General features: G+C 41.7%; 55 protein-coding genes, 1 tRNA gene and 1 other RNA gene (2 of these 57 cut by a window edge). 30 read left to right on the top strand and 27 right to left on the bottom strand.

Annotated elements, in window-relative coordinates:
- The 10 genes from BMW98_RS17625 to pdxA form a co-directional block, all read right to left on the bottom strand.
- Positions 1 to 394, bottom strand: partial view of a glycosyltransferase family 87 protein gene (locus BMW98_RS17625; RefSeq protein WP_139177654.1) — the 5' portion only. The gene continues 899 nt to the left of window position 1, outside the view; only the first 394 of its 1293 coding nucleotides appear in the window; the start codon lies at positions 392 to 394; its stop codon lies off the left edge, out of view.
- A gap of 59 nt (positions 395 to 453) precedes the next feature.
- Positions 454 to 1797, bottom strand: a complete 1344-nt coding sequence (accC, locus tag BMW98_RS17620; RefSeq protein WP_090260352.1) for an acetyl-CoA carboxylase biotin carboxylase subunit — start codon at positions 1795 to 1797, stop codon at positions 454 to 456.
- 48 nt (positions 1798 to 1845) lie between these two features.
- Positions 1846 to 2322, bottom strand: a complete 477-nt coding sequence (gene accB, locus BMW98_RS17615; RefSeq protein WP_090260350.1) for an acetyl-CoA carboxylase biotin carboxyl carrier protein — start codon at positions 2320 to 2322, stop codon at positions 1846 to 1848.
- A gap of 11 nt (positions 2323 to 2333) precedes the next feature.
- On the bottom strand, positions 2334 to 2900 hold the full coding sequence (gene efp / locus BMW98_RS17610) for an elongation factor P (protein ID WP_090260349.1): 567 nt from the start codon (positions 2898 to 2900) through the stop codon (positions 2334 to 2336).
- A gap of 22 nt (positions 2901 to 2922) precedes the next feature.
- Positions 2923 to 3921 (bottom strand): beta-ketoacyl-ACP synthase III, encoded by a 999-nt coding sequence (locus BMW98_RS17605; protein ID WP_090260347.1) that lies wholly within the window; start codon positions 3919 to 3921, stop codon positions 2923 to 2925.
- Between the two features lie 176 nt (positions 3922 to 4097).
- Positions 4098 to 4289 carry a 50S ribosomal protein L32 gene (rpmF, locus tag BMW98_RS17600; protein WP_090260345.1) on the bottom strand — a complete coding sequence of 64 codons (192 nt, stop codon included), beginning with the start codon at positions 4287 to 4289 and terminating at the stop codon, positions 4098 to 4100.
- Positions 4290 to 4319: 30 nt separating this feature from the next.
- Positions 4320 to 4862 carry a YceD family protein gene (locus BMW98_RS17595; protein ID WP_090260343.1) on the bottom strand — a complete coding sequence of 181 codons (543 nt, stop codon included), beginning with the start codon at positions 4860 to 4862 and terminating at the stop codon, positions 4320 to 4322.
- Positions 4863 to 4946: 84 nt separating this feature from the next.
- Positions 4947 to 6596 carry a SulP family inorganic anion transporter gene (locus tag BMW98_RS17590; protein WP_090260341.1) on the bottom strand — a complete coding sequence of 550 codons (1650 nt, stop codon included), beginning with the start codon at positions 6594 to 6596 and terminating at the stop codon, positions 4947 to 4949.
- Between the two features lie 91 nt (positions 6597 to 6687).
- Positions 6688 to 6978 carry a hypothetical protein gene (locus BMW98_RS17585; protein ID WP_090260339.1) on the bottom strand — a complete coding sequence of 97 codons (291 nt, stop codon included), beginning with the start codon at positions 6976 to 6978 and terminating at the stop codon, positions 6688 to 6690.
- Between the two features lie 89 nt (positions 6979 to 7067).
- On the bottom strand, positions 7068 to 8087 hold the full coding sequence (gene pdxA, locus BMW98_RS17580) for a 4-hydroxythreonine-4-phosphate dehydrogenase PdxA (protein WP_090260337.1): 1020 nt from the start codon (positions 8085 to 8087) through the stop codon (positions 7068 to 7070).
- An 80-nt stretch (positions 8088 to 8167) separates the two neighbouring features.
- Here pdxA and rsmA point away from each other — a divergent pair, with 80 nt between their 5' ends.
- The 11 genes from rsmA (at position 8168) to BMW98_RS17525 (ending at position 22734) form a co-directional block, all read left to right on the top strand.
- Positions 8168 to 8953 (top strand): 16S rRNA (adenine(1518)-N(6)/adenine(1519)-N(6))-dimethyltransferase RsmA, encoded by a 786-nt coding sequence (gene rsmA / locus BMW98_RS17575; RefSeq protein ID WP_090260335.1) that lies wholly within the window; start codon positions 8168 to 8170, stop codon positions 8951 to 8953.
- Positions 8935 to 10305, top strand: coding sequence for a magnesium transporter (gene mgtE, locus BMW98_RS17570; protein ID WP_090260333.1), 1371 nt, complete (start codon positions 8935 to 8937; stop codon positions 10303 to 10305). Before rsmA ends, mgtE begins: the two co-directional genes overlap by 19 nt.
- Before the next feature lie 3 nt (positions 10306 to 10308).
- On the top strand, positions 10309 to 11256 hold the full coding sequence (locus BMW98_RS17565) for an NAD(P)-dependent oxidoreductase (RefSeq protein ID WP_090260331.1): 948 nt from the start codon (positions 10309 to 10311) through the stop codon (positions 11254 to 11256).
- A gap of 128 nt (positions 11257 to 11384) precedes the next feature.
- Positions 11385 to 11861, top strand: coding sequence for a transcription elongation factor GreA (gene greA / locus BMW98_RS17560; RefSeq protein WP_090260330.1), 477 nt, complete (start codon positions 11385 to 11387; stop codon positions 11859 to 11861).
- A 2-nt stretch (positions 11862 to 11863) separates the two neighbouring features.
- Positions 11864 to 12259: an HIT family protein gene (locus BMW98_RS17555; protein WP_090260328.1), complete on the top strand. Its 396-nt coding sequence runs from the start codon at positions 11864 to 11866 to the stop codon at positions 12257 to 12259.
- A 90-nt stretch (positions 12260 to 12349) separates the two neighbouring features.
- The gene (locus BMW98_RS17550; RefSeq protein WP_139177652.1) at positions 12350 to 12919 is read left to right on the top strand and encodes an RNA polymerase sigma-70 factor; all 570 of its coding nucleotides are present in this window, start codon (positions 12350 to 12352) and stop codon (positions 12917 to 12919) included.
- 171 nt (positions 12920 to 13090) lie between these two features.
- On the top strand, positions 13091 to 14209 hold the full coding sequence (locus BMW98_RS17545; protein WP_090260323.1) for a FecR family protein: 1119 nt from the start codon (positions 13091 to 13093) through the stop codon (positions 14207 to 14209).
- A gap of 143 nt (positions 14210 to 14352) precedes the next feature.
- The gene (locus BMW98_RS17540) at positions 14353 to 17847 is read left to right on the top strand and encodes a TonB-dependent receptor (protein ID WP_090260321.1); all 3495 of its coding nucleotides are present in this window, start codon (positions 14353 to 14355) and stop codon (positions 17845 to 17847) included.
- Positions 17848 to 17858: 11 nt separating this feature from the next.
- Entirely contained in the window at positions 17859 to 19232 is a 1374-nt protein-coding gene (locus BMW98_RS17535) for a RagB/SusD family nutrient uptake outer membrane protein (RefSeq protein WP_090260319.1), read from the top strand.
- Between the two features lie 18 nt (positions 19233 to 19250).
- Positions 19251 to 20777 (top strand): BspA family leucine-rich repeat surface protein, encoded by a 1527-nt coding sequence (locus tag BMW98_RS17530; protein ID WP_090260317.1) that lies wholly within the window; start codon positions 19251 to 19253, stop codon positions 20775 to 20777.
- A gap of 76 nt (positions 20778 to 20853) precedes the next feature.
- Complete coding sequence (locus BMW98_RS17525) at positions 20854 to 22734, top strand: PI-PLC domain-containing protein (RefSeq protein WP_121505210.1); 1881 nt, start codon at positions 20854 to 20856, stop codon at positions 22732 to 22734.
- A gap of 197 nt (positions 22735 to 22931) precedes the next feature.
- Here BMW98_RS17525 and BMW98_RS17520 read toward each other — a convergent pair whose 3' ends face one another.
- From BMW98_RS17520 to BMW98_RS17500, 5 genes are all read right to left on the bottom strand, one after another.
- Positions 22932 to 23876 carry a fasciclin domain-containing protein gene (locus tag BMW98_RS17520; protein ID WP_090260313.1) on the bottom strand — a complete coding sequence of 315 codons (945 nt, stop codon included), beginning with the start codon at positions 23874 to 23876 and terminating at the stop codon, positions 22932 to 22934.
- 198 nt (positions 23877 to 24074) lie between these two features.
- A complete protein-coding gene (locus tag BMW98_RS17515) occupies positions 24075 to 24494 on the bottom strand; it encodes a DUF1801 domain-containing protein (RefSeq protein ID WP_090260311.1) in 420 nt (139 codons plus the stop codon).
- Positions 24495 to 24669: 175 nt separating this feature from the next.
- A complete protein-coding gene (gene ruvC, locus BMW98_RS17510) occupies positions 24670 to 25227 on the bottom strand; it encodes a crossover junction endodeoxyribonuclease RuvC (protein ID WP_090260309.1) in 558 nt (185 codons plus the stop codon).
- Between the two features lie 28 nt (positions 25228 to 25255).
- On the bottom strand, positions 25256 to 25969 hold the full coding sequence (locus BMW98_RS17505) for a CPBP family intramembrane glutamic endopeptidase (RefSeq protein WP_222843679.1): 714 nt from the start codon (positions 25967 to 25969) through the stop codon (positions 25256 to 25258).
- Between the two features lie 23 nt (positions 25970 to 25992).
- Positions 25993 to 26412 carry a helix-turn-helix transcriptional regulator gene (locus BMW98_RS17500; RefSeq protein ID WP_162844610.1) on the bottom strand — a complete coding sequence of 140 codons (420 nt, stop codon included), beginning with the start codon at positions 26410 to 26412 and terminating at the stop codon, positions 25993 to 25995.
- Between the two features lie 106 nt (positions 26413 to 26518).
- On the opposite strand from BMW98_RS17500, the gene BMW98_RS17495 reads away from it, so the two are divergent.
- From BMW98_RS17495 to BMW98_RS17430, 14 genes are all read left to right on the top strand, one after another.
- Positions 26519 to 27676 (top strand): glycosyltransferase, encoded by a 1158-nt coding sequence (locus tag BMW98_RS17495; protein WP_090260305.1) that lies wholly within the window; start codon positions 26519 to 26521, stop codon positions 27674 to 27676.
- Positions 27655 to 27945 (top strand): transporter, encoded by a 291-nt coding sequence (locus BMW98_RS17490; protein WP_245733641.1) that lies wholly within the window; start codon positions 27655 to 27657, stop codon positions 27943 to 27945. Before BMW98_RS17495 ends, BMW98_RS17490 begins: the two co-directional genes overlap by 22 nt.
- Positions 27945 to 29183, top strand: a complete 1239-nt coding sequence (locus BMW98_RS17485) for a PP2C family protein-serine/threonine phosphatase (protein ID WP_090260303.1) — start codon at positions 27945 to 27947, stop codon at positions 29181 to 29183. Before BMW98_RS17490 ends, BMW98_RS17485 begins: the two co-directional genes overlap by 1 nt.
- Positions 29161 to 29784 (top strand): polysaccharide deacetylase family protein, encoded by a 624-nt coding sequence (locus BMW98_RS17480; protein WP_090260301.1) that lies wholly within the window; start codon positions 29161 to 29163, stop codon positions 29782 to 29784. The genes BMW98_RS17485 and BMW98_RS17480 overlap by 23 nt, the downstream gene beginning before the upstream one ends.
- The gene (locus BMW98_RS17475) at positions 29781 to 30863 is read left to right on the top strand and encodes a glycosyltransferase (protein ID WP_090260299.1); all 1083 of its coding nucleotides are present in this window, start codon (positions 29781 to 29783) and stop codon (positions 30861 to 30863) included. Before BMW98_RS17480 ends, BMW98_RS17475 begins: the two co-directional genes overlap by 4 nt.
- Before the next feature lies 1 nt (position 30864).
- Positions 30865 to 31632, top strand: coding sequence for a TatD family hydrolase (locus BMW98_RS17470; protein ID WP_090260297.1), 768 nt, complete (start codon positions 30865 to 30867; stop codon positions 31630 to 31632).
- Positions 31625 to 32686, top strand: coding sequence for an asparaginase (locus BMW98_RS17465; protein ID WP_090260295.1), 1062 nt, complete (start codon positions 31625 to 31627; stop codon positions 32684 to 32686). Before BMW98_RS17470 ends, BMW98_RS17465 begins: the two co-directional genes overlap by 8 nt.
- A 92-nt stretch (positions 32687 to 32778) precedes the next feature.
- Positions 32779 to 32866 (top strand) — tRNA-Ser (locus tag BMW98_RS17460).
- Between the two features lie 94 nt (positions 32867 to 32960).
- Positions 32961 to 33764: a MotA/TolQ/ExbB proton channel family protein gene (locus BMW98_RS17455; RefSeq protein ID WP_090260293.1), complete on the top strand. Its 804-nt coding sequence runs from the start codon at positions 32961 to 32963 to the stop codon at positions 33762 to 33764.
- Between the two features lie 26 nt (positions 33765 to 33790).
- Complete coding sequence (locus BMW98_RS17450) at positions 33791 to 34150, top strand: hypothetical protein (protein WP_090260291.1); 360 nt, start codon at positions 33791 to 33793, stop codon at positions 34148 to 34150.
- 4 nt (positions 34151 to 34154) lie between these two features.
- Positions 34155 to 34817, top strand: coding sequence for an ExbD/TolR family protein (locus tag BMW98_RS17445; protein ID WP_090260289.1), 663 nt, complete (start codon positions 34155 to 34157; stop codon positions 34815 to 34817).
- Positions 34818 to 34819: 2 nt separating this feature from the next.
- Entirely contained in the window at positions 34820 to 35281 is a 462-nt protein-coding gene (locus BMW98_RS17440) for an ExbD/TolR family protein (protein WP_090260287.1), read from the top strand.
- A 67-nt stretch (positions 35282 to 35348) separates the two neighbouring features.
- Positions 35349 to 36635 carry an MFS transporter gene (locus BMW98_RS17435; RefSeq protein WP_090260286.1) on the top strand — a complete coding sequence of 429 codons (1287 nt, stop codon included), beginning with the start codon at positions 35349 to 35351 and terminating at the stop codon, positions 36633 to 36635.
- A 140-nt stretch (positions 36636 to 36775) separates the two neighbouring features.
- On the top strand, positions 36776 to 39628 hold the full coding sequence (locus tag BMW98_RS17430) for a DUF4961 domain-containing protein (protein WP_090260284.1): 2853 nt from the start codon (positions 36776 to 36778) through the stop codon (positions 39626 to 39628).
- Between the two features lie 3 nt (positions 39629 to 39631).
- Here the strand turns inward: BMW98_RS17430 and BMW98_RS17425 are convergent, their stop codons facing one another.
- Complete coding sequence (locus BMW98_RS17425) at positions 39632 to 40405, bottom strand: AMP nucleosidase (RefSeq protein ID WP_090260283.1); 774 nt, start codon at positions 40403 to 40405, stop codon at positions 39632 to 39634.
- A gap of 44 nt (positions 40406 to 40449) precedes the next feature.
- Between BMW98_RS17425 and BMW98_RS17420 the strand changes: the two genes are divergently transcribed.
- Both BMW98_RS17420 and BMW98_RS17415 read left to right on the top strand, forming a co-directional pair.
- Complete coding sequence (locus tag BMW98_RS17420; RefSeq protein WP_090260281.1) at positions 40450 to 40905, top strand: type I restriction enzyme HsdR N-terminal domain-containing protein; 456 nt, start codon at positions 40450 to 40452, stop codon at positions 40903 to 40905.
- Positions 40906 to 40921: 16 nt separating this feature from the next.
- Positions 40922 to 42007, top strand: coding sequence for an alkane 1-monooxygenase (locus BMW98_RS17415; protein ID WP_090260279.1), 1086 nt, complete (start codon positions 40922 to 40924; stop codon positions 42005 to 42007).
- Here BMW98_RS17415 and BMW98_RS17410 read toward each other — a convergent pair whose 3' ends face one another.
- Together BMW98_RS17410 and ald are read right to left on the bottom strand one after the other, a co-directional pair.
- Positions 42008 to 42835 (bottom strand): SDR family NAD(P)-dependent oxidoreductase, encoded by an 828-nt coding sequence (locus BMW98_RS17410; protein ID WP_090260277.1) that lies wholly within the window; start codon positions 42833 to 42835, stop codon positions 42008 to 42010.
- A gap of 76 nt (positions 42836 to 42911) precedes the next feature.
- Positions 42912 to 44027 carry an alanine dehydrogenase gene (gene ald / locus BMW98_RS17405; protein ID WP_090260274.1) on the bottom strand — a complete coding sequence of 372 codons (1116 nt, stop codon included), beginning with the start codon at positions 44025 to 44027 and terminating at the stop codon, positions 42912 to 42914.
- Between the two features lie 344 nt (positions 44028 to 44371).
- On the opposite strand from ald, the gene BMW98_RS17400 reads away from it, so the two are divergent.
- Positions 44372 to 46777: an alpha-ketoacid dehydrogenase subunit alpha/beta gene (locus tag BMW98_RS17400; RefSeq protein ID WP_245733640.1), complete on the top strand. Its 2406-nt coding sequence runs from the start codon at positions 44372 to 44374 to the stop codon at positions 46775 to 46777.
- A gap of 2 nt (positions 46778 to 46779) precedes the next feature.
- On the opposite strand, the gene BMW98_RS17395 is transcribed toward BMW98_RS17400, so the two are convergent.
- Positions 46780 to 47562, bottom strand: a complete 783-nt coding sequence (locus tag BMW98_RS17395) for a hypothetical protein (protein ID WP_090260272.1) — start codon at positions 47560 to 47562, stop codon at positions 46780 to 46782.
- Positions 47563 to 47634: 72 nt separating this feature from the next.
- On the opposite strand from BMW98_RS17395, the gene BMW98_RS17390 reads away from it, so the two are divergent.
- Both BMW98_RS17390 and BMW98_RS20525 read left to right on the top strand, forming a co-directional pair.
- Entirely contained in the window at positions 47635 to 48618 is a 984-nt protein-coding gene (locus BMW98_RS17390; protein WP_090260270.1) for a LuxE/PaaK family acyltransferase, read from the top strand.
- 93 nt (positions 48619 to 48711) lie between these two features.
- A complete protein-coding gene (locus tag BMW98_RS20525) occupies positions 48712 to 48849 on the top strand; it encodes a hypothetical protein (RefSeq protein ID WP_170836528.1) in 138 nt (45 codons plus the stop codon).
- Between the two features lie 2 nt (positions 48850 to 48851).
- Here BMW98_RS20525 and BMW98_RS17385 read toward each other — a convergent pair whose 3' ends face one another.
- From BMW98_RS17385 to BMW98_RS17350, 8 genes are all read right to left on the bottom strand, one after another.
- Positions 48852 to 50006 (bottom strand): sigma-54-dependent transcriptional regulator, encoded by a 1155-nt coding sequence (locus BMW98_RS17385; RefSeq protein ID WP_090260265.1) that lies wholly within the window; start codon positions 50004 to 50006, stop codon positions 48852 to 48854.
- Between the two features lie 152 nt (positions 50007 to 50158).
- Positions 50159 to 50488, bottom strand: an RNA gene (rnpB, locus tag BMW98_RS17380) — RNase P RNA component class A.
- A gap of 27 nt (positions 50489 to 50515) precedes the next feature.
- Positions 50516 to 51388 carry a hypothetical protein gene (locus BMW98_RS17375; protein ID WP_090260263.1) on the bottom strand — a complete coding sequence of 291 codons (873 nt, stop codon included), beginning with the start codon at positions 51386 to 51388 and terminating at the stop codon, positions 50516 to 50518.
- 64 nt (positions 51389 to 51452) lie between these two features.
- Positions 51453 to 52283: an alpha/beta hydrolase gene (locus BMW98_RS17370; protein WP_090260261.1), complete on the bottom strand. Its 831-nt coding sequence runs from the start codon at positions 52281 to 52283 to the stop codon at positions 51453 to 51455.
- 103 nt (positions 52284 to 52386) lie between these two features.
- A complete protein-coding gene (locus BMW98_RS17365) occupies positions 52387 to 53256 on the bottom strand; it encodes a hypothetical protein (protein WP_090260259.1) in 870 nt (289 codons plus the stop codon).
- Positions 53257 to 53313: 57 nt separating this feature from the next.
- The gene (locus BMW98_RS17360; RefSeq protein ID WP_090260257.1) at positions 53314 to 54189 is read right to left on the bottom strand and encodes a DUF2279 domain-containing protein; all 876 of its coding nucleotides are present in this window, start codon (positions 54187 to 54189) and stop codon (positions 53314 to 53316) included.
- Positions 54190 to 54206: 17 nt separating this feature from the next.
- Positions 54207 to 55508, bottom strand: a complete 1302-nt coding sequence (locus BMW98_RS17355; RefSeq protein ID WP_090260256.1) for a cryptochrome/photolyase family protein — start codon at positions 55506 to 55508, stop codon at positions 54207 to 54209.
- 27 nt (positions 55509 to 55535) lie between these two features.
- Positions 55536 to 57671, bottom strand: partial view of a translocation/assembly module TamB domain-containing protein gene (locus tag BMW98_RS17350; RefSeq protein ID WP_090260255.1) — the 3' end only. The gene runs 2352 nt beyond the window's last position; the window shows 2136 of its 4488 coding nt (coding positions 2353–4488); the start codon falls outside the window, past its right edge — the gene reads right to left on this strand; the stop codon is at positions 55536 to 55538.

The raw sequence follows: 57671 nt of genomic DNA, 5'->3' as shown, positions 1-57671 counted from the left end.
GAGAAATACCACATACTCCCAAAAATGCCTTTTTCGACTCGAGTAGCTTTGGGAAAAAGTTCCTGAATAGCAGAAGTGTTTTAAGCAAAAGAAAAGCATTCAGGAACAGCCAAAGGAAAATATAAAGCTGTTTTGGGAGTAGTGAGATGGGGTAAAGAGCGATTCCAAATATAGGAGCATATCGATATTGCGCATGGGGAGTAACTATGCCATCAGGTTCGGTTTCAACCATATCCTCATCAGCATAGGGATTGGTTTTGTCATCTATCATAACTCTACCAGCCGCCACATATATTCGATAATCTGCAGCTTGCTGTGTGGTAAAACCAGTGGATAGTAGGATTAAAAACAGAAAAATTAATAGGTTCTGTTTCAAGGTGAAAAGTTCCTTCATAAAAAAAGCCAGCTCATAAAAAGCTGGCAATCTATTAATTCTGTATGAAATAATACTGACTAAAGGTCAGAGAAATCAAATGTTTCTAAGTACTTGGTGGTGAAGTTTCCGGATTTGAATCCTTCATCACTCATCAATTTAATGTGGAAAGGAATCGTTGTTTTAATTCCTTCAATCACGAACTCCTCAAGGGCACGTTTCATTCTCACAATTACTTCTTCTCGAGACTGTCCGCTTACAATAAGCTTGGCAATCATTGAGTCGTAGTTTGGAGGAATGCTATAGCCAGCGTAAACATGGCTATCTACACGCACACCGTGTCCACCTGGTAGGTGAAGGTTGGTGATTTTACCTGGAGAAGGTCTGAAGCCATGGCGAGGGTCTTCTGCATTAATTCTACACTCCATAGCGTAAAGCTTAGGGTAGTAGTTCTTGCCAGAAATTGGCTCGCCAGCGGCTACTTTAATCTGCTCCTTAATCAGATCAAAGTCAGTTACTTCTTCAGTAATTGGGTGCTCAACCTGAATTCTGGTGTTCATCTCCATAAAGTAGAAGTCACCATTTTTGTCGAGTAGGAATTCTACAGTTCCTGCACCTTCGTAACCAATGGCTTCTGCAGCTTTTACCGCGGCAGCACCCATTTTGTCACGAATCTCTTGGTTGATAGCAGGAGATGGAGTCTCTTCTACCAATTTTTGGTGTCTACGCTGAATAGAGCAATCTCTTTCAGAAAGGTGACAAGCTTTTCCGTTGCTATCGCCTACAACCTGAATTTCAACGTGACGTGGCTCCTCGATGAATTTCTCTAAGTAAAGGCCATCGTTACCAAAAGCGGCAGCCGATTCCATTTTGGCATCGTCCCAAGCTTTTTTGAAACCAGAATCATCATTAACGATTCTCATACCACGGCCACCACCACCAGCAGTTGCTTTTAGTATTACCGGGTATTTCATTTCGTTGGCTAGCACTATACCTTCTTCTACGCTATCCAAAAGTCCTTCCGAACCAGGAATGGTAGGTACGCCAGCTTCTTTCATGGTGGCTTTGGCTGTTGCCTTGTCACCCATTTTGTCGATCATTCCTGGGCTGGCACCAATAAATTTAATGCCATACTCTTCACACACTCTAGAGAACTCCGCATTCTCAGAAAGGAAGCCGTAGCCTGGGTGAATGGCATCTGCATTAGTGATTTCTGCAGCAGAAATGATATGAGGTATTTTTAAATAAGACTGATTAGAAGGTGCTGGGCCAATGTTTACTGCTTCGTCAGCAAAGCGTACGTGCAAGCTGTCTTTGTCGGCAGTAGAATAAACCGCTACGGTTTTTATGCCCATTTCTTTACACGTTCTGATAACGCGCAAGGCAATCTCACCTCTGTTGGCTATTAATATCTTTTTGAACACAATGATTCAATTAAAATGAAACATTCAAGAGCAATGCAGCTCTCTTTCTTAAGATGGATCAACTAAGAACAGCGGCTGATCGTATTCAACTGGAGAGGCGTTTTCTACCAGTACTTTTACAATTTTACCAGAAACCTCAGATTCAATTTCGTTGAAAAGCTTCATTGCCTCAACAATACAAACCTTGTCGCCAGCAGAAACGCTATCGCCTACATTCACGAAAGAAGGATCTTCTGGCTTTGGAGAGCGGTAGAAAGTACCAATCATAGGTGACTTGATTTCTACATATTTCGAGCTATCGTCAGCAGGTTTTGCAGGAGCGGCCTCTGGTGCAGGGGCAGCTGGTGATGGCGTAGGAGCCGGAGCAGCAGCTGGTGCTGGAGCAGCAGCAGGCGCAGACTGAACTACTTTTGCTTCTGTTTCTCTCTTAACCTCGATTTTAAATTCTTCAGTTTCAATGTTTACTTCAGCCAAACCAGATTTGGCAATGAAGTCGATCATGTTTTTAATTTCTTTGGGATTCATTCCAGGTAAGTTTATGATTTCACACGCTCACCATATGAGTGAGTTCTCGTATCTACTTTGATTTTATCTCCTAAGTTAATGAATAATGGGACTTGAATTTCAGCTCCAGTCTCAAGTGTTGCCGGCTTAGTAGCATTTGTAGCGGTGTCGCCTTTAATGCCCGGCTCAGTATAAGTAACCTCAAGCTCTACGTATGCAGGTAGCTCGCAAGTAAGTGGTGTTTCTGTTTCGGCATGAAAGAGAATGTCAGCCTGTTGACCATCCTTAATTAGGTCGGCAGCATCAATCATTTGCTCCTCAATCATCACTTGCTCAAATGTATCGGAATTCATAAAGTGAAAACCGAAATCATCTTTGAACAAGAATTGGTGGGTTCGCTTTTCTACACGAGCCGTTTCCACCTTATGCCCAGCAGAGAAAGTATTGTCTACTACCTTGCCGGTTTTTACGTTTTTCAGTTTTGTTCTCACAAAAGCAGGGCCTTTACCCGGCTTTACGTGTTGAAATTCCGTGATCATATACAAGTCGTTGTTATAAACGATGCATAGACCATTTTTGAAATCTGCAGTACTTGCCATTTTATTTGGTTTCTATTTCAAACTATTTTGGGTCGTAAGCCCATTTGACGTATACAGAACCCCAAGTGAAACCACCACCAAAGGCGGCTAAAATTAGGTTGTCACCTTTGCGGAGTTGCGATTCGTAATCCCACAGACACAATGGAATTGTGCCGCTTGTGGTATTTCCGTATTTCTGAATGTTGAGCATTACTTTGTCGTCTCCAACATTCATTCTGCGTGCTGTTGCATCAATAATTCGCTTATTGGCTTGGTGAGGCACTAAGTATGAAATGTCTTCACCAGTCAAATTGTTTCGATCCATTATTTCTGCAGCAACATCGGCCATATTGGTTACAGCAAATTTAAATACTGCCGAACCTTCTTGGTAAACGTAATGCTCTCTATTTTTAATTGTTTCTTCAGTTGCTGGCTTGCGGCTACCACCTGCTTTCATGTGCAGGTATTGTGCACCCGAACCGTCCGATCTAAGAATGGAATCTCTAATTCCGAACTCATCTTCGGTAGGCTCTAGCAAAACAGCGCCACCACCATCGCCAAATATAATGCAGGTGGTTCTGTCTGAATAATCTATAATAGAAGACATCTTGTCTGCACCCACTACAACTACTTTTTTGTATTTACCAGTTTCAATAAACTGGCTACCTGTTGCTAATGCGTATAAAAAGCCAGAGCAAGCAGCCTGAAGGTCGTAGTTAAATGCATTTGTAGCTCCTACGGCATCGCCAATTATGTTGGCCGTTGCGGGAAACACCATGTCTGGCGTTGTAGTAGCACAAATAATAAGGTCAATGTCTTTTGGGTCGGTATTGGTCTTTTCTAGAAGGCCTTTTACTGCTTCTATACCAATTACTGAAGTTCCTTGGTTTTCACCTTTAAGGATTCTTCTTTCTTTAATACCGGTGCGAGTGGTAATCCATTCATCGGTTGTTTCAACTATGGTTTCTAACTCTTTATTGGTTAGAACGTAGTCGGGCACGTAGCCGTGCACACCGCTGATTTGCGCGCTGATTTTAGTCATTCATGTAGGGGGTTTGATCCCTCAATTTTTGAAATTGGTTGCCAATATAAGCCAACAATGCTCATTATCATAATCAACTTACAAGAAAGAGCAAGGCTGAGGACAACCCAAAGGGCTGAAAAAAGAAATGCTCCTGAACCTTGGGTCCAGGAGCAGCTAAAATATCTTAGGGAAGCTTATGCTAAAACTTCTTTCTCCATTACAACTTTACCTTTGTAGTAAAGTTTACCTTCATGCCAGAATGCTCTGTGAGGCATGTGCATTTCACCGGTAGTAGGGCAAACAACAAGTTGCTTAGCCGAAAGTTTTTTGTGAGTTCTACCTTTGTCTCTTCTAGTTCTCGAGGTTTTTCTCTTAGGATGCGCCATTTCTTCTCTATTTAAAAGCCTTAGCTCTAATTACTTTTTTAAATTCTTTAATTTTTCCCATCTAGGGTCAATTGGTTCTTCTGTTTGCGTGTCGTCTGGCTCTTCCTCTTCTTCAGATGTGTAAACTACCGTTAGCTCATATTCGTCATCTTCATCTTCTTCTTCCTGAAATTTAGGGTGAAGCTTCTTCATTGGTATCTCCAATGTGATGAATTCGAAAATAAGCGAGGCCAGATTTATAGTTTGCGTGTCTTTCACTATAACCATAACATCTTCCGATAATTCTTTATCTTCTTCTCCATACTTAAAGAGCATTTGCCTTTGGGTATGGATGGGTTGCTGGAATTCTTCAAGGCTTCTATCGCAGGTAAGGGTTACCTCACCATCTATTTCAATATCGGCCTGAATCATTCTGTCAGACTTATCTAATGAGATGTTCACCTCAAGATTTCCTTGGTTTACAATCTCATTTTCAAACAGTTCAAAGAACGAGTCCTGAATTTCGAACTGATAATCGTGCGTTCCGTTCGAAAGCTTGAAAATATGAATATCAAAGTTTCGTTCAGCCTTCACTCTATCTAGGTCAAATTTCAGGACTGCAAAGGTAGATAATTCTTGTGATTAACTAAAAAATAATTCCAAATAAAATATTGCCAATTAGTTGCTCGACAATACGTTCGGTATTTTAGTTTCCATAGCCTCGTCAGAAGGCATGTTTTTCACCACAGCATGGTCTACAACCAGCTCTCCAAGCACATCATCATAACCATTAAAATCTAGGTTTTCCATTCCGTACAGCTTCAAGTCGATGTTTTTGAATTTTGCACTTTCTTTAAAGTCTGCAATAATTTCGAGTACATCGTGCTCAATGCTCACGGTTTTAGACCCATCAATTAGGAGTTCTGTGTTTTCTGGAATACGATTTAGTTCTTTCAGAATTTGCGCTTTGTTCAAGAATGTTACTTGCTCAGAAAGCACAATTCTGAAGTGTTTGTTGCTCTGGTCGTGCGTATTCTTAAGAATGTAAGGATTCTTAAGGTTGTTGAACAGAATGAACACAATGGCTACGGCCAAACCGATACCAATACCTACTAAAAGGTCTGTAAATACAATTGCCAAAACAGTTACTACAAATGGAATGAATTGTTTCCAGCCAGTTTTGTACATCTGCTTAAATAGGGCAGGTTTAGCCAGTTTATACCCCACAACTAATAGAATAGCAGCTAAACTAGCTAGTGGAATTAGGTTCAATACATTCGGAATAAGCAGGGCCGAGAATAATATCAATAGACCATGGAACAAGGCCGACATTCTGGTTTTACCGCCAGATTGAATGTTGGCAGAGCTTCGAACAATTACTTGTGTCACTGGTAATCCACCGATTAAACCGGCTACCATGTTACCTATTCCTTGTGCTCTTAATTCTTGGCTAGGAGGTGTAACTCTTTTTTGTGGGTCAAGTTTGTCTGTTGCCTCTACACATAATAGTGTTTCAAGCGAAGCCACAATGGCCATTGTAATACCTACAACCCAAACCTGTGGGTTAGTAATTGCAGTAAAATCTGGTAAAGTAAATTGGTTGGCAAAGCCTGCTAGGCTATCTGCCACAGGGATGCTAACCATATGGTCGGCAGTAATGGCCATGTCCGAACCTTGGAAAACCATGCCTAAAACAATTCCTGTAACCACAACCACCAATGGGCCTTGAACAATTTGGAAGACTTTGATCTTCTTCATGAACTTTTGTTCCCATATAATAAGTATAGCCAATGAAAGCGTTGCAATGGTAATAGCGCCCGGGCTTATAAAATTGAGCATGTTTAATAGCTCAGAAAAAGTGTTTTCTCCATCTGCCTGAATAAACCCAAGGTCACCCTCAGGGTCAGCATCATAGCCAAAAGCGTGTGGTATTTGCTTAAGGAAAATGATGATACCAATGGCGGCTAGCATACCTTTAATAACAGAACTAGGGAAGTAGTAGCCAATAATTCCGGCCCTAAGTATACCAAGTACTACTTGAATAACACCGGCAATTACTACCGCCATTAGGAAGATGTCGAATGAGCCAAGGTCTTGAATAGCGGCAAGTACAATTACAGCTAAACCAGCGGCAGGGCCACTTACGCCAAGTTGGGAGCCACTAAATGAGGTTACAACAATGCCGCCCACCATACCGGCAATAATTCCGGAAAATAATGGTGCGCCAGAGGCAAGGGCGATACCTAAACATAGGGGTACCGCTACTAAAAATACTACTAAACCAGCAGGTAAATCGTCTTTTAATGACGAGAATAGATTGTTTTTCATTTTGATCAATAAAATCGGTTGAAATTCAGATTAATTAGTCACTGGCCGCTTAGGCCAGGTATTTTAGGTGTACAGTAAATGTGATGATGTACTACGCCCGGGGAGGTGGGCTAATTATCTGAAGGTGGATGAGGTATCCGATTTGATCTTCGTCTTTTGATTCTTTGAGTAGGCTAGTTGTGAAAATGGAAGCGTTTCCATGATTCAGGTAGGCGTCATCAAGTTCACTATCTAATTCGTTGGTGTCGCCTTCGGTATCGCCTTCCTCGTTTTCAATCTCTAGTTTGCACGACACAATTTCCTCCGCAACATTAGGAAGCAAATTGGCTACAGTGGTGCCCAAGAGCGTGAAAACAACAAAAATGGCTAATACTTTTTTCAAACTAGTTATTTCGCTTTAGTAACGGTTGCCTATACCAAAAGTTCGGTTGTTTAGACGAAAAGCTAAAAATAGCGGACTTATGGCAGATTTCAATCGTTTCTTTTACGGCAAATGTCAATTGCCATGTAAATAGCCGAACGCATGCTTTGTTCGTTAGCCAAACCTCTACCCGCAATATTATAAGCGGTACCGTGGTCTGGTGAGGTGCGCACCACCTTTAGTCCGGCAGTAAAGTTAACACCATCTTCGAAAGCAAGGGTCTTAAATGGAATTAATCCTTGATCGTGGTACATGGCCAAAATACCATCAAAGTTGGCTTGGTTATGATTACCGAAGAATCCATCAGAAGGATATGGCCCAAAAACGAATTCGCCTTTTTCTTTAAAATCGTTAATGGCTGGTGTAATAATCTCTTGCTCTTCTTTGCCCAAAAGACCTTCTTCTCCCGCATGTGGATTTAGCCCGAGTACTGCTACTTTTGGTCTTTGAATGCCAAAATCCTTTTTTAAAGAGTTGAGCATTAGCTGTACTTTCTTTTGAATAAGCGGCTTGGTTAGGTGCTCTTTAATACTCATTAGTGGAATATGGCCGGTAGCTACACCTATTTTTAATTTATCGCTGCAAAGGAACATTAAGCTAGACTCAGCATCGAATGTTTGGGTGAAGAATTCGGTGTGTCCAGGAAACTGGAATTCATCACTTTGAATGTTATTCTTATTAATAGGTGCAGTAACAACAGCATCAATCTTATTAGCCTTCATGTCGGCAACGGCTGCTTGCAATGCGGCTAATGCACACTTTCCGCCAGTTTGGTTGTCTTCTCCTGGGGTTACTTCAAAGTTTTCATCCCAGCAGTTAACCACGTTAAGCTTGCCTTTTCTAAAAGGTTCGTTCTGCTGAAGTTGGTGAAAGCTAAAACGCTGTATTTCGAGCAGTTTTTTGTAGTGTGAAAGTACCTTTCCGTGCCCGTAAACCACTAAGGTTGCAAATGAGAGCATTTTTTGTTCACTCACCGCTTTAATAATCACCTCTGGGCCAATACCATTAATATCACCAATGGTTATGCCAATAGTAGGTGTATAAAGCATTTCTTCCTGTCTTTCACTCATGTCTCGAATATTTCAGTTGGTTACTAAGCCAGCTTCTTCCATTTTTGCGCAAATTAGTATTTTTTCCATAAGTTGAAGGCATGACCTACGTTCGTCCAAAAAAGCATCTCGGCCAACATTTCCTCACTGATCAGACAATTGCTCAACGCATTGCCGATGGCTTAACTGGTTTTCGGAACTATGAAAAAGTGCTCGAAATTGGCCCAGGTACAGGTGTTTTAACAAACTACCTTGTAGGTAAGCCCTACGAAACGTGGTTGATAGATGTTGATAAAGAATCTATCGATTATTTGAATAATACCTATGCGCAGTTAAGCGAGCGTACCATTTTTGGCGATTTTCTTAAAATGGATCTGTCGGAAGAGTTGGGAAACAACTATGCCGTAATTGGTAACTTTCCATACAACATTTCATCCCAGATTTTTTTTAAAATTTTGGATAACAAAAACCAAGTGCCTGAGGTGGTTTGCATGATTCAGAAAGAAGTAGCCGAACGTATAGCTTCTCCTCCAGGTTCTAAGCAGTATGGTATTCTTAGTGTGCTGCTTCAGGCCTATTACGATATTAAATACTTATTTACCGTTAAACCTGGAGTGTTTAACCCGCCTCCCAAAGTAAACTCCGGAGTTATTCGTTTTCAGAGGAATAACGTGGTACAACTCGACTGTGACGAAGCGCTTTTTAAACGCGTAGTAAAAGCGGGTTTTCAAATGCGGAGGAAAACATTGCGCAATGCATTAAAACCAATAAATTTGCCCTCGTCTCTAACATCGGATCCAATCTTCGATCAACGGGCCGAAACGCTCACAGTACAACAATTTATTGACCTTACTAAGCGCATAGAATCGTGTCAGACGAGAGAGTAACATTTGAGCTTTCCAAGGAATACCTTGAGTTGGTAGAGCAAGCCATTGCCCGAGAGGATGCCTCGTTTATTCGCGAGACAATGGATGGGGTGAACCCGGCCGATATCTCTCAGCTGCTAGACGAGGTGGATGGGGAAAGGGCCAAATATGTGCTCGATGTACTGAACAATGAAATTGGTGCCGAAGTAATTGAAGAGCTTGAAGAAGATACCCGTAGGGATTTTCTAGAAGAGTTTGAACCGCACGAAATTGCCGAGTATTTGGTGGAAATGGAGTCGGATGATGCAGTGGATATCATCAACGACTTACCCGTTAAAACCCGTGAGCAAGTAATCGCCTCGATAAATGATCCGGAAACGGCCGCACACGTGCAAGAATTGATGCGCTACGATGAGGATTGTGCCGGTGGTCTGATGGCCAAGGAGATGATCGTGGCCAACATTAATTGGAATGTTAAAGAGACCATTGAGGAAATTCGCAGGCAGGTAGAAAATGTAGAGCGAATCTATTCCGTTTACGTGGTTGACGATAATTATAAGCTTAAGGGAAGGGTTTCTATTAAGAAGATCATTCTTTCGGGCGACCGCGTTAAAATCCAAAGCATTTATGATGAAGACATTATTCATGTAGAAACTTACATGGATGAGGAAGAAGTAGCCGATATAATGCAGAAGTACGACCTTGATGCAGTGCCGGTATTGAACCTGCAAGGTAAGCTGGTTGGTCGTATTACTATCGATGATATAATAGATGTAATTACCGACCAGGCAGAAGAAGACAGACAGTTGATGTCGGGTATTTCGTCTGATGTGGAGGAAGATGATACCATTTGGGCGATTTCCAAAGCGCGTTTGCCTTGGTTAATTATAGGTATGGTGGGCAGTACACTAGGTGCGCTTACCATGGGAGCTTTTGAGCAAGAACTTGACAAGTATGTTACGCTGGTTTTCTTTATTCCTATGCTTATGGCTACGGGCGGAAATGTGGGGATTCAGTCTTCAACGCTAATTATTCAAAGTTTGGCCAATCGGTCTAATTTCGAAGAAAGCTTGACCAAAAGGCTTATTAAAATGCTTTTTACTGCTGTTTTAACCGGTTTGGTTTTGGCAGTAATCGCCTTTATTATCGTAGTGGTTTGGAAAGGAGCCGACCAAATGCAGTTTGGCTTTGTGGTAGGTACTGCCATAATTGGTGTTACCCTGCTGGCCTCAATAATGGGAACCATTACACCGCTAATTCTAGACAAACTCGATGTTAATCCGGCTATTGCTTCGGGGCCATTTATTACAACTACAAATGATATTCTGGGTATAGTAGTATACCTTGCCATTGCGAATCTTTTATTACCCTAAACAATGAAGAAGTGTTTGATAGCAGACGAAATGCATGTAAGCATTTTGCCACTGCTAAAGCAGATTGGTTTGGAACCGGACTATAAGCCGGAACTAAAGAGAGAGGAACTCCTGAAAATTATAGGGGACTATGAAGTGTTGCTTATTCGTAGCAAAACAGAAATTGATAAGGAGTTTGTAGATCATGCCAAAAAGCTTGAGGTGATCGGTCGGGCTGGCGCAGGCCTGGACAAGATTGATGTGGCTTATGTGGAGCAACACAACATAGAAATTGTGAATGCACCAGAGGGCAACCGCGATGCCTTGGCTGAACACGGGGTAGGTATGTTGCTCAATATGCTGAACAATATTAATAAAGCAGATGCTGAAGTCCGCAATTGGATTTGGGACCGAGAGGGCAACCGTGGTGTTGAACTGAGCGACAAAACCGTTGGTATTATTGGCTACGGCTACATGGGGCAGGCTTTTGTACAACGCTTGCGCGCTTTCGATTGTCGAATTTTGGTTTTTGATAAATACAAAAAGGGGTTTGGAACCAAAAAGGTAGAAGAGGTTGGCTTGGAGAAGCTGTTCGCTAAAACCGATATTTTGAGTTTGCACGTGCCACTAACCGAAGAAACCCGCTCTTGGATCAATAAGGATTTTATAGAGAAGTTTAAGAAAGACATCTTTATTCTGAATACAGCACGAGGGGAGATTTTGCCAATTACTGACCTACTTGCATTGCTCGATAGTGGTAAAGTGCGAGGTGCAGCGCTCGATGTTTTGGAAAAAGAGAAGTTTGATGATTTGAGTGCGCAACAAAAGCAAAATTTCCAAAACCTTTTTGAGCAAAAAAACGTGGTATTATCTCCACATGTGGCCGGCTGGACCTTCGCTTCGTACAAAAGAATTAACGAGGTGCTGGTAAGCAAAATTGCCGCCCACTACCGCATCGACTGGAACGTGTAAGTTTCCGTTTTTGCTAAAAAATGCCTAATTTTGGCTTTTAATCGCCCAACAAAAGGCGATTTTCTTTGTTTAAACGGTTTCGGCAGAGACCGTTGTTTATTTTTAAGAACACAATAAATATGTGAGATATGGCAGGAGTAAGTTATTATTCTGAAGAAGGGCTACAGAAGCTTAAGGATGAGCTTCAAGAGTTGAAGACAAAAGGCCGTGCGGACATGGCCAAACAAATAGCCGAAGCCCGCGATAAAGGTGACTTGAGTGAAAATGCAGAGTATGACGCAGCAAAAGATGCTCAAGGCCTAATGGAGATGAGGATTGCCGAGTTGGAGACAATTGTAGGAAATGCCCGAGTTAGAAAAGAAGAAGATGTAGACCTTTCTAAAGTGTCTATTCTTTCAACCGTTAAAATCAAGAACATGAAAAACGGTATGGAAGTAAAATATACTTTGGTGTCTGAAAAAGAGGCTGACCTAAAAACAGGCAAGATCTCTTACGAGTCGCCAATTGGTAAAGGCTTATTGAATAAAAAGGTTGGTGAGATTGCTGAGGTAATTGCTCCGGCTGGCAAAATGGAATTCGAAGTACTAGATATTACATTAGAGTAAAAATGGCGAGTATCTTCACCAAGATCATTAACAGAGAGATTCCTGGCTACATAGTAGCCGAAAACGATGATGCCATTGCTTTTTTGGACATCAATCCATTGAATGAGGGCCACACCCTAGTGGTACCTAAAAAAGAAGTGGATAAACTCTTTGATTTGGATGAAGAAACTTACCTAAAACTTCAGGCTTTTGCCTATAAAGTATCCCAAGCAATAGCCGCTGCCATTCCTTGCCTGAGGGTAGGAGTGGCAGTGGTTGGCTTGGAAGTGCCACATGCACACATTCACCTTATACCGCTCCATGGTATGCACGACATCGACTTTGGTAGGCCAAAACTCAGGCTAACAGGCGCTGAGTTTGAAGCTATTGCTGAGAAGATTTCCTCTGAAATGGCTTAGCCATTCAAGACCTGAATAAATAATTCAATCTTAATACGCTATTGGCGTCTTTTTTAGCACCATGTTTTACTTTCGGGCAAAACATTCTTGGTGAATCAAGGGCAAACTAAATCTGTATCGGACCAGGAGTTAATCGATTTAATTCGATCTGGAAATAGAATGGCCTTTAACTTATTGTACGATAAGTTTTGGGAAGAACTCTTCTATTATGCATTCAATGTTTTGAATGACAGGTCTTTGGCGGAAGATGTACTGCATGATGTATTTACCAATCTGTGGGTTAAGCGTGAATCTCTAGAAATCTCTAGTCTTAAGAGTTATCTGCTTGTTGCGGTTAGAAATAAAAGTATTTCTCAACTTTCTAAAGTGACCTTCACAGCTATAGACGAAGTTATAATTGACGGTCTTTCCAGTGCTCCCGATGGAGAAAATCAGCTCAATGAAGAAGATTTAAGAGCAGTTATAGAAAGTGCAGCAGCTTCTTTACCTGAACGCTGCAAAGAAATTTTTCTCATGAGCAGGTTCAAAGAATTGAGCAACTCTGAAATAGCTGAGTATTACAATATTTCCGTTCGCACCGTTGAAAATCAAATATCTCTAGCCCTAAAACATATTAGAAAATCGGTTCGGGATGTGGGGTTTATCGTGCTTTTTCTATAGCCGTTAATATTGACAGTCATCTCTCGGTATTTCACTCTGAGTTAATATTTAAAGCTCTAAGTGATCGATTCATATCCTGAAAGTTACCCCAATATTAATAAGTAAAAACCTTCAAAATATCTATGTGAGTTCTTGTCGCTAGCTCTGTCCTTATTCTGAAAAGCAGAAGAAATGACCAAGCGGCAACTTTTAGAACTGGTAGAAAAGTATGATAACGGCAAGTGCTCTCCGCAAGAGGAGGCACAGCTAATTGCATACTGTGAGAGGGCACAAGTTAAGCAGACACTTAAGATCAATTCCACTTTAGGTGAATCAGAGAAAAACAAGCTAAGAGTTAGCCTCTTAAAGCGAATTGATAAATCTATAGACAAAGTTGAGTCGGAAAATAGATTTGGTTGGCCAAAGTGGAGGTACGCTGCAGCGGTATTTCTGGTATTTGCTACGGCAGTCTTTTTAGTTAGGCAGTATTCGCAATCCAAATTGGTTGATTTCTCCAATCAAATTACCCTTGAAATGGGGGAAGGGAACTTCATTGTTTTGGGCAACTCAGACGAAAAGCAACTTGTTGAAGTCAACGGAGTGCAGATTGCTTACGCTGAGGATGGGGTACTCGTTTATGAAAGCAATAGTCTGCAGGCCCAAACACATCAATTAAAGGTCCCTTACGGAAAAACATTTCAGGTAAAATTATCAGAGGGTACCCAGGTTCAACTTAATGCGGGAACATCTTTTAGCTATCAAACTAGCTATTTACCTAGCCAGAACCGATCAGTATCCGTCAACGGAGAAGCATTTTTAGAGGTAAGCAAGAATCCTGATCAACCCTTTGTAGTTCAGGCAAATGATTTCAAAATAAGAGTACTGGGTACGGCTTTCAATATCAATACTTATGAGGAAAATGAGATTGACGAGGTTGTTCTGGTTGAAGGAGAAGTTGGCCTGTATACAGAGACTAGTTTTTCCCGTGACAACAGCACCATTCTAAAGCCTGGATTCAAAGCCACTTTCAATAAAGATAGCCTACTCTTTTCTACCGAACCTACGGTAACCGCTCCTTACACCGCTTGGACGAATGGTGAATTGATCATCAGAAACATGGCATTTAGTGGCTTGCTCAAGATTCTTGAGCGAAGGTTCAATGTGAAAATTGACAACAATGCTGAGTTAAACGGAGAGCTTATTAGTGCCAATTTCGGGCAGAACCCATCTCTAGAGCAAGTGATGAACGATTTAGCCGTGCTCTATGAAATATCATTCGAAATCAACGAAAACCAAATAACGATCCAATAACCAAAATGAAATATGCCTATGTAAAATCAGGAGGACCATCAGACAGCATATCCCTAAAAAACAAATCGGAAAATGTGGGGACATCTTCCGACTCAAGGATGTGAAGAAATTTCTTTCAACCACCAATTACGAATTATAAAACTATGAAAAAAATCAAAGCACATTGTAAGGTCAGGCCAAAATTCACTTCAAGCCTACTTTTACAAATACTAGTTATGTTAATGTTTTTTGGCTTTTCTAAGGCAAATGCATTAAACATTACTTGGCAAGGCGCCAAGGTAACCTTGCACTTGGAGAGCATTCGGGTAAATAAACTCCTAGATATTCTCGAGGACTCAACAGATTATAGGTTTATCTATAAAGTGAGCGATGTAGACCTTGATAGAGAGGTGTCGGTAAATGCTCAGGATGAGCCTATAGAAAATGTATTAAAGGAGATATTCAAAGGTACCAATACAGTTTTTCGAATTGTTGAAAACAGGGTGTACCTGGCTCAATCGAAAAAACCAAATGATCAATCTTTGAACAAAGCACTAGCTATTGTTATAAGTGGCAAGGTTAGGGATACAGAAAATGTCCCTCTTCCAGGGGCGTCAGTTCTTCAGAAGGGAACAACTAATGGAGTGATTACTGATGCTGAAGGTAACTATCAGCTGACAGTACCAGTAGATTCGTTTACAGTTAGGGTTTCGTTTGTAGGCTATACCACTTTAGAGAGAACTATTACAGCATCATCTAGTAGACTAGATTTTGTTTTAAACGAAGAGAGTCTAGGCTTAGAAGATGTGGTGGTGATAGGTTACGGAACGAACTCTAAAGAAAAAATAACTGGTGCTGTTTCTAGTGTAGATGCAAGTGTTATTGAGCAATATACTAGCACAAGTGTTGATCAAGCGATTGTAGGTCGTGTTGCAGGTGTAGATATATTAACTAATGCTAGAAACCCAGGCGATGGTAACACTATAACCATTAGAGGGGCAGGTTCTATCACAAGAGAAACCAACCCACTAGTGGTTGTCGATGGTTTTCCCTTAGCGGAAGGCAGCTCATTGAATATTATTAATACTAATGATATTGAGCGAGTTGATGTGCTAAAGGATGCTGCATCTACAGCTATTTACGGTTCTCGCGCAGCCAATGGGCTTATTATGATTACCACTAAAAAAGGTAAGAAAAGAGGCCCGACCATTAACTTCAGTACAGTTTTCGGTATGCAAGAGCGTTCTGGTTCTTATGATTTGCTGAATGCTTATGATGCAGCAAAGTTTTTTGCCGATGGCCGTAACAATGCTTATCTAAAAAACCACCCGGATGCTGACGTTAACGATACAGAAGCCGAGCGTTTAGCTAAGGGAGCCAATGTAAGAGAGCTTCTCTTAGATTATACTTTGCCATACCTGAATGGCGAGCAAGGACTTACCGATTTCGATTGGGAAGATGCAGTTTACAGAACTGGTAATATTCAGAACCATTACTTAAACATTTCAGGAGCTAATGATGGCACGGATTACTCAGTTTCCTTAGGCTACAGCGATGAGGAGGGTATAGTAATTACTGCAGATCAGAAGCGATATACGCTTAACCTTAAAACCAATACAGACATTAGTGATCAAGTGAGATTTGGGGTGAACGTAAATGGCATGTATGCAGAAAGAGGGCTTACCAACGGAAGTAACAACTATCGTTTTCCGATAGACCCTGCGGGCAGAGCCATGGTTTATATGTTCCCATTCTTTTCGGCTTACGATGCTGAAAACGGAGCGGCTCATGGTTATAGTGTAGAAGAGCAAATACTGGCCAACCGTCCTTACAATGCCAATATGCAGGAGAACCCTGTGGCTATGGCAGAGCTCTCTAAATATAAGCGAGAAGAGTTCAATACTTTTGGAAATGCCTATGTAGAGTTTGAGCCTATCAACAACCTAAAGTTGAAGTCGTCTTTGGGGTATCTTTATAATAACAAGTTTACAGATCAATTTGCGCCAATGCTTACAGGTTCTTACCGTAGGCTAATCAGCGAGAGAGACACCCGCCAAGGCTCTGAATCTAGAAACGACAGGTTAGATGTACTTTGGGAGAATACCTTAGACTATAAGTTCGATGTTAAGGAGCATTCATTTAACGTCCTTCTTGGACAGAGTTACCAAAGCAGCGCATACAAATCCTTGAGCGTAACAGGTGCGGATTACCCGAACGATATCATTCAAAATATTGATGGTTCAACGGTGCAGACTGCTGATGCTTCAAGAAGCAAGTGGGTGCAAATCTCTTATTTCTCAAGGTTGCTCTATAACTTTAGAAACACTTACTTCTTAACAGGTTCTATTAGAACGGACGGTTCTTCTCGCTTTGGAGAGGATAACCGTTTTGGAACCTTTGGATCATTCTCTGCTGGTTGGGTGTTCACCAACGAGAGTTTCTTCCCTCAAAACGACATTGTCACGTTTGGTAAGTTACGCTATAGCTGGGGTACCACAGGTAATAACCAGATCGGGAATTACGCTCAGTACGCGTCAATCGGAACTGGTCGCGATTATCCTTACGATGGAACACTTCACCCAGGGGCGGGGCCGTCTAGTGCGCCATCACCTGGGCTTACATGGGAAACCAATACTTCTCACAATTTTGGAGCAGACTTAAGCATATATGATGTGCTTGATGTTGAAGTAAACTATTACATCGCCAACATTAGCAATCTTTTGCTAGATAGACCTGTGCCTACACATACAGGCTTTAGTAGCTCACTTCAAAATGTTGGTGAGATGGAAAACAAAGGTTGGGAGTTCGTTCTAAATACAGCTGGCCTTAAAGTTGGAGATCTGATGATTGGTTTGAATGCTAACCTTTCAACCAACCAGAATGAAATTATTTCGTTGGGTGGTGCCGAAGAACTGTATGAAGGTGGAAGCCAAAGATTTATTACGCAAGTAGGAGGTTCTTTAGCCAACCTTTACGGGTATAAAATTATTGGCCTTTTAAAATCACAAGAAGAGGTAGACGAATATTTATCTAGAAAGTCTACTACACTTTCTGCCGAAGTAGGAGACTACATTTTCCAAGATACCGATGGCAATGATGTGATCAACGCTGATGATAGAGTCTCCCTAGGCGATTATAATGCTGAAGTAAGCTATGGCTTCGGTTTAGACCTCGCCTACAAAGGTTTTGACTTTAACATGACCTTTAACGGAACGCTAGGTAGAGTAGCTTTCGATGAAATGACTTCTCGCTACTTAGAGTATGGAGAGGCATTCTCAAACACAAACTACCATTATTTCAACAATTACTGGGATCCGGTTACCAATCCTGATGGTTTCTTGGCAGCACCAGATGCGTACGGAAATACTGAAACAAGGCAGGCTAGCCGTAACCCAACAAACTACAATGTGCTAGATGCAGATTATTTCAGAATTAGAGGGCTGCAGGTTGGTTACACTTTCCCAGTCAACCTATTAGACAGAGTTGGACTGAAACAAGCCAGAATCTATTTCTCAGTAAATAACCTGCACACTTGGACAGACTATAGAGGAATGAACCCAGATGGCGGAGATAATGGAAACCCATTGAACAGAGGCCATATTCACGGAACTACTTCCGTACCGCGCATTTATTCTACCGGAATTAACCTCACATTCTAACAGAAGAAATCATGTTAAAAAGACTATTCGCATTTACAATGGCGGTATGCTTATGCCTATCGTGCCACGATGATTTAGATCAATTTCCTGAAACAGGGATACTAACCGAAAACTACTATAACTCTCAAGAAAGTGTAGAATCAACTGTTACGGCTAGTTATAATAACCTTCAGGGGCTGTATAGCTACTATATGATTCTTTGGGGAGAAGTGACTTCGGATAATGCTTATGTTCAGGCTCCAAACTCAAATGGTGGAGTTAGCTCTTTAGAAGATTTTACATGGAGTACCACTACTGGGTTTGTTAACAGTATCTGGAATAGTTCCTATGACGGAATTTTCCACACTAACATGGTCTTAGAGGTAATTGATGAGGTTCAGTTTAGTAGTTCGGAAGTAAAGAATGTTAGAAGAGGCGAGGTGCTGTTTATTAGAAGCTTCTTGTACGATAACCTAACTACCATTTATGGTGATGTGCCTTTATTGACAAAAGTGACCGATCCATCGTATGCTTTTGATGATACAAGAACTCCTAAGGCTGAAGTTTACGATCAGATTGAAGCGGATTTATTGGAGGCGATAGACTTATTGCCTGTAACATATGCTGCTGGTAGAGCAGATAAACAGGCCGCAAGAGCTATTCTCGCTAAAAACTATATGAAGCGAGGTATGTTTGCTCAGGCAGTACAGCAATTACAGCAGATTGTCGGTACTGGCAAATATTCGCTAGTAGACATAGGCGACCTTTACGGGGTAGAAAATGAAGGTAATGCTGAAGATGTATTTAGTATTCAGTATGCTTCGGAATTGGATGGGAACAGTGAAGGAAGTGCTTATTACTACAATTTCACGCAACCAGATAATCAGGGAGGTAGAGGGGCAATGGCTATGGAGCCTGCCTTCTATAATTTGTTCGATGCTGCTGATAAAAGAAGAGACCTAATCAATGTTTCGGACAATGCCTACTATGCTAATAAATGGACACCTTCTCCCAACAACAATACTGGCGATGGTGGTGATAACCATTATGTGGTAAGGTATGCCGATGTGCTATTAATGCTTGCTGAAGCATTGAACGAAACAGGCGGTTCTGCCGAGGCTTTAACCCACTTGAACGCGGTTAGAACTAGAGCAGGTTTGTCAGGAATTACCTCTACCAATCAAGCTGTTTTAAGAGATGCCATTGCGCTAGAAAGAAGATTCGAGCTTTTTGGTGAAGGCCACCGATGGGCAGACCTATTGCGTAGCGGTAATGCCGTTAGCATTATGAACAACTTCTTTGCTAGTGAGGGGAAAAACATTGTAGTGCAAGACTTTAGGGTTTTGGCTCCTATTCCTCAGTCTCAGGTAGATATTACTGCCATGCAGCAAAATCCAGGCTATTAATCTCTATAACCGAAACTCATGAAAAACTTAAATAGAATATATCAATTCATTTTGTTTACCGTGGCCTTGGCGTTTTTTGGCTGCGATGTAGATAGTACTGATTTCGATATTGATGATCGCGATGTATACATCGAGTCGATATTGATTGAAGCTAAGAATAATAGCTTTTTAGAAGCAGATATTGAAGCGGCAGTAGTTAACCCTTCAAGATTAATCACGGCTTCCTTACCGCCAGAGGCAGAAGGTCAACAAGTGGTATTAACCATCAATTTGCCAAGTGGTATAGAGAGTACTCCAGCTTCGGGCGAAAGTGTAGCTGCTGGTGAGTCTACTCTTTTGGCCTATGGTTTTGGCCTAGAAGAAGAGTTCAATATTCAGTTGAACGTGCTAGCTCCATTTCAATCGGATAAAGAGTTTGTTTCTGTTTGGAGGGTAGATGCTGGGGGAGAGATAACTCTGCCACTTGAAGAAGATGGCGAGTACAACTTCAAAGTGTTTTGGGGAGATGGTGAAGAAGATATCGTAGCTGGCTACGATCTGTCTTCTGCCTCTCATACTTACGCTGAGGCTGGAGATTACCAAGTAGTTATTTGGGGAGATATCAACGGTTTTAATTTTGATGCTACTAACACAAGCAGAGATAATATCATTGATATTACAGACTGGGGTCAGTTAAAGTTAGGTAACAATGGAGGTTACTTTAGAGGCTGTTCTAATTTACAGATTTCCGCCACCAACGCCCCTGACTTGAGCGAGACGACTAACTTCCGAACAATGTTTAGAGAAGCTAGCTCTTTCAATAGTAACATTAATCATTGGGATGTTAGCGGAGTAACTAGCATGTGGGACATGTTCTATAAGGCAACAAACTTTGATCAGCCTTTGGACAATTGGGATGTTAGCAATGTGGAGACTTTCGAGACTATGTTTAATGAGTCTGCCTTTAATCAGAATATATCTTCTTGGGATGTAAGCAGTGCTACAACCATGAAAAACATGTTCAGAAACTCACCTTTCAACCAACCAATTGGTAATTGGAATGTGGCTAATGTTACTTCTTTCCAATCTACTTTCAGAGATAACAAAGTATTTGACCAAGACCTTTCAGGATGGGGAGATAAACTAGGTAATGTGGTTACCATGAGAGAGATGTTCCGTGGCTCTAGCTACAATGGTGACCTTAGTGCTTGGGACATGTCTAAAGTGGAAAGTATGTGGGACATGTTCAAAGATGCGGAGTTTAACAATGCATCTATAGCTAATTGGGATCTGAGTAGCATGGATAATATGGAAACCATGTTTGGTGGTAAGAACTGTAAGTTTAACCAAGACATTAGCTCGTGGGATGTAAGCAATGTGGTTAACATGCAGAACTTGTTCAAGGAGAATCAGGTGTTTAACCAAGACCTTTCTGGTTGGGATGTAAGCAATGTGAAGTGTAACCTAGACTTCGATACGGATTCACCTAACTGGGACGATGCTCACAAACCTCAATTCTCGGTTAGTAAATTCGATAATAACGCTTTCTGTAGCAGACCAAATTAGATTAGTTGTTTTTAGAGAAGAGGGCTTTTTTACCCTCTTCTCTTTTTTGCTTCCATTTTTTATGAAAAGTCTAACCATGAAAATCCTTTTAGTATTTCACTTGCTCTCTTGTTTGTTAGGAGCGTCTTCTTGCGAGTCTGAGGAGGTAAATCCAGACGCTGAGCCAGATCCGACAACTCCTGTAGAAACAAGAGACTCAACCAACGCCATCTATCGACAATTCTTTTTTACCGGGACTCATAACTCATATTCTGGTAACCAAAATGGAATGAAAAGGGAAGGGATTAAAACTCAGTTGGCCAAAGGGCTTCGGTTTTTTGAATTCGATATGTTCTCTTTTTATACCGAAGAATTACTTTCTACGGAAACCACATCAAATCTTAAGCACCTAACACTAGAGCACAGTGAGAAAGCATACCTCTTTTCGCTAGATGAAACCAATGGCCTAGCAAGTATAGAAGACATAGCAACTGGTCAGCAGGTTTATGAGAATGCTAGTGCCCTGTGGGCTGCAGGTGAAGCGGAGGTTACGTCTTACAATTTTCAGGGCAGAACTTATTTGGTAGTTTATTATAGTCAGTCGGGAGAGTTGATAGCTTATGACTTTTCTGGCAACGGTTTAAATCTGGTAAAACAGCAGCGTTTAACACCTTCAGATGCTGAATTAAAATTGTTCTCCTTTCAAAATCAGCTCTACATATCTCTTCACAATCAAGATAATCAAACCGTTTCCGTGTATCCATTCAGTATTCAGGGAGCAGAGCCGCTAATAGGAAATCGAAAGCTCATTATCGATGGAGTAAGTGCAGATATGACAGTTACTCCTTTCGTACAAAATGAGCAGCTGCATCTATTTAAGCACAACCAGAAGTATGTTTCGAGTTTTAGTATTACCTCGATTGAAACATCTACTTCTACTTGGTCACAAAAAGGCGAAGTAAGCGGTAATTCTTCTAAGCTTGTGGGTAAAGTAAATGCTATTTATTCTGGTGAAAAGCTGTTTTTGAATACGTATTTAGCCAGCGGGCAAATGAATAGCTTTCAGCTTATTCTAGATAATGGGAAGCCCAATGTTGTGGAGGAATATAATGGGGAGATAGACTTTTTAGCTGGAGCTAATGTTGAGCTTTTTGCTGCTAACAATGGCTTCTACGCACAGTTAAAACAGTCGAACAAAATGCAACTAGCAAAATTGAACATTGGAGATTTAGTTCTTGGTCACGATGCACCAGGAGATGAGGTAGACCTTACCGTAGATAACCCAAATTCAATTTTACTGAAAGATTGGATCAGCTATATAGCCAATTGGAGCGATGAAAATCCTAATCATGAGCCGCTCTTCATTATGACAGAACTGAAAGAGTATGAACATTGGATGGCCGATGCCAAATGGCAGAATATTATAAAGTTAATGCAAGAACAGTTTGGTGAGAAGTTGAGGTATCATAGTTCAAGCGGTTTTTACAATGAAGAGCTAGTGGAGGCAAGTAAGATAGTAGATGGTAAGACTTTGTATTATATGGATGAGAACGGATCGAAAGAAGGTGGACTACTAGGGAAAGTGATCCTATACATTCAGCCGAATAACAATATCACTAAAAGTGATCATACCAATGATTTTGAGCCTTTTAATACTACGGACGGCATCTTACAGTCCAACTTTATTCAACTTAAGAATTATAGGGTGAATAATAAGCTGGTTTCACCAGATTGGAGAAAGCCAGGTAACTATGGGAATGATGTCGGAAGGTTTATTGATGCTAAAGATGACAGCTATATCAGCAGAATCTTTCACATGCAAAGTTCAGATGGCAACAGCCAGTATGCTAACATTAGATGTACAGATGTAATGTTTGCTGTAAGTGATCGGCCTTTCGACTCTGGCCCTTATGCTAATTACGTGAAGGAACAAAAAGCAAAGAACTCAATGAAGCCTTTGGTGGGCTGTAGTAAATAATTTTCACCTAGTTGGGCAGACACATGACATCGCAACATTTAAAGAGTAATTAGATTAGGTTTAGGTTAGTAATTCTTTAGCGATGTTGTGTGCGCTGTTCATTTATAACTACACTTTGTATTTAGTTAATTGACTCAACTAAAACAAAAACAGGGCTATTTCTTGTAGCCCTGTTTCCTATTTTAATAACGCTTGATTTATTGGTTTTGGAGTAACACCTTATTAACAACGTGTACTACACCGTTTATTCCTTGCACATCAGTGAGGACTATGGTAACAGTGGCACCTGAGGCATCCATGATTTGCGGCATGTCTCCATCAAGGTCAATAGAGAAAGTACCTTGATTGATGGCTGTTACACTCATTTCATCAGAGAGCATTGAAGATTGCACATTGCCACTTACGACATGGTAGGTAAGCACATTCGCTAATTCTGAAGCACTTAGCTCGGCAGTTACCTCTGCAATTGCTTCGAAAGCAGCGTTTGTAGGGGCAAATACCGTAAATGGACCATCGCCTTGTAGTGTGCTAACCAAGTCTCCTTCGGCAGCTTGCAACGCACCAACTAATTCGCTAAAGTTTGAGTTTTGTAGGGCGATATCTACCACATCTACATCAGCACTAATTACATTGTCTATAACGTGAATCACACCATTGCTTGCCTCTAGGTTTGGAGTGGTTACGGTGGCATTGTTGTTAACAACTACGTTGTCCCCAGCATTGATGTAAAGCGAGAGTTTAGTCTCGTTTGGTCCAGATGCATTTTCAGAGCTTACATAATTGTCTCCTGCCTGAAGGTCGGTCGATAGAATTTTACCAGAAACTACATGGTTCAATAGAATCGGTCTTAGGTCTGCTGCGCTTAGGTTGTCGAGGCTTGTGATTCCAGCTTTTTCAAAAGCATCGTTGGTAGGTGCAAAAACAGTAAACGATCCGTTGCTGTCCAAAAGGCCTGCTAAGTCTGCTTTTACCAAGGCCGACACCAAAATGCTGAAGTCATCGTTGGCAGAAGCAATTTCAGTAATGGTCTGAGGTTCTGGCATTGGGTCAGGTGAGTCATCATCATTGTCGCATGCCGAAATAGTAACAAATAGTGCTAGTAGTAGGCACAGTAATTTGCTGTTTGTTTTTAAAGTGTTCATAATCACGGGGTTTTAGTTTTATAATTTGCTCCCGTAACAGAATGTCTAATAGTATGTTTTAAGTTTTTCTATAAAAATTATCGTGTACATTATTGGGTTTTTCAAGTACTAAAAAATGTCGTTCATTCAGTTTGATTGAATGAATGTTTTACCCAAGGTTAAACAAAACATCATGATGCAAGGTGATTTGGCAGAATACTAATTGCCCAACAGAGGTAAATGTTTGAGTTTGTGGTACTGCAGCGCGAGGCTAATGCAATGCTTCACTTCCTTATCGGGTAAGGTGCCATTTAGCGGAAAGACAATGGCACGATTACCTTCGAATTCAAATTGTTCAGGGTAAAGAAAACGAAACGTAGGTACTAGTTGCGAGGTGCACTGAAAGTACATGGCATACTGATCAGGGTTTTTGGCCTTCCAGTCCATGCGCAGTGTGCTGCCATGTTTGGTTACGTATGCAGGCTCACCCCATTTAAGGGTTTCCTCTAGCTTTTCTAATCCCTCGATGTCTTCAGCAACTTCCAGTACCAGTGCTCTAAGGTGTAGCATTTGCGCTTGCACCTCTTTCGGGTAATTATCAAAAACTTGCTTGGCTTGTGGCGTTGTAGAGAGTTGCATTGGTTGTTAACGTTACGAGTTTAAAGACGGCTTTATTTACTTTTGGTTTTCCTTTCTTTCTCTTCGATTTGGCGTGCTTTGGTTAAAGCTGTCGCTACTAAGCCTGTCCTATTATTTAGGTTAAAGAAGGTGAATGTTTTTTGGAGACTTACCAGTCTACTAATTTACCAATTCCCTATTTAACCCTGCCTGGATTTTCGCTGATAAAATTCTTCCAACTGGCTGATTTACTTTGGGCTTGTCCGTTTTGAAAATGATGGCAAAGGGCTACGGCCAGTGCATCGGTGGCATCAAGCATTTTTGGGAGCTCTTTTATTTTTAGCAGTGTTTGTAGCATGGCCGCCACTTGTTCTTTAGAGGCATTACCATTGCCTGTTACAGATTGCTTTACCTTTTTTGGGGCGTATTCGGTAATAGGAATGTCGCGGGCTAAGGCTGCAGACATGGCTACACCCTGCGCTCGGCCAAGCTTAAGCATTGACTGTACGTTTTTGCCAAAGAACGGGGCTTCTAAAGCAACTTCATCAGGGTTGAATTCTTCCAATATGGAGGTTACTCGTTCAAAGATCTTTTTCAGTTTTAGTTCGTGACCTACGTACTTTTTCAGGTGAATTACCCCAAACTGAAGTAGCTGAATCTGCTTCCCTTTGATTAAAACCACGCCATAGCCCATTACGCTAGTGCCGGGGTCAATTCCTAAAATGATCTTTTCTGTTGGAGGAGTTTTCGCCATGCGTTGGCAATATAATGAAAAGGTGAGCTCAATGCTGTAGCAGATTGGTTTCTGGTGCCAGCTTTCTTTTAAGCATAAACTTTACACAGAACAGTGTGAGTAAAGAAGGGCCTAGGCCAGGAAAAAAAGCGATTAATAACTCTATCCAGTCATTGTAAACAGCAACATCTGTTATACTATAGAGCAGCTCTCCATAGGGTTGATTAGGAAGGTAGAAGGTCAGGAAGAAATTGGAGCCTAAATGAAAGCCCAAGGGCATCATGAGCGATCCTGTTTTGAAATACGTGTACGCCCATACATACCCTGAAAGCCCTGTTATAACCAAAACATAGACCATGGCGACTATACCACTACCAAATAGATCGTATGAAAACCAGTGGTAAACACCGAAAATGATGGCTGACAGCCAAAGCGCCTTTTTGTCGCCAATACGTTGAATAAGAATGTATAGAGCAGCTCCTCTATAGATCAATTCTTCGGTTAAAGCTGATTTTAGATGGTACCAAAAGGCTTTTGCTGCCAGAATCAATTGAAAGTTAGGGTTCAATGTCCATTCAAAGGCCCTGAGTTGGGACTCAATAAAGGTAAATAGGAACCTGATTAAGATGATGAGGACAAAGCCAATTACAAGTTGGACCATGCCCTTTTTCAGTGGCCAAAAACCGAGCACTGAAAGGCTTTGCTTTTGAATAAAGTGAAGCAGCAGCCAAGAAATGGCTAGTATAACAATAATGCCTATCATGTTTTAAGGGTTTAATAAGTGGATTACTTGTTGCGCCAGATAAACAGTAATGTGCTGCTTAAGAATACTAAAACCCCTGCGTAGTAAATAATAAGCTCGAATTGGGTTTCGGGAAAAGTGCTAGACTGAGCCAAATAGGCGGTAGAAAGTAAAAAGAACACAACCGTTAATGTTGCTGTCATAATCCATTTTCTAACCAGTTTTTCCTTTTTTGGCAGAGAGGTGCTAGCGCTGTTTGTCTCTAGACTTTCCATGGTGAAGCCAAGATTCTTGGCCAGTTCATTCAAGGTGTATTGCCTTGGATACACTTCTCCATTTTCAATCCGTTGAATAGACCGCAAGCTTACTTTGCACATGTCGGCCAGTTGTTGCTGGGTGTAATTCAAGCCCACGCGCTTTTCTTTTACCAGAGCAGCTATCATTTTTTGTTTTTCTGTTTGCATGGTAAAAGTAGTTCCTCGACTTGTGGTTAGCAGTTTTTGCCTTACGACATTCATGCGTCATTTGAATGTCAGAGCCATTGATTTTGAAGCAATCTAATTCATTACAATGTATAAGTATAGATTCTTTGATATTTTTGGATTCACTCAAAAGGTCTTTGTGCTCACCGCAACGCTATTGATACTTCTTCTTGTTTATACTGCTTACCTCATCTTTTTGGTCTGGTTAAACATTCGGTGGAGGCTGATTAAACCACAGAATTTTCAGTGCCATGAGCAACTAACAGTGGTGGTTCCTTTCCGGAATGAGCAAGAAAACCTTGCCGATCTAGTGGCTGCTTTATCGCGCCAAACCGCCAGTAATTTTGAAGTGATTTTTGTAAACGATAACAGTACTGATAACAGCTTGAAGGTGTTGGAAAATGCGCTGTTAACTGTTTCATTTCCGTTTAAGATTTTGAATTTAACAACAGCTACGGGTAAAAAGGCGGCTTTAGCCTTTGGTATTGAAAGAGCCCAGGGTGAAATAATACTCACTACCGATGCAGATTGCCTTGCGAAGCCCGATTGGATAAGCATTATGCGCGCTTCTTTTACTGCTGAAACGCAATTGGTTTCTGGGCCTGTTGTGCTTTCAGGAACTTCGGTCTTTCAGCAACTTCAGCAGATAGAGTTTTTGTCTTTAATAGGCACTGGCGCTGCCATGATCGCCATGGGCAAGCCAACAATGGCCAACGGAGCGAACTTGGCATTTAGAAAGTCGGCATATGTAAAAGTAGGCGGCTATAAGGGTAGCGAAGCCACACCTAGTGGTGATGATGAATTCTTGCTCCACAAAATTCACAAGGCGTACCCAAATGGGGTAAGATTTAATAAGTCTGAAAAAGCCGTGGTAACTACCGCTGCGGTAAGCGATTGGGAAACGTTTAAAAACCAACGCAAGCGCTGGGCAAGTAAGTGGCGGCTTGGTGCTCGCTGGTCTACCATGCTTACGGCTATTTTGGTGGGGCTTACCCAGATTGCGCAGCTTGCAATTTACCTATCATTGGTTTTTGCGTGGTTGCCTTTACAGCTTTCAGTAGGAGCCTTAGCGCTTAAGGTACTGATCGAATTTGCCTTCCTTCAGCGAATTTCACAGGATTTAACAGGGAAGGGGCTATCGCTCTGGCGATTTATGATTTCCTTTATATTCTATCCTTTTTATGCACTTTATTTTGCTTTGGTGGCTAACTTTGGCAACTACCAATGGAAGGGCAGAACGTTTTAGAAATGGACAATGATATGAGTGATAAGGAGTTTGATGTAATGGATGAACTCTACTTTGTTCAGTCTTTTGATTATCTTATTTCTGAACTTGAAATTGAGGAGAGCGAAATGGCAAAAGTGCTTGCTCAACTGGTTAGCAAAGGTTGGGTAAAGTGCTTGAAGGAAATGGATGAAGAGGTGCCTGAAGCCGAGTTAGATTTAGCACATAATTATGCTAATTATTTTTACCTAGCCACCAAAAAGGGATTGCTGGCCCATAACGGACGTTGATGACAGATTTGACACTACAAAAGAAGCTTGATCAGAAAGAACTGGAGGTAAATGCACTGCTAGAGATTACCCAAGCAGTGAATAATAACCTTCCGGAAGAGAGTCTGTATAAGATTTTCGAGTTCACGCTTCGTGCCAATTTGCAGCTCGATAAGATGGTGCTTTATGTGCTGGAAGAAGAGTGGGAATGTAAGGTACAGTTCGGAACATCAAGAGATTTCCGTGAGGTAGAAATAGGCGAGGGCTGTCTTTCTATTACCACCGCCAAGTTGGTGAAGGAGGTTGACTTGGAAGTTCCCTGCTTCTCAGAGTTCGATATAATAATACCCGTCAAGCATAAAGAGCGCCTGTTGGCTTTTGTTTTTGCCAAGGTAAAAGAAGACGAAAGTGTGGTGGATACCACCTTTATTCAGGCCCTGAGCAATATTATTCTGGTAGCGATTGAAAATAAGCGTTTGGCCAGAAAGCAGTTGGAACAACAGGCCATCCAGCGCGATATTGAAATTGCCAGCAACGTTCAGAATTACCTTTTTCCGAAATCGCTGCCCAAAACGGAGCAGCTAGAGATTGAGGCTTTTTACAGACCGTGTAAAACCGTTGGCGGTGATTATTACGACTTTATTCCGCTAGAAAAAGAAGGCCAGTTTGTGGTTTGTATTGCCGATGTAAGTGGAAAGGGAATTCCTGCGGCTATTCTTATGTCGAATTTTCAGGCGGTACTGAGAACGCTGAGCAGAACGGCAAAAACGCCTGTTCAGGTGATTGAAGATTTGAATTATCAGCTTTTTCAGAATGCCAATGGGGAAAACTTTATCACTTTCTTTCTAGCGGTTTACGATTTCAATACCAAGGAATTGCGCTATATCAATGCTGGTCACAACCCGCCTATGCTAATGAATGGCGAGGCAAAAATTACTAGGCTAACAGAAGGAACCACCGTGCTTGGCGCATTTGAGCCATTGCCGTTTTTAAACATGGGCAGTGTGCAAAATCTAGATGAGTTCTCTCTCTTCTTGTTCACCGATGGTTTGGTGGAAACCTTTAATGATGAAGACGAGGAGTTTGGGGCTGAAAGACTGGAGCAGTTTTTGGAAAGCAAGTACGGAGAGCCGCTAAACAATATGCACGGTGAGTTGATAGAAACACTGAATACCTTCCGCGGCAAACAATCCTACTCTGATGATTTGACTTTCTTATCTTGCAAAGTCAATAACAATGGTTCCGTACAAAACTCCTGAGCTTTTTAAACGCATTTGGCCCAAGCTGCATTGGCAAGTAGCGAGTGCCGAAAAGCAGATTTTTCTCACCTTTGACGATGGGCCAATACCGGAACTCACTCCTTGGGTTTTAGATGAATTGGCGAAGTATAACGCCAAGGCTACATTTTTCTGTGTAGGAGAAAACGCAAATCGAAACCCAGCGATTTTCAAGCGAATATTAAATGAAGATCATGCCGTGGGTAACCATACGCATAACCATTTAAATGGAAGGCGTGTGCCGAATGACCAATATTTCGAAAACATAGAGGAGTGCGATTTAGCGCTCGAGCGTTGTGGAGGAAAGACGAACCTCTTTCGTCCGCCATATGGTCGTTTTAGGCAAAGCCAGCTAAGAAGGCTCAGCGACCGAAAGGTGGTTATGTGGTCGGTGCTTACGAAAGACTACGTAATGTCGCTCGAACCAGAACAAATTCTGAAGCAGATTATTCCAATTACCAAGTCAGGCAGTATTATCGTTTTTCATGATAATGTAAAAGCCGAAAAGAATTTAAAGGCCGTTTTGCCGGCTTACCTCTCTCATTTCAGCAAGGTGGGTTATCAATTTTCAGCACTTTCATGATGGTACTCTTGATACTATATGGGGCATTAGCAGTGTTCGAGCTGTTTTTGATGTTTCGATTTCAGTGGAAGCAAAAGCAAGTGCATCCGCCAGTGAAGGATAAGCCGGTAAGTATTTTGGTGTGTGCTAGAAATGAGGCGCACAACCTGGCCGATTGCCTCAATGCACTGATTGCCTCTGATTACGATTTTTCCAAGGTAGAATTATTGATTGGTGATGATAATTCTGAAGATGATACGCGGGCAATTGCAGCGCGTTTTTCTTCGAAACATAGCTTTATAAAAGTGTATGATATTCAACATGAAAAGGATGGATTAATAGCCAAAGGAAACGTGCTAGCCCAGTTAGTTGATTATTCAACCCACGAAATAGTGTTGATAATTGATGCTGATATGATTGTGTCGCGGCATTGGCTTAAAACTATGGTTGGTGCGCTTTCGGCAGATACACAAATGCTAAGCGGTTATACGCAAATACTTAGGCAAAAGGGTTTGCTGGTATCGCTGCAATACTTCGATTGGCAGGTGGTTTTACATAGCATGAAGGCCATGGCAGACCTGATCAGGCCTATATCGATCTTAGGGAATAATATGGGCTTTCAGCGCAGTGCTTACAATGCAGTGGGCGGTTGGCGTGGCCTAGGCCCTACTGACGTGGAGGACTTGGGGCTTCTACAGCTTTTTCAGGCAAAGGGCTTTAAAACGAGTCAGCTAATTAGTGCCGAAGGTTTTGCTCAAACCAAGCCACAACTTACCTTAAAAGAGTCAATAGAACAGCGCTGTCGCTGGATGAACGGTGTTTTTACCCATCATTTTATTTTGGCATTGCCAGCATTTTTTGCCCGGCTTTGGTTGTTGGTTTTTGCTGTAGTCTTGTGCTTTAGTTGGCAGGTTGCCTTGGTTGTTCTGGCTTATGGCACGTGCTCTAACATCATTAAGTTTTTGCAAATTTCACGCAGGGCGAATGGTAACACTAAATTCCCACTGTTAGTCCCTTGGCTTACAAGTCTTTTAGATACTTTTGCACTGATTCGCCTAGCGGTGAAAGGAAAGGTAAGTTGGAAAGGAAGAAAGCACTGATATGATAGATACGCATGCTCATATTTATGCCGATCAGTTTAAGGATGATAGCAAGGATATGCTCGAAAGAGCACGAGAGCAAGGTATAGAAAGAATTTACATGCCCAATATTGATCACACCAGTATTGATGGCATGCTGCAGTTGGAAGAGGATAATCCCGGTTTTTGTTTCGCCACCATGGGCTTACACCCTTGTTCGGTAAAGAAAGACTTTGAGAAAGAGCTGTACATAGTAGAAGAGTGGCTGGGTAAACGAAAGTTTGCGGCCATAGGCGAGATGGGGACAGACCTTTATTGGGATAAATCATTGATCGACCAGCAGATAGAGGCGTTTAAGATACAGTCGGAGTGGGCTAAGCAGTACATGTTGCCCATCATTATTCACTGCCGCGAGTCAATCGATATGACGATTGACTTGGTGGAGGAGCTCAAAACAGATGATTTGACAGGCGTTTTTCATTGCTTTGTGGGCAGTGTAGCGCAGGCCGAAAGAATTAAAGCGCTCGGTTTTCATGTCGGGTTAGGAGGGGTGAGTACCTTTAAAAATGGAGGGATGGATAAGGTGATTCCTGAGTTGGACATGGATTATGTAGTGTTGGAAACCGATAGCCCTTATTTGGCTCCAGTGCCGCATAGGGGTAAGCGCAACGAGCCAGCCTATGTTAATTTGGTAGCCCAAAGAGTGGGGGATTTACTGCAAATGCCAATCGAAGAAGTGGACAGCATTACAACCAAGAACGCCTTAAAACTTTTTAAAGCCAATGATTAAAACCAAGGATATAAAAGAGTTTAACTGGGTAGAAAAGCCAAAGGCCAATATCTTAATAATCTATACCGGAGGAACGTTAGGGATGGATTATGATGAAAATGGTGCACTTGCTCCATGTGGCTTTGAACAGGTGTTCTCCCGTGTTCCTGTTTTAAAAGAACTGAACGTCAATCTGTCGGTAATTTCTTTTGAAGAGCCAATTGATTCAAGCAACGTGGCGATTAATCATTGGCAAAAAATGGCCGAGATTATTTATAACCACTACGATAAGTTTGATGGCTTCATTGTTTTGCACGGTACCGATACCATGGCGTATTCGGCATCGGCAGTAAGTTATATGCTCAATGGCCTTAACAAACCTGTGATATTTACCGGGGCTCAATTGCCTATAGCCTCGCCACGTTCCGATGGTCACGATAACTTTATTACATCGGTAGAGATAGCGGCCGACAAAAAAGATGGCAAGCCGATAATCACTGAAGTGTGTATTTTCTTTAACCACGTACTACTCAGGGGTAACCGTTCAAAGAAAGTTGAGAGCCAACAGTTCGATGCTTTTGAATCGGAGAATTACCCAATACTTGCAGAGGCCGGAATTTCAATAGATTACCGTTGGAGTTACCTAAAACCTTATAATGATGAAGTGCTGGAATTATACACTGGCATGGAACAGAACGTTGCTATACTAAAACTTTTTCCGAGTTTGAGTAACCGCTGGGTCGAAAGATTTTTGGCAGACGAAAACCTTAAGGGAGTAGTTTTAGAGAGCTATGGTGCTGGAAATGTGCCGAATAGCGAATCTTTTATAGCGCTTTTAAAGCAAGCTGTGGCCACTGGTAAAATAATTTTGAATATCTCGCAGTGCAATGGAGGCAACGTGGTTCATGGTAAATATGAAACAAGTTCGGCCTTAGATAAAGCTGGTGTAATGAGCGGATCGGATATGACAAGCGAAGCTGCCATTACAAAAATGATGTTTGCCTTTGAAAGGTACACAGCCACCGCTGACATAAAAAAGTGCCTTATTACGCCCATACGAGGCGAAATGACTTAGTTACTGGAACTCTTACAAAAAACAAATATCGGCTTGCATAGTGCGATATTTATTAATTTATTTGTCACCCTGCGAGAAGCGTAGAGTTACCGAGAGAGGTGTCCGAGTGGTTGAAGGAGCACGCCTGGAAAGTGTGTATACCCCTAAAGGGTATCGAGGGTTCGAATCCCTTCCTCTCTGCTTACAACTAAATCTTTAAGTGTAAATTTCTTTGTAACAATATTTATTAATAATTTAGAAACCGTTTTAACCTTTTATTAATCAAAACTAGACTATGAAAAAGTTATTCTCTTTACTAATGATCCTAGGTGTAATGGCCATGGGATTTAATGCTGTAGCGCAAGATGATACTACAGATGCCGGAGCAGACACAACACAAGTTGTAGAAGACACATATCCAGAAGAGCCAGATTACTCTGATGACATGGGTGCTGATGAAGCTGAGTCTTTTGATCAAGTAATCAAATCTAAGTTCATCGAAGGTGACCCAACCTTTATGTCACCAGTATTAATCTGTTTGATCCTTGGTTTAGCAATCGCTATCGAAAGAATCATCAGCTTGAACTTGGCTACTACTAATACTTCGAAACTTTTGAGCAAAGTAGAAGATGCTCTTGAGTCAGGAGGCGTTGAAGCTGCAAAAGAAGTAACTAGAAATACAAGAGGACCAGTTGCGTCTATCTTTACTCAAGGACTTATGAGAATGTCTGAGGGAATCGAAATGGTTGAGAAATCAGTTATCGCTTACGGTTCAGTAGAAATGGGTCGTTTGGAAAGAGGATTGGTTTGGATTTCACTTTTCATCTCTTTGGCTCCAATGCTTGGTTTCATGGGTACTGTAATCGGTATGATCGGTGCATTCGACTCTATCCAGGCTGCTGGTGATATTTCTCCTTCTTTGGTTGCAGGTGGTATTAAAGTGGCACTTTTGACAACTGTTGCTGGTCTAATCGTAGCGATTATCCTTCAGTTGTTCTACAACTACTGTGTATCTAAAATCGATTCTATTGTAAACTCAATGGAAGACGCTTCTATCTCACTAGTAGATCTTTTGGTGAAGCACAACCTATCTAAATAATTTTTCCACTTTAAACAACGTAAGTTATGAGCGAACAGTGGATTGACATAGGCTTATATGCCGCATATGCACTCATAATAGTAGCTGCTGCTGCGGCTATTATCATGAACTTGATTAACTCGTTGAATAACCCTAAATCTCTTATCAAAAGTGCTGCAGGTGTTATTCTACTGGTGGTGATCTTTTTCATCGGATACTCGATGGCTCCTGCCGAACTAGATTCTTTGGCTACTACAGCTTTCGAAGCAAACAAAATGGACCCAACTGCTGATGGCACTATTCAGGTTTACAGACTTGTAGGTGGTGCTATGACTACAACACTAGTGTTGCTAGTACTAGCAGTAGTGGGATTGATTTATTCTTCAGTTGCAAGAATTATAAAATAAGATTATGGCAAGAAGTAAAGACAAAGGAAGCCAAGAAGTGAATGCCGGCTCAATGGCCGATATCGCATTCCTACTTCTTATCTTCTTCCTAGTGACTACTCAAATTGCCACCAACAAGGGTCTTACATTGCTGTTGCCTCCTAAACAAGAGGACGATGAGCCAATTGAGATTAAGCAACAACAGAGAAATATCTTTAAAATTCAGGTAAACTCTGCAGACAAACTGTTGGTGGAAGACGAGCCACTAGATGATATCTCTCAGATTAGAGAAATGGTATACGACTTCGTACTGAACTTTGGTGATCCAAGCAGTAACAAAAAAGGAAGCGATAAAGTAAGTGATATTGACGTTTACAATTCACTACCAGCTTCTATGAAGTCATACATCTCTCGTAGTTTGAGTGACAGCGAATCTTCAGACGGTCCAAGCTCAGCGATTGTATCGCTAAAAGCTGACCGTGGTAGTAGCTACGAAATCTTTATTCAGATTCTTGATGAACTTAATGCCGCTTACAATAGAATATATGGTGAGCGCGTAGGTCTTTCAGATGAAGAATTTAGAAAGCTTAACAGGAACGACCCACGTCAAAAGAAACTTTATGACGATGCAAGAATGGGTATTCCTAAGGCGATTTCAATTGCAGAACCAACTAAAAGCGGAAGTTAATTATGTCAAAGTTTAAGAAAAAGACTTCATCAAGTCAGGATATTCCAACGGCAGCACTTCCGGATATTATCTTTATGCTTTTGTTCTTCTTTATGGTAACTACCGTATTGAGAGAAACAGAACTTAAGGTAGAACAAAGAATCCCTAGAGCGGAGCAGTTGGTAAAGCTTGAAAAGAAAAAGCTTGTGTCTTACCTCTACGTTGGTAAGCCCAAAGATCCAACTTTCGGTACAGAGCCTTTAATTCAGGCTAACGATGTATTCATCGGTATCGATGGTGTGGTGAAATGGGTGAACGAAGAGAAAGCTAAGCTTAGCGAAGTTGAGCGTGACCAGATCACGATCTCAATGAAGGTTGACAATGAAACCAAAATGGGTATCATTGTAGATATACAGACAGAATTGAGAGAAGCTAATGCTCGTAAGATCATGTATGCTACTCCTCAAAAAACTGACGAGGATTAAGAAATAACTTTTCTATTATATAAAAGAGACCTTGTAGGTCTCTTTTTTTTTGCCTTATCTTCCGATTATGGAGTTGAACAACAAGCGCATTACCAATGCATGGTGCATGTACGACTGGGCCAATTCAGTGTACTCACTTACCATTACTACAGCGGTTTTTCCGATTTATTATGAAGTGGTAACAACTAAAGAGGACGGCTCTACTTTAGTTGATTTTTTCGGGATGCAGTTTCCCAATACGGTGCTTTACAGTTACGCGCTTTCCTTCTCATTTTTGTTCACAGCACTAATTTTACCTTTGCTAACAGGTATTGCCGATTACTCTGGCAAGAAGCGACTGTTTCTAAAAATGTTTGTTTACCTGGGTGCTTTAGCTTGTGGTGCCATGTACTTTTTCGATGGAGATAATGTGACCTTCGGGATTATGATGGCCATAGTGGCCAGTGTAGGGTACTCTGGTAGCTTGGTTTTTTACGATGCATACCTGCCTGAAATAGCCACGCCCGATCGGTTCGATAAGTTGAGCGCAAAGGGCTATTCCTTAGGGTATATAGGTAGCGTTATTTTGTTGATTTTGAACTTAGCTATGATAACCATGCCGCAAACCTTTGGTATGGAAGAAGGAAGCTCTCTGCCCTCTAGGATATCATTTGTTACCGTAGCGCTGTGGTGGATTGGGTTTTCGCAGATTCCGTTTACTCGTTTGCCAAAGAACCCCTTTAAACGCAAGGCAGATGGTAGTTGGTTGAAGAAAGGATATGAAGAGCTTAGAGGTGTGTATGGACAGATAAAGCAGATGCCGAATGTGCAGCGTTTTGTGTTGGCTTTTTTCTTCTACAATGCGGGTGTTCAGGCGGTAATGTATTTGGCTACACTGTTCGGCTCAAAGGAGCTGAAAATGGAGACTGAGGCTCTCATCGGAATAGTGTTAATCATTCAGTTGGTGGCCATTGGTGGTGCATATTTGTTTGCTCAAATCTCTCAAAAGAAGGGTAATGTCTATTCGCTTGTTAGCATGATTTTTATTTGGATAGCCATTTGTCTTTTGGCGTTTTTCGTATCCGAACAATATCAATTCTTTGCCCTAGCGGTTATTGTAGGTTTGGTAATGGGGGGAGTACAGTCACTATCGAGGGCTACCTACTCAAAGTTAATTCCTGTCGATACAAAAGACCATGCATCCTTTTTTAGCTTTTATGACGTAACTTTTAATGTGTCCATTGTTGCCGGAACAATTGCATATGGTAGTATCGAATGGCTCACAGGTTCAATGCGTTATAGCGCGCTTGGGTTGAGTGTGTTTTTCATTATTGGTATGCTATTGCTTAGAAATGTGGTGGTGCCTAAAGTCTAAAGTAAACAAACGTTTGCATAGCAGATAGCAGGTTGGTTATTCCTTGTTGCTGACAATATTTCAGTAATATTGAATGAGGCGTTGTTCATATTTGACTCATTAGTTATTGTGAAAGTGCTTTGAACCAAACCCGTACACCTATGAAAACTCTTTTTACGGCCTTACTAGTATTATGTCTTTCGTTTGCGGCAACTGCGCAAATTGTGAAGATTGAACCTGCCAATGCTACAGCAGATGACGAGATAAAATTGGTGTTTGATGCCACGCAAGGCGATGCCGGTTTGGTGGGGGCAGCTAGTGTATATATGCACGGTGGGGTGATTACAGAAAGCCCAACGGCTACAGGTTGGGACGATAGATACGTTGTGGGTAATTGGGGTGCTGATGATGGTGTTGGCAAAATGACCAAAGTATCGGGTGAAACCGATAAGTGGGAAATAACACTTACGCCATCAGCACGAGAGTATTATGGTGTACCGGCAGGAACAAACGTATTTCGACTGGCCATGGTGTTTCGAAATGCCGATGGGTCTGCCAAAGGTGCTGGTACGCCAGGTACAATAGATGGCGGAAGCGTAAGCGCCAATGGAGATATCTTTATCGATTTGAATATCTCTAACTACATTACGATTAACGCTCCAACTAGCGAGTTGCTGTTTATTGAACAAGGAGGAAGTGTAACATTCGCAGCAGAAACGACCGATGAGGTAAGTGCTATGAGTATGTCGCTTGATCTCGGAAATGGTTTTCAAGAAGTTGCTAATGTCAATAGTGGAACCTCCATTTCTTATGATTTTTATCCGCAAGAGGCTGTTCAAGGACAGCTGAAAGTTAATGCCACTGTAGCCGGAGAAGCTTTGGAAGTAATTCAAAACTTTAATATTCAGTTAAGAGGTTCGGCTGTTGTTGCTGAGTTACCAACTGGGCTCAAAAAGGGAATCAATTACCATGAAGATCTATCGATGGTGACCTTGGTGCTTGAGGCGCCAAATAAGGAGTTTGCCTACGTTGTTGGGGATATGAACGACTGGCAAGTGAATGAAAATTACTTAATGAACCAAACCCCTGACGGAGAGCTGTTCTGGTTGACACTGGATGGACTAACGGAAAATCAGGAGTACGTTTTTCAATATTGGGTAGATGGAACGATAAAGGTGGGAGACCCCTATGCTGATAAAGTGGCTGATCCGTGGAATGACCAATACATTGAGTCTTCTGTGCATAATGCGGTGCCAGAATACAGTTTTACAGACTATGCTATCGCCACTACTTTTCAAACAGGCCAAACCCCATTTGAGTGGGATGCTTCAGAGGCTAGTTGGGAACGCCCTGCCAAAGAGGATTTGGTGATTTACGAACTACTCGTTCGAGATTTTATTGGAACACACGATTATGACGACTTGATTGACACGCTTGGTTACATCAAAAGCCTAGGGGTAAATGCAATTGAGTTAATGCCGATTATGGAGTTTGAAGGCAATGAGTCTTGGGGCTACAATCCTATGTATTTTTTCGCTCCAGATAAATATTACGGCACTAAGGATGATTTGAAGAACTTTATTCAGGCTTGCCACCAAGAAGGAATTGCTGTTATTCTAGATATGGTACTCAACCATGCCTTTGGTTTAAACCCAATGGTGCGCATGTATTGGGACGATGCAGCTGGTAAGCCTTCGGCCGACAGTCCTTGGTTCAATCAAGACCCAACGCACCCGTATAATGTTGGTTACGACTTTAATCACGAGAGTACCTATACCCAAGCTTTTGTAGATTCTGTGAATGCTTATTGGTTACAAGAGTATCATTTTGATGGTTATCGTTTCGATCTATCTAAAGGCTTTACCCAAACCAATAACCCGAATAATGTTGGAGCTTGGGGTAATTATGACCAGTCGAGGGTTGATATTCTTACAAGAATGGCCGATAAGCTTTGGGAAGTAGATTCTGAGGCTTACGTGATATTAGAGCACTTTGCTGACGCCAGTGAGGAAGCTGCATTGGCTGATGAGGGAATGTTGCTCTGGAGAAACTTGGTTTATGCCTATTATAAGGCACTGGGAGGCCAAAACAATGAGTCGTTTACTGGTGGTTTAGCCGAAACACATGTTACATACATGGAAAGCCATGATGAGCAGCGCCAGATCTTTGAGGTAATGCATGATGGCGCTTCTGAGGGTAGTTATAACACGCGATCATTAGATGTAGCATTAGATCGCCTAAAGATGAACGCTGCCTTTATTTACCTGTTGCCGGGTCCGAAAATGCTTTGGCAGTTCGGTGAGTTGGGCTATGATATAGACATTGATCAGAATGGACGAACTGGCAATAAACCGCTTCCATGGGGAACGGGTGGTTTGGACTACTATACTGATGAAGAAAGAGGAAAGTTGCTGCAAGCATTTAGAGCAATTATTAATCTGCGTACACAAAATCCTACATGGTTTCAGCGCGAGAATTATGCTGCTGACCTAACCGGTGATACAAGGAAGTTCAGAGTTGATAATAATGATACGGACATCGTGGTTTATGGAAACTTTGGCCTGTCAGAGGTAACCGAAAATGTTCCTTTTACACAAACAGGTGAGTGGTTCGATTATATCACTGGTGAATCTATTACGGTTGATAATACCTCGCATGAGGTGAATATGCTTCCTGGAGAATTCAGAATATACACTTCAACCAAGGTCTCAGAAGGCTTTGGAGACATTGTGAATGTATATAGTGGTGTTGTAACAAGTATTGAAGACGAGTTGCCGAATTTCACTTATTACCCAAATCCAACTACTGGTAAACTTTATTTTAAAGGAGAGGTACCGGGTAGGTTAAAGGCTGTGGAAATGGTAGATATGCAAGGGAATAGTGCCTTTAGCGTAGGCGTGGAGAATAATCAATTAGAAGCAATTGATGTTTCGGGAACCAAGCCGGGCTTATACCTGCTACACCTGATTACCGAAACAAAGAAATACACCTTAAAGGTTATGGTAAAGCACTAGCGATTATTCAAATCGCATGTGCTTTACAGAGTCACCAGAGTCTCTAAGTTCTCTTAGGGCATCAATACCAATGGCGAGGTGCTTGTTTACGTAGTTTCCGCTCACTTTCTTATCGCTTTCCTCCGTTTTTACACCTTCAGGGATCATCGGGTTGTCAGAAACTAGGAGTAAAGCGCCTCGAGGTATTTCGTTTACAAAACCAACGGTAAAGAGTGTTGCGGTTTCCATATCCACAGCCATTGCACGAATCTTTCTCAAATACTTTTTAAAGGCCTTGTCGTGCTCCCAAACCCTGCGGTTGGTAGTGTAGCAAGTACCTGTCCAGTAGTCCATTTCATGCTTTTTGATCATGGATGAAACGGCACGCTGTAGGCGGAATGATGGTAGGGCAGGTATTTCGGAAGGCATGTACTCGTTGCTGGTGCCTTCGCCTCTAATACCGGCTATCGGTAGAATGAGGTCTCCTAGTTGAGTTTTCTTCTTCAATCCACCGCATTTACCCAAAAATAGTACTGCCTTAGGGTGAATGGCTGAAAGGAGGTCCATAACGGTAGCAGCCATTGCGCTACCCATTCCAAAGTTAATAATCGTAATGTTTTCGGCTGTAGCGCTTTGCATGGGCTTGTCAAGCCCTTGTACGGGAACATCAAATTGCTCAGCAAACATATGGATATAAGAGATAAAATTGGTGAGGAGAATGTACTCTCCAAATTCTTCGTTTGGTACTCCTGTGTAACGTGGTAACCAGTTCTCTACAATTTCCTGTTTGTTTTTCATAGGCTATTTGACTTCAAGATTTTAGTTTTTAATAGATTTGCCGAATGCATAATCTCAATCTTCCGGCTTATAAATATCAGCTGAAAGAAATCGATGGCAAGTTAGCTATTTTCGATTCCATCAGAAAAAAATATGTGGTTTTGACTCCGGAAGAGTGGGTGCGTCAGCACATTGTTCATCACATGAACGATGATCTAAAGTATCCATCATCTCGCACTAATATTGAGGGTGGTTTGCGCTATAATAGCCGTTCTAAGCGCACAGACGTGATGATTTACGACAATGAAATGGCGCCTTTGGTGTTGGTGGAATGCAAAGCACCCAATGTAAAAATGGACGAGAAAGTTGTGCGTCAATTGGCTACATACAATAGCCAGTGCAATGCGAAGTTACTGATAACAACCAATGGATTGGTGACATTTGCGGTGCTGTGTAAGGAGGGTGAGCACGCAATGCTTCAGGAAATTCCTAGCTATCAAGCCTTGAATCAGATGGTTTGATTTGCTATTTTTCTACATGAATCCATTTAAAAGCTTGGGTTTTCTTACAGCCTTTATTGTGCCTGCCTTATGTATAATGGGGCACTATTTAGGTGGCTATGCTAATTTTATCACCCTCAGTTTTGTCTTTGTCGCCTTGCCCTTGTTCGATGCCTTGTTTGGAGAAGATAGAACTAACCTTACAAACGCTGAGGCAGTTATTCAAGCCGAAAAATTTTACTATCGCCTAATCACTTATGTCTGGGCCATTTTTCAATTGGTTTTTTTGATTTGGGGTGCCTTTGTGATTCCTACTATTAACACCACAGTTGCCCTAATAGGCTTTATGGTTGGGTTTGCACTGGTTACAGGTGGTATAGGAATAACCGTTGCTCATGAGTTGGGGCATAAGAAAAGCAAACTGGAGCGGTTTTATGCAAAGCTAATTTTAATGACGGTTTGCTACATGCACTTCTATATAGAACATAATAGGGGGCATCATGTGTACGTAGCTACTCCCCGCGATCCCGCTACTAGCCGAAAAGGAGAGAGTTTTTACCGCTTTTGGTTTAGATCTGTTTTTGGCGGATATAAAAGTGCTTGGAAGTTGGAGGGCGAAAGGCTTAAGAGAAGAGGTGTTCCGTTTTGGTCACTAAAAAACCAAATGATACTTTTTACGCTGCTGCCAGTTTTGTTTGTTGGAGTGCTAACGGCAATAGTAAGCTTGTACTACGAGGTCTTTGTTTGGCAGGTGCCGGTTTTCTATTTCATTCAGAGCATACTTGCTTTTACTTTACTGGAGTTGGTGAATTATGTTGAGCATTATGGAATTGTAAGAAAGGAGTTGAGCCCCGGTAAATACGAAAGAGTAAACCCGATGCATTCATGGAATGCTAACTACCAACTGAGTAATTTCTTTCTGTTCCAACTGCAAAGGCACTCAGATCATCATGCAAACGCTATAAAAAGGTATCAGGTGTTAAACCATTATGATGAATCACCACAGTTGCCATCAGGGTATCCGCTAATGATAATGATTGCCGCATTTCCTCCATTATGGTTCAAGCTGATGAACCCACGCTTAGCCCGTTGGGAGAATGCTGTTTATTTAAAGCGAGCGTAATTATTTAATGACCAACTTCTGCGGGTCGATGGCCTTCTGGTCTTTTCTTTTAGCGTGGTTTTTACGCTGAATATTTCCCACCATTCTTGTGACTCTCATTCTAGGTAAAAGTCTAGGTAAAAAAGCACTGAGCTGATTCCATATGCCGGGCACTGCTACAACTCTTCCTTTAATAAGGGAATCGTACCCGTAAGCAGCTACGGCTTCTGGTGTTGCAATATTGAATTTGATGTTAGGATCGTCATTGCCATTAGCTTTGGCAAAGTTGGTTCTTGTCATGCCTGGGCAAAGTACAGAGACCTGAATACCTTGTGGCTTAAGTTCATCGGCCAAGGCTTGAGATAGGCTTAGAACGTATGCCTTAGACGCGTGATAAGTGCTCATTAGCGGGCCAGGTACAAAAGCAGCTACGGAGGCGTTGTTTAATATATAACCTCTTTTTCGGGAGATCATGCCCGGGACTACGAGTTTAATAAGCTGGCTTGTTGTTACCATGTGAACTTGCAGCATTGCTCGGTCTTTGTTCCAGTCGGTTTCATTATAATAGCCAAAGTTTCCGAAGCCGGCATTATTAAAAAGCAGGTCAATCTCCATGTCTTCTTGCTCGGTCCAGTCAAAGATTTTTGTGGCTACATTTTCTTCAGAAAGGTCTGCAACCATGCTGCGTACCTCAATACCGTACTGGTTTTTGATCATATCTTCTTGCGCTGTCAATGCGCCTTCGTTTATGTCTACTAAGGCAAGCGAATGGCCTTTCGATGCGCAAAGTTGAGCAAAGGCATCTCCAATTCCGCTGGCCGCTCCAGTTATGAGTACAGTATTGATCATGGGGCTAAATTAATGGAAAATAAAAAAGGAATCTCAGCATGGCCAAGATTCCCTTTTGACTGTTTTTATAAACGGTTTAGTTCAAGTGGCTGTCCACAGGAACAAACGGTAGATCAAATGCTTCAGCAACAGCTTCGTATACTACATCGCCTTTCACCACATTCAAGCCAAGCTCAAGCTCTTTATTCTCTTGGCAAGCTTTCTTCCATCCTTTGTTCGCCAATTGAATAGCGTAAGGAAGCGTAGCGTTTGTAAGCGCAATGGTAGAAGTGTAAGGTACTGCACCTGGCATGTTCGCTACACAGTAGTGAACAATATCATCAATAATGAAAGTTGGGTTAGCGTGAGTAGTTGGCGTACAAGTTTCAATACATCCGCCTTGGTCTACAGCAACATCAACCAATACAGTTCCAGGTTGCATGTCTTTCAACATGTCTCTTGTAATTAGGTTAGGCGCTTTAGCACCAGGAATAAGTACTGCACCAATAATTAGGTCCATATGAGGGATAAGCTCTCTAATGTTTACCTCGTTTGAGTAACGTGTTACCACGTTTGGAGGCATTACATCGTTCAAGTATCTCAGTCTGTCAAGGTTTACATCAAGAATGGTTACCTGAGCACCAAGGCCAGCAGCCATTTTAGCAGCTTGTGTACCCACAACACCACCTCCAATAACCAAAACCTTACCAGGGCTAACACCAGGTACACCGCCAAGCAATACACCTTTACCCATAATTGGTTTTTCTAAGTACTTAGCACCTTGCTGAGTTGCCATTCTACCAGCAACCTCCGACATAGGAATAAGCAAAGGAAGGCTTCTGTCTGCTTTTTCTACTGTTTCGTATGCCAAACAAACTGCCTTTCTCTCGATCATGGCTTTTGTTAACGGCTCGTAAGAAGCAAAGTGGAAGTAAGTGAAAAGTAATTGATCCTCTTTAATAAGTTCGTACTCAGGTTCAATTGGCTCCTTCACCTTCATAATCATTTCAGCAATATCATAAACTGCCTCAATTGTAGGAAGAATCTTAGCTCCAACTTCTTCGTAAAATTCATTTGGGAATCCACTATTAGCACCAGCTCCGTCTTGAATATAAACTTCGTGGCCACGCTTAATTAATTCTAGCGCTCCGCCCGGAGTTAGCGACACTCGGTTCTCATTGTTTTTAATTTCCGTAGGTACACCAATGATCATGTTCTTGTTGATTTAAAATTATGCGGCAAATATAGTAAGGTAGTATTAGAAAGCCCTTTTTACTTGCTTAAAATTCACGTGTTTAAAGCCACTTCAGAATGCTGTTTATGTGTTAATTGAAAATTAAAAATAATGTTCTTGAATTGAAAAATTGAAACGAATAATATTTTGTTTAATTATGGTTTTTGTTTTTGATATAATTGATAAATAAAATGAACGGAATAAAATTCTGTAATACTGTCTATTTTGATATGGTCTCCAAATTTGATTTGTCATCTTTCTTTGTTACTTTTGATTCATACCTGTTAAAACTGTAGATAGAGTAATCTTAAGAAAATTAGCCTGTGGGATCGACTAAAGTATTGAAGAAAGTAGGTTTGAAAGTGGAGGATATCCTAAGTGATTATCGCTTAGCTGTAGAAAGCCGTGAAGCAAGTATTATTGGCCGTAAAGAGGTTTTCATGGGGAAAGCCAAATTCGGGATATTTGGAGACGGTAAAGAACTTGCGCAAATAGCCATGGCCAAAGTTTTCCGCAATGGAGATTTTAGGTCGGGTTATTACAGAGATCAAACTTTTATGATGGCCATTGACGGCCTAACTGTTCAAGAATATTTTGCCCAGTTGTACGCGCACATGTCCGTAGAGGCAGAGCCGGCTTCTGGTGGTCGAATGATGAACGGGCACTTTGCCAACCGCTTGCTCGATGAAAATGGCAAGTGGAAGAAGCAAACCGAAATGAAGAACTCAAGTTCTGATATTTCTCCTACAGCAGCACAAATGCCTCGCCTTGTTGGTTTGGCTTATGCTTCCAAACTCTACAGACAGAATACAGATTTACACGATCAAACAGATTTTTCAATAAAAGGAAATGAGGTTGCCTTTGGTACCATTGGTAACGCATCTACTTCCGAAGGGCACTTCTTTGAGGCAATTAATGCTGCGGGTGTTTTACAGGTACCTATGGTTATTTCCGTTTGGGATGACGATTATGGTATTTCTGTTCCGAAAGAATATCATACTACAGGTGGAAGTATTTCTGAGTTTTTAGTAGGAATACAGCGTGCCAAAGACAAGCTTGGTTACGAAATAATAAAAGTAAAGGGCTGGGATTACGATGCACTAGTTGCTGCCTATCAGAAAGCAGAAAAAGTGGCTAGAGAAGAACATGTGCCAGTTTTTGTACACGTAAATGAAATTACCCAGCCACAGGGCCACTCTACCTCTGGTTCTCACGAAAGATATAAGTCTAAAGAACGCCTAGAGTGGGAAAAGGACCATGACTGTAATGTAAAGTTCAAGGAGTGGATTCTTGAAAACGAGTTGGCTTCTGAAGAGGAGTTGACAAAGCTTGAAAAAGAAGCTAAGGCTAGTGCCAAAGCTGCTAGAGCCGCTGCATGGGAGGCCTTTATATCTGAAATAAAACAAGAGCAGAAGCAGGCTACGGATATTCTTGATGCGCTTGCAGAAGAAAGTGCTCAGGGTGCCGCTATCATTCAACTGGTAGCTGAACTTAAGAAAACGGTTAACCCAATTAGGCTAGAGACAACCCGCGTGGTTAAAAAGGTGCTAAGACTTACTCGAAATGAGGAGACTTCAGCGCGTGCTTCTTTGGTAGCTTGGTTAGAGAAGTCTGAAGCGCTAAACGAAGAACGCTATAGCTCACTTGTAATGAGTGAATCTGATGAGGCGTCAATCAAAGTAGCTGAGATAAAAGCGAAGTATTCAGAAAATTCGCCATTAGTTGATGGTCGTGAAGTACTGCAGGCCTGCTTTGACGCTGCTTTGAGTCGTGACCCAAGGGTTTTTGCTATTGGGGAAGATGTGGGCAAAATTGGCGATGTAAACCAAGCATTTGCTGGCTTGCAAGATAAGTATGGTGAGTTGCGTGTAACAGATACTGGTATTCGCGAGACCACCATTATTGGACAGGGAATTGGGGCTGCGCTTCGTGGTTTAAGACCAATTACCGAGATACAGTATTTGGATTATTTGTTGTATGCCATTCAGACACTTTCTGATGATTTGGCTACACTACAATATAGAACTGCCGGTGGGCAAAAAGCACCATTGATTATTCGTACCAGAGGCCATAGGCTGGAAGGGGTGTGGCACTCAGGCTCGCCAATAAGCATGATTTTAGGTTCTTTGAGAGGGATTAATGTGCTAGTGCCGAGAGATATGACACAAGCTGCCGGTTTCTACAATACCATGTTAAAGTCTGATGATCCAGCATTAATTATTGAGTGCTTGAATGGATACAGATTAAAGGAGCGAATTCCTGATAACATCGGTGAGTTTACTGTTCCTTTGGGTGTGCCAGAAGTGCTAAGAGAAGGTACGGACGTTACGGTGGTTACCTATGGCTCTATGTGCAGAGTGGTAATGCAAGCTGCTGAAGAGCTGGAAGAAATTGGTGTTTCTGTAGAGGTGATTGACGTTCAGTCCCTATTGCCTTTCGATGTAGATAAGAAGATTGTAGAGTCTTTAAAGAAAACGAACCGTGTAATCTTTGCTGATGAAGATGTGCCTGGTGGCGCTTCTGCTTATATGATGCAGAAAGTGGTTGAAGAGCAGGGTGGTTATTTCCATTTAGACTCTCAGCCTGTTACCATCTCAGCCAAAGAGCACAGACCTGCTTATGCATCAGATGGAGACTACTGGTCGAAGCCAAATGTTGAAACGGTATTCGATAAGGTGTATGCGCTAATGGAGGAGGTTGATCCGCAAAGGTTTCCTAAGCTTTATTAAGCTTAGTCTTCGTCCTCATCTGTCGAAACTTTCTTAATCTCCTGAAGGGTAAATTCAGGAGTTTCCGAAATATTGCTCTCATTCAAAGCCCTGTCTTTTATTTTAAAAGACAGCTTGAGTGTGTCTGTTCGGAATATAGGCTCAAACAATCCCGAAATCATGTCGTAGGTAATTACACCCTCAATCGGTCGGTTGTTGTTGCGCACGTAATCGCAAGGGTCTTCAGTTGAAGAAAGGCAAGGGAAGCGTCCATCGAACGAAATTCCGCAAAGTGTATTTTGGTTGGCACTACCAGTAGGTTGAGCCCTTAAGTCAACTTCTTGAAACTGACCATTTCGTTTTACGAAGAAATCAACCTCTATATTAAACTGATCGTAATTAAAGTCGATTAGTAAGGTGTCCAAAAAGTCACCATCACCATTTACATCGGTGTTTTCTCTTTCTTCAATAATGTAATCAAGGCAAGTGAACATCGGGTCGTTTGGTCTTTGGCCAAACTCAACCGGGTTGCCGGTGTTATCAAAAATAAGGTTGTATGCATTATATGGTGGGTTGTCTTCACCACCATCTAAACCAAGGTCGCCATTGCCATCAGCTACGTTGAAAGAAAGCCTTAATACATTTTCTTCAAATAAGGGATCGCCTTCATTGATCACTTCAAACTCAATGTCGTGAAAACTGATTGATGGAGTATCTGGTAGTTCTGGTGGTCTACTGCAGCTAAAGGCGCTTATTAGCACCACCAAAACAGATAAAAAGAAAAAGTCCTTCAGGGGATTTTTCATAAGAGACGTTTATATCAATACAATAATAACAATATTTGCCCTAAGTGATAAAGCAATCGATTTGAATAACGAATGGGTGATTTGAATAGTTTAATTTCCAACATTAATTCTGTCAACCAGAATACCTTTGAGTCTGTTGCCCTACAGGTGTTCAAATACCAGTTTGAACACTGTTCTGTATATCATCAGTACGTACAGGCACTTGGCAGGCCAATGCCACAAAGCCTATTGGAAATCCCTTTTCTTCCCATTGAGTTTTTCAAAAATCACTCTGTGAAGTCTGGTAATTGGAAATCACAGGTGGTTTTCGAAAGCAGCGGCACTACTGGGGCTTCAACCAGTAGACACCAGGTGCGCGATGAAGGTTGGTATATTGATCATTGCATTAAGACTTTTGAGTCCTTTTACGGCAAGCTGGACCAGTTCACCTTATTGGCGCTGCTTCCTTCTTACATTGAAAGAGGGAATTCTGGGTTGATTTATATGGTGAATGCCTTTATAAAAAAAACTGGTTCTTCAAATTCGGGATTTTACCTGAATGAGTTTGATGCTTTAGTAAATAAGTTGGAAGAGCTAAGGAAGACTAAAAAGCCGACTATACTTTGGGGTGTAACCTTTGGTTTGCTGGATTTTGTTGAACAATACCAAATTGACTTTCCTGACTTGATTGTGATGGAGACAGGAGGGATGAAGGGTAGGAGAGAAGAGCTTACTCGGGTAGAGGTTCACAGTCGACTAACCCAAGGGTTAGGTGTAGATGCGATTCACTCGGAGTACGGAATGACTGAGCTTTTTTCTCAGGCATATTCAAAAGGCGATGGTTTGTTTTTGCCTTCCACTACCATGAAGGTTTTTGCCAGAGATATGAACGACCCTTTGTCCATTGTTAAACCGGGTAAAACTGGTGCGCTGAATATTATTGACTTATTGAATGTGAATACCTGTTCTTTTATCGAAACTAAGGACCTAACACGTGTTTATGAAGGTGGTACTTTTGAGGTTTTAGGTAGAATGGACAATTCTGATATTCGCGGATGTAACTTGTTGGTGGTCTGAAATATTCTGTGCGGTAGCACGTTAACTATACATTAGTAAAATAATCCTTGTGGGTTTTTATTCAATTTTGATATCTTAGGGCAACTTTTAGCCATGAAAAAGAAACACATCATAGCACTTCTTCTCGCAGTCGCATTTTTAGGATTGAACTCTTGTGCGCAGGAACTTTGTCCTGCATACACAAAAGTGGACGATAAAGCCAAGAAAGAGAAGAAGGAAGGTCGATTCTAAAATCAGACCAAATACTTCTTCACATCAGCTCCGCTAATTTCATCTCCGCACATAATTACTAGGCGTTCGGTTACATTGCGTAGTTCGCGAATGTTTCCAGACCAATCGTAATCTTTTAGTGCATCAATTGCGTCATCGGTAATTGTCTTCTTTTTGGTGCCGTATTCATCGGCAATATCTTGTAGGAATTTGTCTACTAACAAGGTAATGTCCTCTTTTCTGTCTTTTAGGGCAGGTACTTTAATAAGAATTACGCCTAGTCTGTGGTAGAGGTCCTCTCTAAACCTGTTTTCCTGAATTTCTTCGCGAAGGTTTTTATTGGTAGCTGCCAATACGCGCACGTTCACATTAATGTCTTTGTCGCCACCTACACGGTTAATCTTGTGCTCTTGCAAAGCGCGCAATACTTTGGCTTGTGCCGAAAGGCTCATATCGCCAATTTCATCTAGAAAAAGTGTGCCTTCGTTGGCTTGCTCAAACTTACCAATACGTTGCTTGTGAGCAGAGGTAAAGGCACCTTTCTCGTGCCCGAAAAGTTCGCTTTCAATAAGTTCTGCTGGTATTGCCGCGCAGTTTACTTCAATGAAAGGCGCTTTGGCACGGTTGCTTCTTTCGTGAATGCCACGGGCTACTAATTCTTTACCAGTACCATTTGGGCCTGTAATTAATACACGGGCATCGGTAGGTCCTACCTTGTCCATCATTTCCTTTACTTCCACCAAAGCTTCAGATTCGCCCACCATTTCATACTTTTTGGAGAGCTTCTTTTTAAGCGTTTTGGTTTCTGTTACTAAAGATGATTTATCGAGGGCATTCTTAACAGTAAGCAACAGGCGATTCAAGTCTGGTGGCTTCGGTACAAAATCAAATGCACCCATTTTGGTGGCGTCCACTGCCGTTTCAATGGTGCCGTGAGCAGAGATCATAATGAACTGCGTATCGATGCCAGCCATTTGAACTCTTTCTAATAACTCAATACCATCCATTTTTGGCATTTTTACATCACATAGGGCGATGTCGTAACTATTGGCGATGAGTTTGTCCAAGCCTTCTTGCCCATCTTTGGCTTCGTCTATGGTATATTTTTCATACTCCAGAATTTCACGAAGTGTGCTTCTTATACTTTGTTCATCGTCAATAATCAGAATTTTTGCCATGCTATAGGTGGTTTGTGAATTGGGTAATTAGTGAATTAGTTTTTTGACTTACTCTTACTAGCGAAAATAGTGCTAAAAATGAAACTAGCTGAGTGTTTAGAGAATGAATTAGCAATAAACCGGTTTCCTGATTGCTGAGATTCATAAAAAGAAAAAGATATAGGCCTATAAGCCGGGTTCTGTGCCCGTTTAAACGGGTTCTTATCATTTATCTAGCCCCGACATTACTATCGGGGTCAATCTGCCTACCCTTCTGCATTGGGCGGGAACCCTTAAGCGCAGATATACGTGGCATTTCACCGCATAGAGTTTACCTGATTTCACTACAGCATTACCTGTACATTCTTTCTGTTGCACTTGTCCTCCCCTGTAGCACATGCTACAGGGTGACGGCCGCTAGCCGCTATGCTTCCCTATGGTGCCCGGACTTTCCTTCCCGATCCCGATAGCTATCGGGACGGGACGATAAGACGGCCTATATCACCGCAAAGATACACCACATAATCGGTTTAGTTACTAAAGGAGTTGCTTAGGTTAACTTCGAAACGCTCTTCGCTGTCTGTAGTAACATTAAAGATGTAGCTACACCCCGAATTAATATCTATACTGTAAGATTGATTGTTGATGCGGAACGATTCGCTGCCTTGATTTGGGAAGTAAGTTCCAGCCGACCAACATTGCGAAAGAAAGATGAGTCCATTGCTCGTGTTTTTAGAAAAGCTGCTGCCATCTGAAAGCGTACCCGATATTGATTGAATAACATTTAGCGTAGCTGTTCTTGGAGTGGCATTTTCAAAATCCGTTAAAACCAATGTTCGGTTTCCAGAAAAGGCGGTTTGGTTTGTAGTGCCTTGGGTAATCACCATGTCTGTAAAGCTCAGCGCGTAGTTTTTAAGGTCTGCGCCAGGGCTGTCGGCCATTCGTTCAAGCTGAATTTCTCCATCAACTAACAGTTTCTGAAAGCCGTAGTCTTTTAAGGAAATTGTGGCCTTGTTTCCTGTTCGGTCATCGGCATAGGTGTAGTCAATGGATATTTTACCGCTTCTGGTTTGGCCAAAATTGTCTTCACAGCCCTCGCCAAAGTCTAAACTCAATGTGTTCTGATCTGTGTTTAAATCGAGGTTGGCGCAATCTCCTATTTCTGCAAAATGGTTGTATTCAGGCCTGTGGCTGTCTATTCTGCCGCTTTCATCTTTCAAATACAATTGATAAGTGTGGTTGAAGTAAAGCCCCTCAAGTTCGTGCAGTACAACTTCTATTTGAGCAATTTCTCTTATACTGGCTTCTTCAGTTAAAGTAGTGGGAGGAGGATCTGCCTCCTTGGTGCATGCCATTACAAGTAAACATAAGCATGCAAGTGCTGTGGTGTTGGCGGTTTTCATAGCGTGTGAATGATTGTAGAATAAACGCCTAACCCGAAAGAATATTTTCGATTTCAAGTCTTGATTACTTATCCTTCCCTTGCATTAGTTCAAAGGCATTGTAAACTGCTTGGTGTAGGGCATCGCCATGGGTTTTGTCTTCAAGAAATTGAAAGAAGAGTTTCGTCCAAGGTTTCTGATCCTTTTTCAGTTTTAAGAATAATTCATTGGCCGTACGCTCCATTACTTCGCCTTCTTTGCCTACTGCTATGTAAATTGTCTTTTTACTTTGGTAGTTGGTTGGGGTGAATGAAAGTAGTTTTTCATCGTCCCACCAAAGGCTCGGGCTTACAATAATGTAGTTGCTAAAAAGGTTAGGTTCCTTAAACAGAATTTCTGTGGCCAAAAGCCCTCCTAAAGATTGACCGATAAGCGTATTGTTTTTGTTAGCCCTGTAATTGGAGTTTATAAAAGGCCTTAGCTCGTTGGCAATAAATGAGGTGAATTTGGCCGAACCTCCTGAGGTTGGAAATTCACTTTGATCAAGTTCATTGTTTGATGGATAGGTGAAGTCGCGCTTTCTATCCACATTGCCAATGCCCACTACGATTGACTCTGGCACCATATTGATCCACGGGAATGAGCCAAACTGTACAATGCCTGTTATATGGATGAAGTCCTCATCTTTCGACCCGTCTAGTAAATAAATTACGGGGTAGAACTTTGTGCTGTCTAAATGATAACTAGGAGGTAAGTAAATGTTCAGTTCTCGGTGTTCGTTTAGAACTTTTGAATTTATGGTAATGGTTTTTCCAATGGAGAAATCTTCTTGATTTACTGTTTCAGGTAGGTTTTGCGCGTGTAGCGTAATGGCTAGCGAGAGGGAAAGAAGAATTATACTTGCTTTAAAAGTCATGTGTAGTGTGATTTCCCTCCAAATTATTAGAAATATTTCGGCTAAAGAAATAAAAAAAGGAGCCCTAAGGCTCCTTCAATTGTCATAAAACTTTTACCTAAACTTAGTCACTTATGACAAATGTCTGTTCCTCGCCATTTGGCCAGGTTATCAAAACTTCTTTATCGCAATCTCCCGATCCGTAATCAATACCAAAGGTTTGGTTGGCTATGGTGATTTTTCTAGCACCCGATACCGGAATTGCGGCTTCTTCCGCACAGCTACTTTTATAAAGCAGCGGAGTAGTTATTTCTTCATTGTAGGTAAGGCGAAGTCTATTTGTGCCGTAAATTTTTCCTGTCTCAGTTATGGTGAGCTCTTCGGTTTGCTCGTCAAACTTCCAAGTGCGGCTTTTGTCTCCTTCAAAGGTTCGGGTAGAGCCATCTTGAAAAGTGATTACACCATCTTCTAGTCTTATGGCGTATGACCATTCGTTTTCGGCTTCATTTCCTGTGTTTGTAAGCGTTCTGGTACCGGTAATGCCAATGTTTTCTACTTTAAAATTGTCAGAAGAAGTGGTGATCACTGCTCCTTCTACATTTCTGTAATCCGTAAAGTGAATCTCTATTTGTCCTTCTCTAAACTTGCCATCATTATTGGTGCAGCCTTCTCCAAAGTCAATAGTGATAATTTGGTTATCGAAATCAATGGTGTTGGTAGAGCAGGTGGCTTTACCGGTGTAGGTAAATGGGTAGCCATTGGCTTGGGTGCCAGCAGCTATGCCGCCTTGGTTTTGGCTAATTTCGGCCATGGCTTCAAGCGCTATTCCATTAAGGTCTTCATTAGCTCCATCTACTAGTGAGGCCGCCTGTACATCGTCAAGGCTACCGCTTCTTGGAGCAGGTTCCGTATCGATACAAGATTGCACTATACCTAGTGTGAGAAAACTTAGAAGTGCCGCTTTCGCTAACTTTGATCTTCTAAAATGAGCCATTTTGAGTCCGTTTGGCTCGAAAGTTATGATGAATAAAATTGAAGAAAAAATTATACTTTAATAGTAAAATAAGTGCCCTTGAATGCCGTTTTTGTTGATCTCAATAGCAGGGGCAGGGAGCTTAATCATGTCGGCAAGAAAAAGAACCGTTTTCAAAAATCTGTTTTTGGTTGGGATATAGCTCAGGTCGAAGTCGATGCCTAAGTAGTATTGTCTATAGCTTTCGAAACCTGCTAAGTTGTTCTCGTTTTCGTGGGCGTAAACCATGCCTTGAGCACCGTAGCCTGCTGCAATATTCAGCCATTTTGGAAAGCGACTTTCTTTAAAAAAGGAGTGGATGTCGAAAGATAGCCAATAGGTCTGTCCGTTGTAGTCCTTTAAAAATTCCTCATGCATCCCATCGCCAAGTAGGTTTGGTCGCATGGGGGCGTAGCTTGTTTGGTGGAAGCTAAACTTGAACTTGATTCTTTGTTCGTTCCAGAGCAGTTGTTCTCCCAGAAACAATCCTGACCCAACGAGGTTGGCGATTATGTCACCGTAAGAAAACCCGTAATCTTCTGAAAAACCGTCAAGGATTTCTATGGGCAACAACATGCCAAAGCTTATTCCTGTAGCCCAATAAAGTGCTTTTTTGTCGCTTAGCTCGGTCTTTTTTAAAAGGTCGTATCCTATTCTTGCAAACTGATAGGTGCCAAAGGCGTGGCCAAATTTATCAACCTGATTCCACTCGGCATTATCATTAAAAAAGCGAAAATTGGTAAACCCATTGTCAGAATACCATGCAACCGAAAGGCCCGTAAGTGTAGCGCCATAAGCCAAGCCACCGTATAGTCCTAGCTGTTTTGTAGATAGCTGGTGTCGGGTAGTGTCTTGAGCGTGAATCCACGATAGTGAAAGACCGAAAATAAGGCAAAGCAAACAGGTTTTGCGCATGCCGAAAGATAGTGAATCTACTTGCCTAAAGCTTTCTTATAAGTGTCAATTGCGCGCTGTCGGGCAAATTTATGTTCTACCATGGGCGATGGGTAGTCTTTAGAACCATACTCTTTCACCCATTTCTTTATGTATTTCAATTCAGGATCGAATTTTTCTGTTTGTGATTGCGGGTTGAAAACTCTGAAATAGGGCTGGGCATCGGTGCCTGTGCCAGCGGCCCATTGCCAGCCTCCGTTGTTCGAAGCTAGCTCAAAGTCGAGTAATTTTTGTGCAAAGTAGGCTTCGCCCCAGCGCCAATCTATAAGAAGGTGTTTGGTTAGAAAACTCGCAACCACCATTCTTACCCTGTTGTGCATATAACCATTGTTGTTAAGTTCGCGCATGCCTGCATCTACAATTGGGTACCCCGTTTTGCCATCGCACCACTTCTGAAAATCGGCCTCATTGTTTAACCATGGAATAGCATCGTATTCCTTTTTAAAAGCCTGATTAACAACATGGGGGAAGTTAGCCAAAACCTGCATGTAGAATTCTCTCCATATCAGTTCGTTTAGCCATGTGTCATTAATATTCGTTGCTTTTTGTACTACTTCGCGAATGCCCACCGTACCAAACCGAAGGTGTATGCCTAAACGAGAAGTGCCATTAATGGCTGGATAGTCCCTTTTTTCATCGTATTGCTTAAGCTGGTCTTTATTAATGGAGCTATTAGGGATACTGATGGTACTTTCTTCAAAGCCTAAATCATCCAAGCTAGGGAGGTCGAGTGGTTTTGATTTATGCCAGTTCTTATGGTTAGTCAGGTCTGGTAGTGGAGAATAATCGCCTGCTTTATACTTCTCGCGCCAACTGCGGCTATAGGGAGTAAATACTTTGTAAGGACTGCCTGTGGCTGTAGTTATTTCTTCCTTTTCAAAGATTACTTGATCCTTAAAGGTGTAAAAACCAATGCCGTTGTTCTTTAGAAGAACCTCAACCTCTTGGTCTCGGGCAATGGCTTGTGGTTCGTAGTCTCTGTTGGTGTAAACTTCGGAAATGTCATAAGTTTCTGTGAGTGACTTGAAAGCCTCAAGAGGAGTGGTATTGTATATTTTTATGCTGGATCCGTGCTCTTCCAGTTGTGCTTTTAGCTGCTTAATCTGATTATGGATAAAGTTTACGCGGGCATCTGCTTTTGACTCTAGCTGATCTAGGATTTGCGTATCGAAAATAAAGATGGGAAGTACGGGTTTGTCACTTTTTAAAGCGTAATACAAACCTGTATTGTCGTGAAGGCGAAGGTCTCTTCTGAACCAAAAAATATTAATCTGCTGCATAAAAGGCTAATTCTGACTATTAACCTTCTAACGCAAATTTGGTTTTTGATTATTTAAGTTCTTTTCCGGTTCCTCTTCGTTTTCCTGCTTTTTTCGCTTCTCAATTCCACTAAATAGCTCCTTAAGTGTATTGAAGCTGGTGGTTTGAGTAACACTGGCGCCAGTGGTAAAGTCTGAATCGGTAGATATTGCGGTTGAGGCAAAGTTATAGCTGTTACGCGTATATATTTTTACACGGTACTTTCCATCTTCCGTAAGTAAATACTCAGCAGTCCAGTCACCTATGGCGCTTTCTACATTAACTAGGTTGGTTAAGGCTCCTTCTCGGGTAATCCGTAGCCTACCGTTCAGGAAGGTGTAAGAAAGTCTTAGCCTCATGGTGTTGAGGGTTTCTTCCGAAAGGCCACTCAGGTCGAAGTCGACTTCAAGGTTTTCATCGAGTTGAGCAACAAACTGGCTCAGTTGGTTGGAAAGCAGCTGGCTCACACTCTGCGAGGTGGTGCCGCCAACAAGGTTGATGGAGCCTTGATCCATAAACCTTCCTAAAATAATCAAACTCAATACCTGTCGGTTAAGCTCTTGCTCATCACTTTGTAGTCGGTTTTCGAAGGCCGTAATGGCGGTTAAAGATTCCGTGTCCTGTGTATTGATCTCGCTAAAGTCAATGTCGAAACTGATTTGAGGGGAGAGCAGAGGCCCCTCTAGGTTTAGCAGCACTTTCACGGGGAATCTTCGGCCAGAGTTTGAGCTACCAGAGCCACCATCTTCTACTTGGCTGTTGTTAGAAGTTTGCAGTATTGGAGTAATCGAAACATTGTCAGTATATGAGCCTCTTATGCTCATAACAGCCGTATAAGGGTCGCCAAACCAGGTGATGTTTGATGGTTGTTCTATGATGAACTCTTTAGTAATGATGTTGTAAAGAGAGAAGTTGTAGGCACCATCTTGAATGGCTAGGTCGCCCGTCATTTGGAAGTTACCTTGCTGATCAATTTGAAGTCTCAATTGGCCATTGCCGCGCCCTCTAATAATATCGCCAGTTCTAGGGTCGATAATGATCTCTGCATAAGCATCTGGCGTTACTTCAATATCCAGATCGAGTTTTAGACCTTCAATTTTGATTTTTTCTACGATCTCACCTACATACTCCGTTTGGTTTACCACTTCGGCCGTATCTGTTCTATTAATAAAGGTGATGTATTCTGGATTTTCGGCTGCTGTGTCCGAATCTTTAATTGGAATATGAATTCTACTACCCGCCTCAGTACGAATGTTGGCGTTTATGTTTAGGCTCGAAGCCTCGCCCACTAGTTCTACACTTCCTGTGGCAACTCCGGTGCCGTAGTAATCTTCCCCAGTAGTTTCATCTGTGTTCAATACTCTAAACTGTTGCAAGTTACCTCTAAGGTCCATGCGGATGTCCTTATACCTGTTGTGGCTTATTACTCCACTGAAGTACGCTTTCTGATTATTGATGTCAGTAAAGTCTAGATTGTTTAGCTCAATCCTGTCTTGGGTGAACTTTACACCTCCCATAAAATCGTACTTGGTGTTGAGGTAGTTGATCTTGATTTTTCCCTCATTAATCTGTCCTTCACCTTCAATAAGGGGTTCGTCTATGCGGCCAGTAATTTTATACTGCCCATTTATAAAACCACCTAGCTCAGAAAAGTACTCGTCAACATAAGGTTCGGCAATGCGTAGGTTTGCTTCGTCTAGCCTCAGGTTAAGGTCGAGTTGCTCTTGCTCCAGCGGGTAAAAATCTCCATCTAGGCTGATTATTTTTCTGTCTAGTCGGTCTATTTCAAAGTTTACTCCGAACTTGTTTTCTTGGTCGTTCCAGTTAAGTTTCCCGGCCAAATCGCCTACTAAAAAGTTGTTAACCCTAAGTTCAGTCATGGTGAGGTCACCATAAAAAACAGGGTTGAAGAGGATGTTTTGAGCCGTAAGGTTTCCGTTTAGCGTTCCAGAATACTCTTTGGTGGTAAGCGGGTTGATGTTGGCAACTTCCACATCTTTAAAGTTGATGTTAAGTGCCTTGCTGCTATCTTTTACAACTGCTATTTGCCCTTCGAGACTCAAAGACTGATCAAGGTTGAATAGCTTGAAGTTTTCTATCTCAATTCCATCCTTGCCAAAAACAATCATGTTGTCTTCCAATAC

Source organism: Roseivirga pacifica, from assembly GCF_900111145.1.
Taxonomy (GTDB): domain Bacteria; phylum Bacteroidota; class Bacteroidia; order Cytophagales; family Cyclobacteriaceae; genus Roseivirga; species Roseivirga pacifica.
The sequence above is the reverse complement of the archived record's forward strand: the minus strand, read 5'-3'. Positions and strand labels throughout refer to the sequence as shown.

Excerpts from the sequence above, each read along its gene's own strand:
- accB (WP_090260350.1), bottom strand. The coding sequence starts at position 2,322 with ATGAATCCCAAAGAAATTAAAAACATGATCGACTTCATTGCCAAATCT.
- efp (WP_090260349.1), bottom strand. The coding sequence starts at position 2,900 with ATGGCAAGTACTGCAGATTTCAAAAATGGTCTATGCATCGTTTATAAC.
- BMW98_RS17605 (WP_090260347.1), bottom strand. The coding sequence starts at position 3,921 with ATGACTAAAATCAGCGCGCAAATCAGCGGTGTGCACGGCTACGTGCCC.
- rpmF (WP_090260345.1), bottom strand. The coding sequence starts at position 4,289 with ATGGCGCATCCTAAGAGAAAAACCTCGAGAACTAGAAGAGACAAAGGT.
- BMW98_RS17590 (WP_090260341.1), bottom strand. The coding sequence starts at position 6,596 with ATGAAAAACAATCTATTCTCGTCATTAAAAGACGATTTACCTGCTGGT.
- pdxA (WP_090260337.1), bottom strand. The coding sequence starts at position 8,087 with ATGAGTGAAAGACAGGAAGAAATGCTTTATACACCTACTATTGGCATA.
- rsmA (WP_090260335.1), top strand. The coding sequence starts at position 8,168 with ATGACCTACGTTCGTCCAAAAAAGCATCTCGGCCAACATTTCCTCACT.
- BMW98_RS17565 (WP_090260331.1), top strand. The coding sequence starts at position 10,309 with ATGAAGAAGTGTTTGATAGCAGACGAAATGCATGTAAGCATTTTGCCA.
- greA (WP_090260330.1), top strand. The coding sequence starts at position 11,385 with ATGGCAGGAGTAAGTTATTATTCTGAAGAAGGGCTACAGAAGCTTAAG.
- BMW98_RS17555 (WP_090260328.1), top strand. The coding sequence starts at position 11,864 with ATGGCGAGTATCTTCACCAAGATCATTAACAGAGAGATTCCTGGCTAC.
- BMW98_RS17545 (WP_090260323.1), top strand. The coding sequence starts at position 13,091 with ATGACCAAGCGGCAACTTTTAGAACTGGTAGAAAAGTATGATAACGGC.
- BMW98_RS17540 (WP_090260321.1), top strand. The coding sequence starts at position 14,353 with ATGAAAAAAATCAAAGCACATTGTAAGGTCAGGCCAAAATTCACTTCA.
- BMW98_RS17535 (WP_090260319.1), top strand. The coding sequence starts at position 17,859 with ATGTTAAAAAGACTATTCGCATTTACAATGGCGGTATGCTTATGCCTA.
- BMW98_RS17530 (WP_090260317.1), top strand. The coding sequence starts at position 19,251 with ATGAAAAACTTAAATAGAATATATCAATTCATTTTGTTTACCGTGGCC.
- BMW98_RS17525 (WP_121505210.1), top strand. The coding sequence starts at position 20,854 with ATGAAAATCCTTTTAGTATTTCACTTGCTCTCTTGTTTGTTAGGAGCG.
- BMW98_RS17520 (WP_090260313.1), bottom strand. The coding sequence starts at position 23,876 with ATGAACACTTTAAAAACAAACAGCAAATTACTGTGCCTACTACTAGCA.
- BMW98_RS17515 (WP_090260311.1), bottom strand. The coding sequence starts at position 24,494 with ATGCAACTCTCTACAACGCCACAAGCCAAGCAAGTTTTTGATAATTAC.
- ruvC (WP_090260309.1), bottom strand. The coding sequence starts at position 25,227 with ATGGCGAAAACTCCTCCAACAGAAAAGATCATTTTAGGAATTGACCCC.
- BMW98_RS17505 (WP_222843679.1), bottom strand. The coding sequence starts at position 25,969 with ATGATAGGCATTATTGTTATACTAGCCATTTCTTGGCTGCTGCTTCAC.
- BMW98_RS17500 (WP_162844610.1), bottom strand. The coding sequence starts at position 26,412 with ATGCAAACAGAAAAACAAAAAATGATAGCTGCTCTGGTAAAAGAAAAG.
- BMW98_RS17495 (WP_090260305.1), top strand. The coding sequence starts at position 26,519 with ATGTATAAGTATAGATTCTTTGATATTTTTGGATTCACTCAAAAGGTC.
- BMW98_RS17490 (WP_245733641.1), top strand. The coding sequence starts at position 27,655 with ATGGAAGGGCAGAACGTTTTAGAAATGGACAATGATATGAGTGATAAG.
- BMW98_RS17485 (WP_090260303.1), top strand. The coding sequence starts at position 27,945 with ATGACAGATTTGACACTACAAAAGAAGCTTGATCAGAAAGAACTGGAG.
- BMW98_RS17480 (WP_090260301.1), top strand. The coding sequence starts at position 29,161 with ATGGTTCCGTACAAAACTCCTGAGCTTTTTAAACGCATTTGGCCCAAG.
- BMW98_RS17475 (WP_090260299.1), top strand. The coding sequence starts at position 29,781 with ATGATGGTACTCTTGATACTATATGGGGCATTAGCAGTGTTCGAGCTG.
- BMW98_RS17470 (WP_090260297.1), top strand. The coding sequence starts at position 30,865 with ATGATAGATACGCATGCTCATATTTATGCCGATCAGTTTAAGGATGAT.
- BMW98_RS17465 (WP_090260295.1), top strand. The coding sequence starts at position 31,625 with ATGATTAAAACCAAGGATATAAAAGAGTTTAACTGGGTAGAAAAGCCA.
- BMW98_RS17455 (WP_090260293.1), top strand. The coding sequence starts at position 32,961 with ATGAAAAAGTTATTCTCTTTACTAATGATCCTAGGTGTAATGGCCATG.
- BMW98_RS17450 (WP_090260291.1), top strand. The coding sequence starts at position 33,791 with ATGAGCGAACAGTGGATTGACATAGGCTTATATGCCGCATATGCACTC.
- BMW98_RS17445 (WP_090260289.1), top strand. The coding sequence starts at position 34,155 with ATGGCAAGAAGTAAAGACAAAGGAAGCCAAGAAGTGAATGCCGGCTCA.
- BMW98_RS17440 (WP_090260287.1), top strand. The coding sequence starts at position 34,820 with ATGTCAAAGTTTAAGAAAAAGACTTCATCAAGTCAGGATATTCCAACG.
- BMW98_RS17435 (WP_090260286.1), top strand. The coding sequence starts at position 35,349 with ATGGAGTTGAACAACAAGCGCATTACCAATGCATGGTGCATGTACGAC.
- BMW98_RS17430 (WP_090260284.1), top strand. The coding sequence starts at position 36,776 with ATGAAAACTCTTTTTACGGCCTTACTAGTATTATGTCTTTCGTTTGCG.
- BMW98_RS17425 (WP_090260283.1), bottom strand. The coding sequence starts at position 40,405 with ATGAAAAACAAACAGGAAATTGTAGAGAACTGGTTACCACGTTACACA.
- BMW98_RS17420 (WP_090260281.1), top strand. The coding sequence starts at position 40,450 with ATGCATAATCTCAATCTTCCGGCTTATAAATATCAGCTGAAAGAAATC.
- BMW98_RS17415 (WP_090260279.1), top strand. The coding sequence starts at position 40,922 with ATGAATCCATTTAAAAGCTTGGGTTTTCTTACAGCCTTTATTGTGCCT.
- BMW98_RS17410 (WP_090260277.1), bottom strand. The coding sequence starts at position 42,835 with ATGATCAATACTGTACTCATAACTGGAGCGGCCAGCGGAATTGGAGAT.
- ald (WP_090260274.1), bottom strand. The coding sequence starts at position 44,027 with ATGATCATTGGTGTACCTACGGAAATTAAAAACAATGAGAACCGAGTG.
- BMW98_RS17395 (WP_090260272.1), bottom strand. The coding sequence starts at position 47,562 with ATGAAAAATCCCCTGAAGGACTTTTTCTTTTTATCTGTTTTGGTGGTG.
- BMW98_RS17390 (WP_090260270.1), top strand. The coding sequence starts at position 47,635 with ATGGGTGATTTGAATAGTTTAATTTCCAACATTAATTCTGTCAACCAG.
- BMW98_RS20525 (WP_170836528.1), top strand. The coding sequence starts at position 48,712 with ATGAAAAAGAAACACATCATAGCACTTCTTCTCGCAGTCGCATTTTTA.
- BMW98_RS17385 (WP_090260265.1), bottom strand. The coding sequence starts at position 50,006 with ATGGCAAAAATTCTGATTATTGACGATGAACAAAGTATAAGAAGCACA.
- BMW98_RS17375 (WP_090260263.1), bottom strand. The coding sequence starts at position 51,388 with ATGAAAACCGCCAACACCACAGCACTTGCATGCTTATGTTTACTTGTA.
- BMW98_RS17370 (WP_090260261.1), bottom strand. The coding sequence starts at position 52,283 with ATGACTTTTAAAGCAAGTATAATTCTTCTTTCCCTCTCGCTAGCCATT.
- BMW98_RS17365 (WP_090260259.1), bottom strand. The coding sequence starts at position 53,256 with ATGGCTCATTTTAGAAGATCAAAGTTAGCGAAAGCGGCACTTCTAAGT.
- BMW98_RS17360 (WP_090260257.1), bottom strand. The coding sequence starts at position 54,189 with ATGCGCAAAACCTGTTTGCTTTGCCTTATTTTCGGTCTTTCACTATCG.
- BMW98_RS17355 (WP_090260256.1), bottom strand. The coding sequence starts at position 55,508 with ATGCAGCAGATTAATATTTTTTGGTTCAGAAGAGACCTTCGCCTTCAC.